The 49,512-nt window shown below is 66.5% G+C and carries 44 protein-coding genes and 1 pseudogene; 17 read left to right on the forward strand and 28 right to left on the reverse strand.

Translation table 11 applies throughout. The features are described 5' to 3' along the window. Positions 1 to 84 precede the first annotated feature (84 nt). The 3 genes from B3547_RS16520 to B3547_RS16530 all read right to left on the reverse strand — a co-directional run bounded on the left by B3547_RS16520 (position 85) and on the right by B3547_RS16530 (position 4,944). On the reverse strand, positions 85 to 2,049 hold the full coding sequence (locus B3547_RS16520) for an alkyl/aryl-sulfatase (protein ID WP_292964768.1): 1,965 nt from the start codon (positions 2,047 to 2,049) through the stop codon (positions 85 to 87). A 116-nt stretch (positions 2,050 to 2,165) separates the two neighbouring features. Beyond that, a complete protein-coding gene (locus tag B3547_RS16525; RefSeq protein WP_292964770.1) occupies positions 2,166 to 2,471 on the reverse strand; it encodes a hypothetical protein in 306 nt (101 codons plus the stop codon). 163 nt (positions 2,472 to 2,634) lie between these two features. Next, on the reverse strand, positions 2,635 to 4,944 hold the full coding sequence (locus tag B3547_RS16530; protein WP_194917602.1) for a TonB-dependent receptor: 2,310 nt from the start codon (positions 4,942 to 4,944) through the stop codon (positions 2,635 to 2,637). 207 nt (positions 4,945 to 5,151) lie between these two features. On the opposite strand from B3547_RS16530, the gene B3547_RS16535 reads away from it, so the two are divergent. Next, the gene (locus B3547_RS16535; RefSeq protein ID WP_292964774.1) at positions 5,152 to 6,129 is read left to right on the forward strand and encodes a LacI family DNA-binding transcriptional regulator; all 978 of its coding nucleotides are present in this window, start codon (positions 5,152 to 5,154) and stop codon (positions 6,127 to 6,129) included. A gap of 1 nt (position 6,130) precedes the next feature. Here the strand turns inward: B3547_RS16535 and B3547_RS16540 are convergent, their stop codons facing one another. Then, entirely contained in the window at positions 6,131 to 7,447 is a 1,317-nt protein-coding gene (locus B3547_RS16540; protein WP_292964775.1) for an MFS transporter, read from the reverse strand. Between the two features lie 191 nt (positions 7,448 to 7,638). Here B3547_RS16540 and B3547_RS16545 point away from each other — a divergent pair, with 191 nt between their 5' ends. Both B3547_RS16545 and pgmB read left to right on the forward strand, forming a co-directional pair. After that, the gene (locus B3547_RS16545; protein ID WP_292964776.1) at positions 7,639 to 9,789 is read left to right on the forward strand and encodes a glycoside hydrolase family 65 protein; all 2,151 of its coding nucleotides are present in this window, start codon (positions 7,639 to 7,641) and stop codon (positions 9,787 to 9,789) included. Continuing rightward, positions 9,786 to 10,427: a beta-phosphoglucomutase gene (gene pgmB / locus B3547_RS16550; protein ID WP_292964778.1), complete on the forward strand. Its 642-nt coding sequence runs from the start codon at positions 9,786 to 9,788 to the stop codon at positions 10,425 to 10,427. The genes B3547_RS16545 and pgmB overlap by 4 nt, the downstream gene beginning before the upstream one ends. A 4-nt stretch (positions 10,428 to 10,431) precedes the next feature. Here pgmB and B3547_RS16555 read toward each other — a convergent pair whose 3' ends face one another. From B3547_RS16555 to B3547_RS16565, 3 genes are read right to left on the reverse strand one after another with little or no spacing between them, the layout of a single operon-like run. Further along, positions 10,432 to 11,397 carry an AEC family transporter gene (locus B3547_RS16555; protein WP_124809091.1) on the reverse strand — a complete coding sequence of 322 codons (966 nt, stop codon included), beginning with the start codon at positions 11,395 to 11,397 and terminating at the stop codon, positions 10,432 to 10,434. Positions 11,398 to 11,452: 55 nt separating this feature from the next. Beyond that, positions 11,453 to 11,920 carry a GreA/GreB family elongation factor gene (locus tag B3547_RS16560; RefSeq protein ID WP_124809092.1) on the reverse strand — a complete coding sequence of 156 codons (468 nt, stop codon included), beginning with the start codon at positions 11,918 to 11,920 and terminating at the stop codon, positions 11,453 to 11,455. After that, complete coding sequence (locus B3547_RS16565) at positions 11,917 to 13,239, reverse strand: Hsp70 family protein (protein WP_292964780.1); 1,323 nt, start codon at positions 13,237 to 13,239, stop codon at positions 11,917 to 11,919. The genes B3547_RS16560 and B3547_RS16565 overlap by 4 nt, the downstream gene beginning before the upstream one ends. A gap of 200 nt (positions 13,240 to 13,439) precedes the next feature. On the opposite strand from B3547_RS16565, the gene B3547_RS16570 reads away from it, so the two are divergent. Together B3547_RS16570 and B3547_RS16575 are read left to right on the forward strand one after the other, a co-directional pair. Further along, entirely contained in the window at positions 13,440 to 15,185 is a 1,746-nt protein-coding gene (locus B3547_RS16570; RefSeq protein WP_292964782.1) for an amidohydrolase, read from the forward strand. Positions 15,186 to 15,222: 37 nt separating this feature from the next. Further along, the gene (locus B3547_RS16575) at positions 15,223 to 16,581 is read left to right on the forward strand and encodes an amino acid permease (RefSeq protein WP_233497796.1); all 1,359 of its coding nucleotides are present in this window, start codon (positions 15,223 to 15,225) and stop codon (positions 16,579 to 16,581) included. Between the two features lie 10 nt (positions 16,582 to 16,591). Here B3547_RS16575 and B3547_RS16580 read toward each other — a convergent pair whose 3' ends face one another. The 4 genes from B3547_RS16580 to B3547_RS16595 all read right to left on the reverse strand — a co-directional run bounded on the left by B3547_RS16580 (position 16,592) and on the right by B3547_RS16595 (position 21,409). After that, positions 16,592 to 17,980 (reverse strand): aspartate aminotransferase family protein, encoded by a 1,389-nt coding sequence (locus B3547_RS16580; RefSeq protein WP_292964785.1) that lies wholly within the window; start codon positions 17,978 to 17,980, stop codon positions 16,592 to 16,594. 78 nt (positions 17,981 to 18,058) lie between these two features. Then, the gene (locus B3547_RS16585; protein ID WP_414690571.1) at positions 18,059 to 19,486 is read right to left on the reverse strand and encodes a bifunctional 3-(3-hydroxy-phenyl)propionate/3-hydroxycinnamic acid hydroxylase; all 1,428 of its coding nucleotides are present in this window, start codon (positions 19,484 to 19,486) and stop codon (positions 18,059 to 18,061) included. 64 nt (positions 19,487 to 19,550) lie between these two features. After that, positions 19,551 to 20,393, reverse strand: a complete 843-nt coding sequence (locus tag B3547_RS16590) for a fumarylacetoacetate hydrolase family protein (protein WP_292964789.1) — start codon at positions 20,391 to 20,393, stop codon at positions 19,551 to 19,553. Next, positions 20,390 to 21,409, reverse strand: a complete 1,020-nt coding sequence (locus B3547_RS16595; RefSeq protein ID WP_292964791.1) for a VOC family protein — start codon at positions 21,407 to 21,409, stop codon at positions 20,390 to 20,392. The genes B3547_RS16590 and B3547_RS16595 overlap by 4 nt, the downstream gene beginning before the upstream one ends. Before the next feature lie 118 nt (positions 21,410 to 21,527). On the opposite strand from B3547_RS16595, the gene B3547_RS16600 reads away from it, so the two are divergent. Beyond that, positions 21,528 to 22,175, forward strand: a complete 648-nt coding sequence (locus B3547_RS16600; protein ID WP_292964793.1) for a TetR/AcrR family transcriptional regulator — start codon at positions 21,528 to 21,530, stop codon at positions 22,173 to 22,175. Here B3547_RS16600 and B3547_RS16605 read toward each other — a convergent pair whose 3' ends face one another. Genes B3547_RS16605 through B3547_RS16625 form a run of 5 tightly spaced genes read right to left on the reverse strand, consistent with a single transcriptional unit; the run spans position 22,176 to position 27,225 of the window. Beyond that, positions 22,176 to 23,606, reverse strand: coding sequence for an efflux transporter outer membrane subunit (locus tag B3547_RS16605; RefSeq protein WP_292964795.1), 1,431 nt, complete (start codon positions 23,604 to 23,606; stop codon positions 22,176 to 22,178). Beyond that, complete coding sequence (locus B3547_RS16610) at positions 23,603 to 24,532, reverse strand: HlyD family secretion protein (protein ID WP_292964797.1); 930 nt, start codon at positions 24,530 to 24,532, stop codon at positions 23,603 to 23,605. Before B3547_RS16610 ends, B3547_RS16605 begins: the two co-directional genes overlap by 4 nt. A 28-nt stretch (positions 24,533 to 24,560) precedes the next feature. Further along, complete coding sequence (locus B3547_RS16615) at positions 24,561 to 24,770, reverse strand: DUF1656 domain-containing protein (protein WP_124809102.1); 210 nt, start codon at positions 24,768 to 24,770, stop codon at positions 24,561 to 24,563. Further along, complete coding sequence (locus B3547_RS16620; protein ID WP_292964800.1) at positions 24,767 to 26,734, reverse strand: FUSC family protein; 1,968 nt, start codon at positions 26,732 to 26,734, stop codon at positions 24,767 to 24,769. The genes B3547_RS16615 and B3547_RS16620 overlap by 4 nt, the downstream gene beginning before the upstream one ends. 17 nt (positions 26,735 to 26,751) lie before the next feature. Next, positions 26,752 to 27,225 (reverse strand): MarR family winged helix-turn-helix transcriptional regulator, encoded by a 474-nt coding sequence (locus tag B3547_RS16625; RefSeq protein WP_292964802.1) that lies wholly within the window; start codon positions 27,223 to 27,225, stop codon positions 26,752 to 26,754. 152 nt (positions 27,226 to 27,377) lie between these two features. Between B3547_RS16625 and B3547_RS16630 the strand changes: the two genes are divergently transcribed. Next, on the forward strand, positions 27,378 to 28,310 hold the full coding sequence (locus B3547_RS16630; RefSeq protein WP_292964804.1) for an alpha/beta fold hydrolase: 933 nt from the start codon (positions 27,378 to 27,380) through the stop codon (positions 28,308 to 28,310). Here the strand turns inward: B3547_RS16630 and queA are convergent. The 5 genes from queA to B3547_RS16655 form a co-directional block, all read right to left on the reverse strand. After that, entirely contained in the window at positions 28,274 to 29,260 is a 987-nt protein-coding gene (gene queA, locus B3547_RS16635) for a tRNA preQ1(34) S-adenosylmethionine ribosyltransferase-isomerase QueA (protein ID WP_292964806.1), read from the reverse strand. The two genes, B3547_RS16630 and queA, sit on opposite strands and share 37 nt — an antisense overlap. A 16-nt stretch (positions 29,261 to 29,276) precedes the next feature. Then, the gene (locus tag B3547_RS16640) at positions 29,277 to 29,954 is read right to left on the reverse strand and encodes a peptidylprolyl isomerase (RefSeq protein ID WP_125956254.1); all 678 of its coding nucleotides are present in this window, start codon (positions 29,952 to 29,954) and stop codon (positions 29,277 to 29,279) included. Positions 29,955 to 30,096: 142 nt separating this feature from the next. After that, the gene (coaD, locus tag B3547_RS16645) at positions 30,097 to 30,609 is read right to left on the reverse strand and encodes a pantetheine-phosphate adenylyltransferase (RefSeq protein ID WP_124809108.1); all 513 of its coding nucleotides are present in this window, start codon (positions 30,607 to 30,609) and stop codon (positions 30,097 to 30,099) included. Continuing rightward, entirely contained in the window at positions 30,610 to 31,497 is an 888-nt protein-coding gene (locus B3547_RS16650) for a polyprenyl synthetase family protein (RefSeq protein ID WP_292964844.1), read from the reverse strand. Between the two features lie 56 nt (positions 31,498 to 31,553). Next, positions 31,554 to 31,808 carry an exodeoxyribonuclease VII small subunit gene (locus B3547_RS16655; RefSeq protein ID WP_124809109.1) on the reverse strand — a complete coding sequence of 85 codons (255 nt, stop codon included), beginning with the start codon at positions 31,806 to 31,808 and terminating at the stop codon, positions 31,554 to 31,556. A gap of 137 nt (positions 31,809 to 31,945) precedes the next feature. On the opposite strand from B3547_RS16655, the gene purL reads away from it, so the two are divergent. Next, the gene (purL, locus tag B3547_RS16660) at positions 31,946 to 34,117 is read left to right on the forward strand and encodes a phosphoribosylformylglycinamidine synthase subunit PurL (protein ID WP_292964809.1); all 2,172 of its coding nucleotides are present in this window, start codon (positions 31,946 to 31,948) and stop codon (positions 34,115 to 34,117) included. A gap of 36 nt (positions 34,118 to 34,153) precedes the next feature. Here purL and B3547_RS16665 read toward each other — a convergent pair whose 3' ends face one another. Together B3547_RS16665 and B3547_RS16670 are read right to left on the reverse strand one after the other, a co-directional pair. Next, positions 34,154 to 34,735 (reverse strand): GNAT family N-acetyltransferase, encoded by a 582-nt coding sequence (locus B3547_RS16665; protein WP_292964811.1) that lies wholly within the window; start codon positions 34,733 to 34,735, stop codon positions 34,154 to 34,156. A 20-nt stretch (positions 34,736 to 34,755) separates the two neighbouring features. Next, entirely contained in the window at positions 34,756 to 35,589 is an 834-nt protein-coding gene (locus B3547_RS16670) for a ubiquinone biosynthesis protein COQ4 (protein WP_255504634.1), read from the reverse strand. A 111-nt stretch (positions 35,590 to 35,700) separates the two neighbouring features. Between B3547_RS16670 and B3547_RS16675 the strand changes: the two genes are divergently transcribed. Beyond that, positions 35,701 to 36,291 (forward strand): hypothetical protein, encoded by a 591-nt coding sequence (locus B3547_RS16675; protein ID WP_292964813.1) that lies wholly within the window; start codon positions 35,701 to 35,703, stop codon positions 36,289 to 36,291. On the opposite strand, the gene serB is transcribed toward B3547_RS16675, so the two are convergent. Continuing rightward, the gene (serB, locus tag B3547_RS16680) at positions 36,281 to 37,165 is read right to left on the reverse strand and encodes a phosphoserine phosphatase SerB (protein ID WP_292964815.1); all 885 of its coding nucleotides are present in this window, start codon (positions 37,163 to 37,165) and stop codon (positions 36,281 to 36,283) included. The genes B3547_RS16675 and serB overlap by 11 nt on opposite strands. Between serB and miaA the strand changes: the two genes are divergently transcribed. The 5 genes and pseudogenes from miaA (at position 37,158) to B3547_RS16705 (ending at position 42,411) form a co-directional block, all read left to right on the forward strand. Then, complete coding sequence (gene miaA, locus B3547_RS16685; protein ID WP_292964817.1) at positions 37,158 to 38,147, forward strand: tRNA (adenosine(37)-N6)-dimethylallyltransferase MiaA; 990 nt, start codon at positions 37,158 to 37,160, stop codon at positions 38,145 to 38,147. The genes serB and miaA overlap by 8 nt on opposite strands. A 258-nt stretch (positions 38,148 to 38,405) precedes the next feature. Next, entirely contained in the window at positions 38,406 to 40,154 is a 1,749-nt protein-coding gene (locus B3547_RS16690; RefSeq protein WP_194917637.1) for an acetolactate synthase 3 large subunit, read from the forward strand. 43 nt (positions 40,155 to 40,197) lie between these two features. Next, positions 40,198 to 40,713, forward strand: a complete 516-nt coding sequence (gene ilvN, locus B3547_RS16695; protein ID WP_124809189.1) for an acetolactate synthase small subunit — start codon at positions 40,198 to 40,200, stop codon at positions 40,711 to 40,713. Between the two features lie 149 nt (positions 40,714 to 40,862). Then, a pseudogene (gene ilvC, locus B3547_RS16700) lies at positions 40,863 to 41,817 on the forward strand (ketol-acid reductoisomerase). 204 nt (positions 41,818 to 42,021) lie between these two features. Next, on the forward strand, positions 42,022 to 42,411 hold the full coding sequence (locus B3547_RS16705; RefSeq protein WP_292964820.1) for an I78 family peptidase inhibitor: 390 nt from the start codon (positions 42,022 to 42,024) through the stop codon (positions 42,409 to 42,411). Between the two features lie 18 nt (positions 42,412 to 42,429). Here the strand turns inward: B3547_RS16705 and B3547_RS16710 are convergent, their stop codons facing one another. Beyond that, positions 42,430 to 43,563, reverse strand: a complete 1,134-nt coding sequence (locus B3547_RS16710) for an epoxide hydrolase family protein (protein ID WP_292964822.1) — start codon at positions 43,561 to 43,563, stop codon at positions 42,430 to 42,432. A gap of 255 nt (positions 43,564 to 43,818) precedes the next feature. On the opposite strand from B3547_RS16710, the gene leuA reads away from it, so the two are divergent. The 3 genes from leuA (at position 43,819) to B3547_RS16725 (ending at position 47,732) form a co-directional block, all read left to right on the forward strand. Beyond that, positions 43,819 to 45,489, forward strand: coding sequence for a 2-isopropylmalate synthase (leuA, locus tag B3547_RS16715; RefSeq protein WP_124809119.1), 1,671 nt, complete (start codon positions 43,819 to 43,821; stop codon positions 45,487 to 45,489). Positions 45,490 to 45,608: 119 nt separating this feature from the next. Then, the gene (locus tag B3547_RS16720; RefSeq protein ID WP_194917644.1) at positions 45,609 to 46,658 is read left to right on the forward strand and encodes an amidohydrolase family protein; all 1,050 of its coding nucleotides are present in this window, start codon (positions 45,609 to 45,611) and stop codon (positions 46,656 to 46,658) included. Between the two features lie 93 nt (positions 46,659 to 46,751). Then, the gene (locus B3547_RS16725; protein WP_292964826.1) at positions 46,752 to 47,732 is read left to right on the forward strand and encodes an NAD(P)H-dependent flavin oxidoreductase; all 981 of its coding nucleotides are present in this window, start codon (positions 46,752 to 46,754) and stop codon (positions 47,730 to 47,732) included. A gap of 3 nt (positions 47,733 to 47,735) precedes the next feature. On the opposite strand, the gene B3547_RS16730 is transcribed toward B3547_RS16725, so the two are convergent. From B3547_RS16730 to B3547_RS16740, 3 genes are all read right to left on the reverse strand, one after another. Further along, a complete protein-coding gene (locus tag B3547_RS16730; protein WP_233497801.1) occupies positions 47,736 to 48,242 on the reverse strand; it encodes an AHH domain-containing protein in 507 nt (168 codons plus the stop codon). Continuing rightward, complete coding sequence (locus B3547_RS16735) at positions 48,233 to 48,973, reverse strand: hypothetical protein (protein WP_125956275.1); 741 nt, start codon at positions 48,971 to 48,973, stop codon at positions 48,233 to 48,235. Before B3547_RS16735 ends, B3547_RS16730 begins: the two co-directional genes overlap by 10 nt. 109 nt (positions 48,974 to 49,082) lie before the next feature. Next, positions 49,083 to 49,512 (reverse strand): NAD(P)H-dependent oxidoreductase (locus B3547_RS16740; RefSeq protein WP_414690572.1); only part of this gene is annotated, 430 nt, incomplete at its 5' end.

Here is a 49,512-nt window from a genome sequence, read left to right on the forward strand (position 1 = left end):
GGAAGCGCGAAGGCCAGCGCGGCGGCACATGCTCCAACGGCACTCTTTCTGCGAACAGTCATCATCCTTCTCCTTCCGGTGCCGTCATGGCGTGACGATCGCGAACGGCGGCGTCGGTTTGTCTATCCAGCTCACCAATTGCGCGAACGCGGCCATTTGCCCTTCGATCCTGGCTTCGCCCGAGGCGATCTTGGGCGCGAGCGGCTGGCCGCGGAGCAGCGCCGCGACGAGATCGGCGTACTTGATCGTCAGCGTTGCATCGGGCGTACCGACCACGCCCGGCCGGTGAACCAGCACGCCGTTGCCGACCGTGACCGTCACTTGCGCATTCCGGTCGGGGAACACGAACACCAGACGCAGCTTCGCATCGCCGGCCTTCTCGGCCGCAAAGCGGACCGAGAGCACATCGAACAACTGGTCCGGCGTCAGCGAGCCGGCGATTCCGGGCGAGATGGCGGATGCGGCCGGAGGCTGCGCCCCGCGCAATTCGCTCGCGCCCGTCAGGTACATGTTGCGCCACAGCGAGTTCTCGCTCTGCCACGCGAGTTGCTGATAGCAGCGCGCCAGCAAATCGCGCGCGGCGGTGTCACCGGCATCGGCAAAGACCGCGCGGTTGAGCAGTTCCGCTGCCCAGGCATAGTCACCCTTGTCATAGGCCGCCTGCGCCAGCTGCCGCACCCGCGCCGCGCCGCCCAGCGCCTCGACATAACGGCGGCCGCCTTCCTCGGGCGGCAACGGAGCGAGATGCACCGGGTTGCCATCGTACCAGCCCATGTAGAATTGATAGACCGCGCGCGCGTTGAAGCTGAGCGAACCGTAGTAGGGCCGGCCGTACCATTCCTGCTGCAACGCCTTCGGCAGCGTCAGCTTCGCGGCGATCTCATCGCCCGTCAGGCCTTGATTCATCAGCCGCACGGTCTGGTCGTGCAGGTACGCATAGGCATCGCGGTGCTTGCCGAGAAAGTCGGTGATTTCCGCCGCCCCGAAGCGCGGCCAGCCGTGGCTGGTAATCATCACGTCGGCGCCGGCGAAGAAATCGATCGCCTCTGTCAGCCCCTGCGCCCACGCCTTGGCGTTGCGCACCACCGCCCCGCGCGGGGTCAGAATGTTGTGCTGGGTGACATTAGCGTTTTCGGCAAGATCGGCCACTTTCCAGTCCGGGAAGCCGATGTTCATTTCGGCCGGGGCTTCCGTGCCGGGCGTGACCTGAAAGCGCAGTTTCACCCCGTCGAGCACGATCTCCGTGCCGGTCTTCGCGATTTCGCGATTGGGCGGAACAAGCCCCTGCGTGCCGGGTGCCACGGCCATGCCGATCCCCGAGCCCATGTTGCCGGTGGGTCCCTTGGGCAGCGTCAGCCCGAACTGATAGATCGCGCGGCGCGCCATGGCCGGGCCGGCGATCACGTTTTCACCCACCGCCGCGTCGGTGAAGCCTTGCGGCGCCAGGATCGGCACGTCTGGCACCGCGAAAGGCAGAATGCCGCCCGCGCCGCCGAAATGGTCGATATGCGAATGGGTATAGATTATCGCGCTGACTGGCCGCTTGCCAAGTTGTTCGGTCACGAGATCATAGGCCGCGCGGGCCGTTTCGTCGGCGGTCAGCGGATCGATCACGATCCAGCCCTTGTCGCCTTTCACGAAGGTCACGTTGGCGATATCGAACCCGCGCACCTGCCAGATGCGGTCGGAAACCTTGAACAGCCCCGCGCGCGAAAGCACCTGCGCATGGCGCCACAGGCTGGGATTGACCGTATCGGGCGCCGGGGCTTCGACGAAGCTGAAGGTATTGAGATCCCACACCACGCGCCCGTCGGCGGCGCGGATCAGCGGGTCTTTGCGCGTCGCCACGAAACCGCGCGCGGCGAAGTCGTAATCACGCCGGTCCTGAAACGGCGCGGCGGCGCGCGCGGCCTCATTGACCGCCCTTGTCGTCGCGCTGGGCGGATCGGCAGCCCGGGCGGCGGCCGTCTGGGCGAATGCCGCCGAACCACCCGAACAGCACCCAGCCGCCAGCACCACGGCCAGCCCTTTCAGCATCCTGCGCCCCATACTCTCCACCTGCGTCTTGTTATCGCATGTCGAGCCTAGAGCACAGGTTATGGCAATGAAAGCGCCAATTGTTTCCGCACCCGATGGGGGCATCATCAATGGGCTGTCGGACGCCCTTACTGGATCGCGGCGAGTTCGCTTTGCGTCTTGGCCAGCATTTCGTCGGTGATCTTGCCGCTGGAATAGGGCTGCAGCGCCTTGAGGCTGATTGCCTTGAACATCTCGTATTCCGGCCGTGCGATCAGGCCGGGAAAATTCCGTTCGATCACGGCCTTGCCCTGCTCGTTGGCCACGATGTCCTGAATCGGCGTATCGATCGTGAACTTCGCCGCCGTCGTCGCCGCAACCGCACCCGTATCGGCGGCCGTTGCCGCAACCGGCGCCACCAGCGCCAGAATCATACCCAACGCAACCTGCTTCATCGCAAACTTCCTTGCTTCGAATGCGCCCCCTGCGGGGCATAACCGGGCGGCGGCTGGCTGGCTATCCGCATCTCCGTCAAAAACACGCCACAAAAGAAACGGGGCCGGAACCGAGGGAGGTTCCAGCCCCGAGAGGGGAGGGAATTGATGGCCAAGGCTTACGTCAGAAATCGTAACCCAGGCTGAACAGCACCGAACGCCCCAGGATCGGGCGGCCATTCGGCGTCGCCGGATTGCGCGGATCGCCTTCCGTCAGGCCATGGCTGTTGTTGAGGTTGTCCGCCCGCACCGAGAAGAACAGCCCGGAATCGAGCTTCGCCTGCGCGCCGAGGTCCAGCTTGGTGTAGGCCGGCAAGCGCGAGGAGTTGGCCAGATCGCTCCAGCGCGCCCCGATGAACGACGCCGCGCCGAACAGGCTGACCTTCACCGCGCCGACGGTCACATCATAGCTGGGCGAAAGGCGGACCTGGTACTTCGGTTGGCGGAGCACTTCGTTGCCCACCTGTCCGGGGGTCGACGAAGCGGTGACCTTGGCGTTCTGCAAGGTCGCGAGGGTTGCGAACCCGAAGGCGCCGAGGCGCAGGTTGCCGTCCAGTTCGAGGCCGTAGGCCCGCGTCTTGAACTGCGAATTCGCCACCACCGAACCGACGGTGGAGTCGAAATTGTTGTTCTTGTTATAGAAAACCGTGGCGTAGAGCGACAGGAGCTGGCTGGAATACTTCACCCCGCCTTCCAGCTGGCTGACACCGAACACGTTCGGATTGCCGTTCCGCAGATCATCGAAGTTCGGGTAGCGATAGCCCTTGGAATAGCGCAGGAACACGCCAAGGTGCGGGTCGAACGCATAGTTGGCCGCCGCCGAATAGGCGAACTTCTTCGCGGTGACGTGGTTGCGCTGGTTCACCGTGCCGTCCGGATAGCCGTAGGTTCCGGAGTCGTTGGAATCGATCACGTAGTCGAGCGCCAGCCACTGGTGCCGCACGCCCAGATCGATCCGCAGCTTGTCCGTCACCTGCACGCTGTCGGCCAGGTAGATGGCGTTGACCTGCGCATCGCCCGACGAGCGGATGCCATAGTGGAAACAGCTCGATCCCGATCCCGCGCTGGCCAGCATCCCGCAGGTGATGCCGCTTTGCAGCAGATCGCCGTTCTGCACGTTCTGGACCGGCACGGCGTTGCCCAGCGTCCAGAAATCATCGGCAGACCAGTCCGCGCGATAGTAGCCCGCGGTGAAGTTGTTGATGCCGGAATGGAAATTGACGCTGAGATCGTTGGTGAAGGATTCGATCTTCTTCTCGACCACCCAGTGCCCGTAGTTCTGGATCCAGTCGTTGGCGTTCAGCGTCACGCCGCCGGCCGTCTTGATCGTGCCCAGGCCCGGATTGGCGGCCTGCAGGGCGCTAACGCGGATGGGCGAGCCGTCCGGCACGAAGCCGAGCGTATCGGCATTGCCGTTAGTGTAGGACAGGTTGTCGCGCACCGACCAGCCGCCGCCCAGATCGAACTTCAGGTTCAGGCCCGAAAGGCTGCCCTTCCAGCCGCGACCGCGCGCGAAGTCATAGGTCTTCGTCTCGTTCGGCCCGACCTGCAAGGTGGCATAGCGCGTGGCGTTGCCGAGCTGCGAGAACGTGCCCAGATCGTTGCCGGTGTTGAGCGCCATCGGCAGGTACCACTGGCCGTGATCGTCCGTCACGCGGGTCCAGATGCTGATTTCGCCGTTGTCGAACTTCTTGGTCAGCTGCGCGCTGATCTGGCGCCCCTTCTCCGACTTGAACTGCGCATCGCGGATGCCCGGCGATTGCTGCACATAGCCGCCGATCATGTAATAGAGATCGTGGCCCAGCGGACCGGAAATGACCGCGTCGGCCCGCGCCGAGCCGTAGTCCGTGGCCGAAAGCTTGACTCGGCCCTCGGTGGTTTCGCCGCCCTTCTTCAGGTTGAAATTGAGCGTAACGCCGACTTCGCCGTTGGAGAACACCGCGTTCGGTCCGCCGTGCGCGGCTTCGGTGGAGGCGATCGTCTCGTCGGTGCGGAAGATCGAGCTGTTGTCCATGAACGACAGCGATTCCGTGCCGTAGATCGGCGCGCCATTGAGCGACATCGTCACCCACGGCGCATCGCTGCCGCCCGGCAGACCGCGCACGTCGATGTTCGCACCGGCCACGCCGCTGGAGCTTTCGGCCCAGACGCCGGGAACGAGCGTGAAGACTTCGGCCGTGCTCTTGGGCGAAATGCGTTCGAGCGCGGCTTCGTTGATGGTGGTAATGGCGTAGGAAGCATCCTGCTTGCGCACGCCCGCGCCGCCGGGGGTACCGATCACGACGATGGCGTTGGCATCGTCAACGGTTTCGGAAGCGGCCGCGTCCTGCGGGGCTGCGGCGTCCTGGGCCTGCACGGCATTCGCCGCAAGCGCCAGCGCGATCGCGCCTGCCGCCACACCGGAACGCACCATGCCATTCATGGAAAGTCTCATGCACCTCTCTCCCTTGATCATCGCCTTTGCGGCGAGTGCATGACAGCCCTTTAACGAGTCATGAAATGCATTTCAAGGGCAAGTTGCAGCTGTTCATTTTTAACCGGAACCCTGCAATAACGCGCGCGCAACACAAAAGGGCGGGAGCAACGGGTGGCGGACGAAGCGGGTATCCGGAAAAAACGGTCACGATCGATGGGGGTCAGCATGGCCGACATCGCCCGCATCGCGAACGTATCGAAGCCCACGGTCTCGCGCGTGCTTAGCGGCAGTCCGCTGGTGACCCAGGCCACGCGCGATCACGTGCTCGAGGTGGCCCGCGCGCACGGCTATGCGGTGAACCGCAACGCGCAGAAACTGCGGCAGACCCGCACCGACACGATCAGCGTGGTGCTCGACTTCGGCTCGCACCGGGGCGGCCGAATCGCCGACCCGTTCATCTTCGAACTGCTGGCCGGCGTTGCCGAAGCGCTGGCCGTCCGGAAGCTCGATCTTCTGCTTTCCCCGCCCGCGGCGCAGGACGAACGCGCCTATCAGGACCAGGTCAACGCACGCGTGGTCGACGGCTTCATTTTCCTGGGCCAGGGCGAACGCGATCCGATGCTGCGCGACCTGGCCAAGCTGGGCGTGCCGTTCGTGGTGTGGGGCGCGGTCGATCCGACCGAGCCCTATTGCGCCGTGGGCAGCGATAATCGCCTGGGCGGACGGCTGGCGGGCGAATACTTCCTGCGGTCAGGGCGCAAGGACTGGCTGTTCATCGGCGATACCAACCATGCCGAAATCGCCATGCGCCACGATGGGCTGAGCGAGGCGGCGTACGGCAAATCCGCGTCCATCCGGGTGCTGCGCACGGGCGACATGTCGTACACCTCCACGCTCAACGATACCGCCGCCTACCTCGCCACGCATCCCGCGCCCGATGCCGTCTTCGCCTTTTCCGACACGGCGGCCATGGCGGTGATCGCCGCATTCAAGGAACAGGGATTACGCGCGCCGGAGGATTTCGCGCTGGTCGGGTACAACAACATCCCGCCGGCGGCAGCCTTCACCCCGGCGATCACCACGGTGGAGCAGGAAACCCACATCGCCGGCGCGATTCTGGTCGAAAAGCTGATGCAGAAGATCGAAGGCGGCCGCGCCGCGTCCACCGTGCTGCCCACGCGCCTGATCGTGCGCGAGACCTAGGTCAGCCGACAGACACCCCTTCCTCGGCCAGCCTCTTCAGCACGATCACGCCGGCTGCGAGCAGCGCGATCGGCACCAGCAGGCTGTACAGAACGCGCGCGTCCGGAATAGCGGAGAACAGCTCGGCGACAATCCGCGATCCGGTGGTACCGCCCAGCGCAGAGAACACCACGATCAGGCCGATCAATCCCGGCTGCCGCGCCTTGGGCACGCTGCTCAGGATCACCGAGTTGAGCGTGGGATAGATCGGCGCCATGAAGAACCCGATCGCGGGCAGCAGCAGTGCCGCAAACGGGATATCCCGCCAGGCCGTAACCGGCGCATGGGCATCCGTCCCCACCATGCCTGGCACCGCCAGCAGGATCGCCGCCATGCCCGCCAGGCAACCGAGCATGAGCGGAAACCATCCTACTCGCGTCACCAGCAGCCCCGCAACGAGCCGCCCCAGCGCGATCGACATGGCAAAGGCCGAAGCGGCTTGCACCGCGATCTGGCCGTCGAGCCCCAGCACGCGGTGGTTGATCGTGGGCAGCCACGTCCCCACGCCCTGCTCGATCAGCACGTAGAGAAAGATCGCGGCGATGAAGACCTGCGTCAGCCGCAGCCGCAACAGGGCGAGCATGGCCGGAAACGCGCGCGGCGCGGCGGCATCGCCTTCCGGCTTCGCGACCAGCCCCCGCTCATCAATGCGTACGAAAGCAGCAGCCAGGGCTGCGACCAGGCACAGGCCGGCAAGAAGCCAGTAGGTATTCAGCCACGAAGGCGACGACGGATCCGTGGGATCGATGAATGCCGCGAAAATCCAGGAGCTGGAGACGACCGCGGCCATGAAGCCGGATTCGATGATCCCCAGCAGGCGCGCATGGCCGGAGGCCGATCCGGTCAGCAGGCCGACCGACGAATAGACCGCCACTTTCATGAGCGCGAAGCCAAGCCCGGTGGCGAAGAACATCAGCCGCATCGCCCAGAAGGAATCTCCCAGCGGCACCGCCACGCATCCCAGCCCGGCGATGAGCAGCGCGGCGACCATCGAACGCCGGATGCCAAAGCGCGGCAAGTGCGATGCCAGCGTGAACGAGGCCACGGCGATGGTGATATCCTTGAACGCTTCCAGCGTGCTGGCCGCGCGGTTGTCGACATGGAAATAGCCCGTCGACTGGAGAATCGCCGTTCCCACGCTGTTCAGGAGAATCGCGAACGTGGCGTAGCCGAGGCACAGCGCGAAGGTCACGAACCAGCCCGCCCGGGCTGCGGCGGCACCGCCGGCATTCCCCGCAGTTTCTTCCGGTTTCTGCGCACTGATTCCCGCAAATGCCACGCCTGCCTCTCCCTTATTGCGCATCATGCCGTCATGCGGCTTGAACGGAAGCTAGCATTTCGGTAATGAAATGCATATCATTAATGTGTTTCGGACCGTGTTCCGGCGCTTTCGTAGGCGCCTCAGGCACCCATGGGAGAGATGGAATGCACCCTGCCGACGGGGCTCGCGCAGACTTTTCGCAGGCCCGGATGATTCGCGACGGCTGGACCCTGGCCGCCCCGCTGGATCTGGGGCCGCAGGTTCCGGCGATCTTCGCGATCGGCAATGGCTTCATCGGCATTCGCGCCGAAACCGGGACGGACGATCTGCCGCGCGTCTATCTCAACGGCGTCTATGACCGGGTGCCGATCGACTACCACGAGGGCGCGTATGGCTTGCCGCGCGGTGGCGACGTACGCCTTTCCGTTGCCGACGGAACGAAGATCGCGATCGGCATCGACGGCACGCCCATCGCAATCGACGCGCCGCTCGAACTCGACATGAAGCGGGGCGTGCTGCGCCAGACGGTGCGGCACGGCGATGCGACGATCACGCTGACCCGTTTCGCCAGCATGGCGGAGCAGGCGCTGGCGGGCTGCGTCGTGGATGTCGTCGCCGGCGCGCGCGCCATCGACCTGACGATCGGCGGCGGGATCGAGGCCCCCCGGCTTGCCACGCCGCCGGCGGATATCGACGATCCGCGCATCACGCAGGCGATGGCCAACCCCTGGCACGAAGTGGCCGTGCCCGCCGATGCCCTCTCCTGCCGTGCCGACCGGCTCGAACGGAGCGGCTTCACCGTGGCCGTGGCCCGCAGCACGCCGCTGCAGGTCCGCATCCCGGCCGGCGAGGCACGGCGCATCCCGGTGCTGACCGCCTATGTCGCCGAACGCGATACCCCCCCCGACGAATTGGCGGCGCGCTCGCGCGCGCTGGTCGGCACGGCCACGGCCGCCGGTGCCGACGCCCTGCTGGCGGAACAGGAGCAGGCCTGGAGCGCGATCTGGGCAGGAACCCGCTTTGCCCTGGCCGATCCGGTGGCCGAAGGCGCGCTGCGGCATGGGCTGTTCCAGATCGCCCAGGCGGTCCGCCGCGACGGGCACGGCTCCATCGCCGCCAAGGGCCAGACCGGCGAAGGCTATGAAGGGCACATCTTCTGGGATGCGGAAACCTATGCCCTGCCCTTCCTGATCCATACCCAGCCCGCCATGGCGCGCGCGGCGCTGGCCTGGCGCGTGGCGGGGCTGGACGCCGCGCGCCAGAACGCGCGCGATCTGGGGCACGAAACCGGCGCGGTGCTGCCCTGGCGCACCATCGGCGGACGCGAATGTTCGTCCTATTTCCTCGCCGGATCGGCACAGTACCACATCAACGCCGATGTCGCGCACGCGCTGCGGCTCTACGTGGAGACGACCGGCGACCTCTCGATCCTGCGCGAAGGCGGGGCGGAGCTGCTGGCCGAAACCGCGCGCATCTGGCTGGCGGCAGGTTGGCACGATCCGGCGCGCGGTGATGCCTTCGTGATCAACCGCGTGACCGGTCCGGACGAATACACCGCGCTGGTCGACAACAATCTCTACACCAACCTGATGGCGGCCGAGCACATGCGCTATGCCGCCTCGCTCGAACAGCGCCACGGCATCGATCCGGGGCTTTCCCCGGCGGAGCGGCAGGCCATGCTGCGCGCCGCCGACACGATCTTTCTGCCCTTCGACGAAGCCCGGCAGGTCTTCGCGCAGGATGACGCGTTTTTCGGCAAGCAGCCCTGGCCGATCAGCGACACGCCAACAGACAAGTTCCCGCTGCTGCTGCACTACCATCCGCTGCACATCTACCGCCATTGCGTGTGCAAGCAGGCGGACGCGGTGCTCGCCGTCGCGACGCTGCCCCACCGCTTCGCGCCGGATATGCGCAAGCGGATGCTGGATGTGTATGAGGCGCTCACCGTCCACGATTCCACGCTCTCCGCCAGCAGCTTTGCGGCGGCGGCGGCGCTGGCCGGCGAAACCGGACGCGCCGCGCGGTACTGGACCGACACGGTGCTGACCGACCTGCTCAACCTCCACGCCAATACCGCGCACGGGCTGCACATGGCCGCGCTGGGCGGTGGCTGGAACGCGCTCGCCTTCGGCTTCGCCGGGCTATCGACGCTCGACGGAGCGCTGGCGTTCTCCCCCCGCGCGCATCCCGTCGCCGGCGATTACGAACTCGGCGTGCGGTTCCACGGCCGGGCCGTCACGCTCACGGTCGCGAACGGCAAGGCCCGCTATGCGGTCGACGGCGAGCCGCTGACCTTGTCCCATTGGGGCGAGACGGTGACCGTGGGCGCCACGCCGGTCACGCTGGATCTGCCGGCATGAGCGCGATCAAGGGCCTGGCCTTCGACCTGGACGGCGTGATCGCCGACAGCGCCACCCTGCACTTCGCGGCCTGGAAGCGGCTGGCGGACGAACTCGGCATCCCGTTCACCGCCGAGGACAACGAAGCGCTGAAGGGCGTCGACCGGATCAATTCGCTGCGGCACATCCTGAAGCTGGGGCGGCGCGCGTTGCCGGACGACGAGATAGAGCGCCTGGCCGCGCGCAAGAACGGCTTCTACGTCGATGCGATCTCCACGCTGACGGCGGACGCCCTGTTGCCCGGCGCGGCCGCGCTGCTCGATGAAGCGGCCACGCGCGGATTGCGCATCGGCCTCGCTTCCGCCAGCCGCAATGCTCCCGCCCTGCTGGAACGGCTGGGCGTGGCCGAGGCGTTCGAGTTCATCGCGGATCCCGCCGATCACCTGCCCAAGCCGGCGCCGGACCTGTTCCTGGCCTGTGCCCGGGCCTTCGACTTGCCGCCGCAAGCGATGATCGGCTTCGAGGATGCCCCGGCCGGGATCGAGGCGATCCGCGCGGCCGGCTTCCGCGCGATCGGCATCGGCGAAACACCCCTGCCCCGCGCCGACGTGCAGTTCGCGACGCTGGCCGACATCGACCTCGCCGCCCTGCTCGCCTGACCGTTCACACGGGCGGGAACAGCGCGAACACCACCGGCGTTGCCGCCACCGAAAGAAGCGTGGTGATCGCCGACGCCTGCGCCGGCCCCATCGGGTCCACGCCATTGGACCGCGCCAGCAGCGTGGGCACTGCCCCCGTCGGCAGGGCGGATAGCAACACCGCCGCGCTGGTCCACACCGGCGGCAATCCGCATAGATGCGCCGCCAGCGCGGTCAGCGCCGGTTGCAGCACCATCTTGCCGGACACCACCATCCAGACCGCCAGCGATCCCGCGATCCGCGCGCCCGCCATCGCCGCACCGACCGAGATCAGCGCGCAAGGCGTCGCCGCGCCGCCCAGCAGCGACAGCATATCGTGCAATGGCACCGGCATCGGCAGGCGCAGCAGGGACCAGCCGATCCCCAACACCGCCGAGACGACCAGCGGATTGCGGAACGTCACGCCCGCCAGCTTGGTCGAAAGCCCAGCCCTGCCGTCCTGCGATGGCAGCAGCACCAGCGCGGCCGCCACCACCGTCAGCAGAAGTATCATGCTGGCCAGCATCGCGGCGGAAATTCCGATCTGCCCCAGCAAGGCCCCGGCCAGAGGCAGGCCGAGAAACGCGGTGTTGGCATAGGACGCGCTCAACGCCCCGACGATCGCGCCCGACCGGTCGTGCGGGGACAGGCGCCGAAGCACCATCAGCGAAAGGGCGAAGGCCAGCATTGCCGCGCCCCCGAAGGCCAGCAGGAACCCCGGTTCGAACACCGCGTGCCAATCGGTATCCGCCCCCACCTTGAACAGCAGCGCGGGAAAAAACAGGTACATGACCGCCGTGTTGATCGCGGAAAGGCCCTCGACGCCCGGACGAGCCACTTTCCCGAAACCGAAGCCGAGAGCGACCAGTCCCAGGATCGGCAGACACGCGAACAGACTTTGCAGCACGGGAAACTCTCGGCAATCGGGAACGGCCGCGGACGCGTGGGCCATGCGGCGCGGTTAGCCAAGCGCAAAATGATGCCAGCGATTGCCTTTCCGCAGGAGATCAAGCAGCCGGAACGCGGATCTCCTGAATTTCGATCGCATCGGCCTCGCCGCCGAAGTCCGCGAAATCGCCTTCCTCCGCGCCCATCATCGCGCGGCTGAGCGGCGCGGAAAACGAGACAAGCCCATCTGCCGGGGCGGCCTCGTCATCGCCGACGATGGTGATCGTCTTCGCCTTGCCCCGCAGCGCGAAAGTCACGGTACAACCGAACTCCACCGTGGCGCCACCGGGCTGCGGCGCCAGTTGCGCGGTCGCCTGACGGGTGCTCCAGTACCGCAGTTCCCGCCGCACCTTCTTCACCTCCGCCTCGTCCGTCAGCGGCAGCAGCGCCGCCTCCAGCTCGGCCACCTTGCCGGCGATCAGCGCCAGGCCCCGCGCGGTGACGAGATTGGGACCGGGCGGGATCGGGATCTCGAATGTCGGTTCGAGATGCTCGTCATCGCTTTCCCTGCGAAATGCCACGCTCATGCCGGTTCCTCGTCCTTCACCGTCCAGATCGACAGATCGGGCTCCTGCCCGATCAGCGCAAGCCCGTGCGCGATCGAGGTCAGCTCCTCGCCGCTATCGATGCGCCCCGCATCGAACCGTTCGGTGAACAGGCGGCGCACGGCGGGAATGAGCGAGGAACCGCCGGTGAGAAACACATGGTCGATGTCCTGCGGCGCCAGCCCGGCGCTGGCGAGGGCCGCATCCACCGTTTCGCCGATCCGGGCCAGATCGGGCGCGATCCATTGCTCGAAATCCGCGCGGCTAACGTCGGCCTGCACTTTCAGGGCCGGGCTGTCGAACCGGAAGGTCGCCCACTCCTCGCTCGACAGTGCGCGCTTGAGCCGGCCGACCGCATCGTACAACGGATAGCCCAGCTCGTTTTCCACCACCGCGATCATCCGCCCGATCGCCTGCGGATCGCTGGCAGCGCGGCGCAGGCGCTCCAGTTCCTCCAGCGTCCGCCGGTTGCGCATCAGCGCCAGGCGCGACCAGTCGCCGAAATCGGTGAAGTGCCCGGCCGGGATTTCCAGCACCTTGTCGAACGAGCGATAGGTGCCGCCCTTGCCCAGCATCGGCAGCACCAGATGGTCCATGATGCGGTAGTCGAACCGGTCCCCGGCGATGCCGATACCGGCCGATCCTAGCGGCACGCACCGCTGCGCCGCGCCCGGCGCTTCCACCCGCACGATGGAAAAGTCGCTGGTGCCGCCGCCGAAGTCCGCCACGAGCAGCGTCGCGGGTTGGGTGAGACGCGCGGCAAAGCTGAAGGCGGCGCCCATCGGCTCGTACACGTAGTGTACCTCGCGCCCCAGCAGCGCGAACATCGCGTCGTACCGAGCGCGCGCCAGCGCGGGATCGGGTCGTGCCCCGACATAGCGCACCGGGCGGCCGACGATGATCCGTTCCGGCAGATCGCGCAGCGCGCCGGCGGAACGGGCGCGCAGGTGTTCCAGGAACACCTTGCCGAGATCCTCGAACCGCAGGCGCTTTTCGAAGATCGTGGCGTGTTCGAACAGGGCGTTGGCGGCAACGGACTTGAACGACTGGATGAAGCGGCTGCCATCGGGCATGTCGAGAAATTCGGCGATGGCCCACGGCCCGGCCTCGTGCGCCAGCCCGCCGCGCATGGCGCTATCTTCCCAGAAGCACAGGGCCGAACGGAAAACCGCGCTGGTCCCGTCGGGCGCGTCGAAGCGGACGAGCCCCGCCTCCCCAGCGCCGGCCGTCGTGGCGATGACCGAATTCGTGGTGCCGAAGTCGATGCCGACAGCGCGCGCGGTGGGCGTGCCAGTGGCCATGGAGGATTCCTTTGCAACGGGGTCGGGAAGCGGCCGGCGCCTATGGCAATGCCTGCCTATAATGGCAACCATTCGTTCGCGGGCAAACGGGAATGCGGGCGCCGCAAACAAAGGTGGGCGGGGCCGATTGAACGCCGCGCGGATGCTGTTAGCATTCCGGACAGATGTTCAGTTTTTGGCGCAAGCGGGGGCAAGGGGAAATGACCAATACAACGGGGCGGCGGATCCGGCTGCTCGGCACGGCTTTGGCGATCACCGCGGCATGGGCTGCGCCGGCCCTGGCGAAGGAGAAAGTCGATCTCCTCCTCCGCCACGGCCACGTGCTCACGGTCGACCCTTCGTTTTCCGTCCGCTCGGCGGTGGCCGTCCGCGATGGCCGCATCGTCGCCGTGGGGGGCGAGGAACTGGCGGATCGCTACACGGCCGATCGCACGATCGACCTCGCCGGTCGCACGCTGATGCCCGGCTTCACCGACACGCACCTGCACCCCAAGCCGATGGCGCCGAACGACATTGCCGTCCAGAGCGCGCACAGCGTGGCCGAAGTGCAGGACATGCTGCGCACGAAGGCGGCGCAACTCGGCCCCGGCCAATGGATCACCGGCTATGGCTGGCAGGAATCGAACCTTGCCGAAAAGCGCAACCTGACGCGCGCGGACCTTGACGCGGCCACGCCGAACAACCCGGTGATGCTGGTGCGCGCCGGCGCGCATTCGGCGGTCAGCAATTCCGCCGCACTCAAGATTGCCAAGATCGATCGCACCACGCCCGATCCCAAGAGCGGTCTGATCGAGCACGACGCGGCCGGCGAACCCAACGGGATCATCCGCGAACGCTTCGATCTGGTCAGCGCATTCATCCCCACGCCCAGCTGGGAATCGATGCGCCCGGCCTATATCGGCTGGCTCAAGAACATCCTCTCGCTCGGCATCACCAGCTTTCATGACGCCAGCGGCACGATCGACGACGAACCTGTCGGCAAGGGCGGCGCGGCCGGCACCGATCCCGGCGCCTCGTGGGCCGGCGCCAACATGACGTTCCGCCGCGCGCGCGAAATCTATGCCGAAATGGGCGACCAACTGCCGCGCATCACGATGTACATCATCTATCCCGGCGCGGAGCGGCTCAAGGCCTTTCCCTATCACACCGGCTATGGCGACGAGCACGTCCGGCTCGGCGCGATCGGGGAGAACGCGGTGGACGGTGGCTTCACCGGCCCCACTGCCTGGCTGCTCGCGGATTACAAGGGCCAGCCCGGCTTCCGTGGCAAGGGGCGCTATACCGACGCGGAATTGCAGGAGATGGTGGATACTTCTGCCCGCCTCGGCTGGCAGATGGGCCTGCACTGCATCGGCGATGCCGCCATCGTCCAGACCATCCAGGCCTATGACAAGGCGCTGAACGCCATTCCCGATCCGGCGCACCCGATGGCCGACCGCCGCTGGTTCACCGACCATTTCACGATCATGCCGCCCGACGCGACCATGGCGACGATGAAGCGCGACAGCATCATGATCGCGCAGCAGCCGAACTTCCTCTACAATCTGGAGGACCGCTACATGCAGGTGCTCGACGACTGGCGGCTGGCGCACAACAATCCGCTGACCACGCCGGTCAAGAAGTTCGGCCTGTTCATGGCGTTCGGCAGCGACAACCTTCCGGTCAACCCGTTCGTGGGCCTTTACGCAGCGATCACCCGCAAGGGGCCGAGCGGGCAGGTTCACGGTGCGGACGAGGCGATCCCGCGCGAGGACGCGATCCGCATGTACACCGCGAACGGCGCCTACCTTTCGTGGGAGGAGAAGACCAAGGGCACGATCGAGCCGGGCAAGCTGGCCGACCTGATCGTGCTGCCGTTCGATCCGCTGACGGCCAGCCCGGAGACAATCCTGGCGGGGCAGGTTGACATGACGTTCCTGGGCGGCAAGCTCGTGTTCCAGCGCTGACCGGCGCATCCCCCGCCCTGACCCTCCCGGAGACTCCGTGTCCGCTGAAAACCCGCGCAGCCTCAGCACCGCCCTGAAATCCCGCCACGTCTCGATGATCGCCATTGGCGGCATCATCGGGGCGGGCCTGTTCGTCGGCAGCAGCACCTCCATCGCGCGCGTGGGGCCGGCGGTGATCGTCAGCTACGGCATTGCCGGGCTGGTGATCCTGATGGTCATGCGCATGTTGAGCGAGATGGCCAGCCAGCATCCCGGCGCCGGATCGTTCACCGAACTGGTGCGCATCGGTCTGGGCCATCGCGCCGGCTTCGTCTGCGGATGGCTCTACTGGTACTTCTGGGTGGTGGTGGTCGCGATCGAGGCGATCGCGGGGGCGGTGATCCTGCACGGCTGGATAGACTTGCCGGTGTGGACGATCGGCGTGTTCCTTCTCGCCGGGCTGACGGCGGTAAACCTGATGTCCGCGCTTTCCTATGGCGAGTTCGAGTTCTGGCTGTCGCTGACCAAGGTCGGCGCAATCATCGCATTCATTCTGATCGCCGGGCTGTGGGCCAGCGGGATCACCTCGCCCACCGGGCCGACGTTCGCCAACCTCGTCTCGCACGGCGGCTTCGCGCCGAACGGATGGGGGGCGGTGATCGCGGGCGTGACCAGCGTGATCTTTGCGCTATGCGGCGCGGAGATCGCCACCGTGGCGGCAGCGGAATCGCAGGAACCGGCCAAGACCATCGCGCGCATCACCGGCAGCGTGGCGCTGCGCATCCTGCTGTTCTACCTGCTCTCGATCGGCCTGATCGTCTCGGTCGTGCCGTGGACCTCGATCGTGCCGGGCAAGTCCCCGTTCGCCGCCGCGCTCGATTACATGCACATCCCGCACGCGGGCGACATGATGAACCTGCTGGTGCTGGTGGCCGTGCTGTCGTGCCTCAATTCGGGGCTCTACGTCACCTCACGCGTGCTGTTCGTGCTGTCGGAAAAGGGCGATGCGCCCCGCGCACTCGTCGCGCTGAACCGGCGCTCGGTGCCCGCGCGCTCGACCATCTTCGCCAGCCTGTTCGCCTATCTCGCGCTCGCCGCCTCGGTGCTTTCGCCGGAACTGGTGTTCAGCTTCCTCGTCAACGCCTCGGGCGCGCTGATGCTGTTCATCTACCTGTTCGTCTGCTTCGCGCAGGTGCGCCTGCGCAACCGCAACGAACAGGAAGGCACGGCACCGCCCATCCGCATGTGGCTGCACCCCTATATCAGCTATGCCACGGCCGGGGCGATCCTCGCGGTGCTGGGCGCGATGGCGTTCAGCCCCAGCGCGCGCATCGAACTGGTCAGCAGCCTGGTGGTGCTGGGCATCGCCACCGCCGCCTCGTTCCGCGGCGATACGCGCGACAGGGCCGCCGCATAGAGCCAGGCGCCTAACGCATCGCCGCGCGAATATCCGGCATCGCCAGAAACTGGTCCAGCGTGCGGTCGATCCGCGCGAAAATCTCGTCCATTTCGTCGTGCGAACAGCACAGCGCCGGCGCGAAGCCGATCGCGCCGTTGGCGAAACAGCGCACGATCACGCCGTTGTCCCACGTCAGTTGCGCAAGCCGGCCGGCGACATCGAGCTCCGGCGCGAAATTGGTGCGCGCCTGCTTGTCCGAAACCAGTTCGATCGCGCCGAGCAGCCCGCGCGAACGCACGTCGCCTACCAGCGGATGGTCCTTGAACCGCTCGAAATGGGCGGCGAACGTGCCGCCCACGTCCACCCCGTTCGCCAGCAGCCCGCCTTCCTGATAGAGCCGCAGGCATTCCAGCGCCACGGCGGCGCTGACCGGATGGCCCGAATAGGTATAGCCATGGCCGATCGGCAGGGCTTCGGCGCCACCATCGGCGATCCCCTGATAGACGTGATCGGCCATCATGACCGCGCCCATCGGCACGTAGCCGGAGGTCAGCCCCTTCGCCATGGTCATCAGATCGGGCGAGACGCCTTCCTCCAGACTCGCGAACATCGGCCCGGTGCGGCCGAAGCCGGTGATCACCTCGTCCACCACCATCAGAATGCCCAGCCGCGTGCAGGCTTCCCGCATCGCCTTGAGCCAGCCGCGCGGCGGCACGATAACCCCGCCCGATCCCTGGATCGGCTCGCAGAAGAACGCCGCCACGTTCTCCGCGCCCAGTTCCGCGACCTTGGCCTCCAGCGCACCGACACTGGCGGCGATCAGCGCGGCCGGATCGTGCCCTTCCGGGTGGCGATAGGGGAACGGCGAAGCAATATGGTGCTGCCACGGGCGCGGCAGATCGAAGTTGCGGTGGAAGTGCGGCAGCGCGGTTAGGCCGGAACCGAGGCTACTCGACCCGTGATAACCGTTCACCTGCGCAATGAAGTGCTTCTTTTGCGGCTGCCCCACCGCGTTCCAGTAATGCACGATATAGCGGATGGCGCTGTCGACCGCGTCCGACCCACCCAGCGTGAAATAGACATGATCCAGCCCTTCCGGCGCCAGCGCGCAGAGTTCGCCGGCCAGCCGGATCGCCGGTTCGCAGCCATAGTGGAAGAAGCCCGTGGCGTAGGGCAGCTTGCGGAGCTGTTCGGTCGCGGCTTCGACGATGCTTTCCTGCCCGTAGCCGACATTGACGCACCACAGCCCGGCGAATGCATCGATCATGCGGCGGCCGTCGATATCGGTCAGCCACATGCCCTGCCCGGATTCCAGAATGCGCGGCCCGTGCTTTTCGTGGCCGCGAAACGAAACGACGGGATGGATCAGGTTGTCGCGATCGATGTCGACAAGCGAGCGGTTGGATAACGAGGTCATGCGCCGGACACTACGTCGGCCGGCGCTGCCGATTAAGCGAAATGTGCGAGCCATCCGCCTCCTTTTTTGCGCGTCGGCCTATCCCCTGGCGAAAGCCGCGTTCCGCCACGCTTGCGCCAGCACGGCGGCATCGCCGGTGCCGAACACGTAGCGATCCGGCCGCACCAGCACGGCCGGCGCGTCATGCGCATCCAGCCATGTTTCCAGCGCTTGCCGGAACGGGGCGAGCGCAGGATCATCCAGTCCCGCCGAACGGATGCCCTCTTCCCCGGCAGCGTTGCCCCGCACCAGCAGCCACGCCCCGGCTCCCAGCGCATCGTCAAGCCGCGCACCATCGGCAATCGCCTGCGGGAAATAGCTGCCGGCACCCGCGCTTCCCGCCAGGACAACGCCGGTATCGAGCGGCGGATAGGCCGGTGCTCCATCGGGCGACTGTCCAGCCGCGCGGGCTGCCAGCATCTGCCGGTCGCGCTCCGCCGCCGCTGCCGGATCGGTGATGCAGACCGTGCGCCCCATCATGATCGCCATGCCGATGGTCGCGCGCAGGTTGGGCTCGCGCTCCGGCTGGTAACTGTCGAGCAGGCTGTCCGGCGCACCCTCGCGCAGGATCGCGGCCAGTTTCCAGGCAAGGTTCGCCGCGTCGCGAATGCCCGAACACAGGCCCTGCCCGGCGAAAGGTGGCGTCTGGTGCGCGGCGTCGCCCGCCAGCAGCAGGCGCCCCTTGCGCCACTGTTCCGCAATCCGGGCGCGGAACGTATAGACCGCCTTGCGCTCCAGCGTGACCGCACCATCCACTTTCCACGGCGCCATCAATCGCGCGATGGTGGCGTCCGCACTGATCTCCTCCGGCGTTTCCCCCGGCCTGATCATGAATTCCCAGCGGTGCCGCCCCTCGCCCATCAGGACGCAGGTTGTCGGGCGATCCGGATCGCAAATCTGGAGGTTCACCGGCGGCAGACGCGAAAAGTCCTGCACGATGGTATCGACCACCAGCCAGGGTTCCTCGAACCCAAGATCCTCGAAGCCGATCCCCGCCGCCTTGCGCATCGGGCTGCGCGCGCCGTCCGCCCCCACCAGATAGCGCGCACGCACCTCCTGCTGGCCATCGGGCGTGTCGATCTGGGCGATCACTCCCTCGGCGTCTTCCGCGAACGACAGCACGTCCCAGCGCGGCTCCAGGCGGGCCGCCGGGTAGTCCGCCAGCCTGTCCCGCAACACCCGCTCCACCGATGGCTGGTGGATCATGTTCGCGGCGGGCCAGCCACCCGGCCCGATCCGGTCCGATCCGGTGAACCGCAACAGGATCTCGCCCGCCGCGTTGAGGAAATCGTAGCGGCTCGATTGCCGGCTCGACCGGACGATGGCTTCCGCCGCGCCCACTTCCTGAAACACGCGGATGATCTCGTGATCGAGATGCGCGGCGCGCGGCAGCGGATAGACCTCCGCTTCCTTTTCCGCGACGATCACCGAAACGCCCTGCCGGGCCAAAAGGAGGGCCAGAGTCACGCCGGTCGGGCCGCCGCCGGCGATGAGAACGTCGCATTCTTGGATAGCGGCGGCGGCCATCGGCTCAGCCCTCCGCCGCCATCGTGCCCTCGATCGCGCAAAGGCCATCGATCTCGCACCGCACCACATCGCCGGGCTTCAGGAACTGGCGCGGGTCCATTGCCGCGCCCACGCCACCGGGCGTGCCGGTGAAGATCACGTCGCCCGGCTCCAGCGTCATCGCCTGCGAAAGATGCTCGATCTGCTGCCACAGGTTGAACACCAGATTCCGCGTGTTCGAATCCTGCCGCTTCTCGCCATTGACGAAGCAGCGGATGCCCAGCGCGTGCGGATCGGCCACGTCATCGGCGGTGGTCAGCCACGGCCCCATCGGCGCGTGCGTGTCGAAGCTCTTGCCAAGCGACCATTGCGGGCCGGCGTGCTGCCACATGCGCTCGGTCACGTCGTTGCCCACGCAATAGCCAAACACATACTCCGCCGCCTTGTCCGCCGGGATATGCTTGCCCCCCTTGCCGATCACGGCGACCAGTTCGACCTCGTAGTCGTTGGTGCCCGTGCCCTTCGCTATCAGGATGGGATCGAACGGCCCGTTCACGGACGTCTGCGCCTTGGTGAACCATACCTGCCGTTCGGGCGTGCCCATGTTCGATTCCGCGATGTGATCGGCATAGTTGAGGCCGATCGCGAAAATCTTGCCCGGCCGCTGTACGGGCGACGCCAGCCGCACCGAAGCCAGCGGGACGCCACCGCCCGCGGCAGCCTTCGCGGCCAGCCCGTCCTTCACTGCATCCCAGTTTGTGATCAGATCGATCATCGATCCGGCGATGCCGGTATCGATCAGCGTTTCGTCCACAACGATCGCGGTGCGGATCGCGCCATCGGCGGCGTGATAGCTGGCAAGTTTCATGCGGCTTGTCCTTTCGGGTTGCGGCGGAACAGCCGCCGGATGCGCAATTGCAGGGCCATGATGAAGGCGAGAACCCCGGGTTTCGGAGCCATACGCCCCGCCAGCATCGGATGCGGGCTGCCCCATTGCACCGCCAGCAGGCTCGCGACCGGCATCTTTTGCGGCGGATCGGCTGCCGTCAGCAAGTCGCCATCGGTCCAGTGTTCGAGTTCGTGGCCCCAGGGGTCTTTCCAGTAATCGAAGATCTGGCTGCCCATGATGTGCCGGCCCACGCCCCATGCCGCCGTGCGCTTGCGCGCCTTGAGGTGCTGGTGCCCCAGCATCAGGTCGTCGAAGTTGCAAACCTCGAACGCGGCGTGCAGGAAGGCCGGCTTCTGCGGCAGTTGCGCCAGGAACAGCGTGTGGTGATCGGCCGGCTTGTCGCCCCGGTCGCAGCGCATGAACGCGCCCAGCGGCAGGTTCGGCGCGGCTTCCACCTCGTCCGACGTCAGGAAGCCGAAGCGTTCCTTGTACCACGCCTCCGACGTGCGGAAATCGGAGACGTTGAGCACGCAATGGCCGATGCGCCGGACGTGCGCCGGCCCCCCTTCCAGCCGCACGAGCTGGCGGAAGCGCGGCTTCGCGCTGGCAGTGTTGCGCACGGGATCGGCCATGGCGGGGCTTTCCGATTCCTTCGACTGGCCCGCCACCACTTCCACCATGAAACCATCGGGATCGCGCAGGCGGACGACCGAGCCGCCGCCGGGTTCGTCGAGCGGTTCAACCGCCACGCCTTCGGCACGCGCCAGCGCTTCCAGATCCTCGATCCGCTCCGCCCGAAAGCCCACGCCGCGAAAGCCCGGCTCGCCCGGTTCGGTCACATGGAGGAACGGCCGACCATCCCCGCCCCGGGCATAGAGCCGCCCATCCTGCTCGAAGCAGGCCAGTCCGAAATCCTCCAGAAAGGCGCGCATGGCTTGCAGATCGGGCGCGGCAAAGCGCACGTGGGCAATATCCTCGACGCGGATGATGCTCATCGCCATCGTCTCCCGGCATCCTCTGTCCGGCCGCGGTCTGAAGGCCGCGACTCAAACTTGACTTTTTAGTCAAATATCATGAATGACCAAACGGTCAAGAGCGCTTATGGACCGAACCATGATCGAACCCACGCTTTCCCCCCGCGCCGCGCGCACCCGCTCCGCCCTGCTCGCCGCCGGGCTGGAACTGCTGGCCGAACGCCCGGTGGACGCGATCGCCATCGACGAAGTGGTCGCCGCAGCCGGCGTCGCCAAGGGATCGTTCTTCAACCATTTCGAGGACAAGCACGATTTCGCCGGAGCGATCTCGCGCGCGATCCGCGTTGACGTGGAAGCCCTGGTGGGGCGCACCAATCGCGACATCGCCGATCCGCTGGAACGGCTGGCCGGAGGCATGATCGCCGCCGCCGCCTTCGCCCTGGCCGAGCCCAAGCGCGCGGCCGTGCTGACCCGGTCCTCCTCCGGCACCGTGGTCGAGGATCACCCGCTCAACCGGGGCCTGCTGGAAGACATGCGCGCCGCGCTGGCCGACGGCCTCGTTTCCCCCGAAGGCGGGCGGGCGGGCGTGCTTTACTGGCTGGGCTGCTGCCAGATCGTCATGGCCAGCAGCGTGGTGCAACGGGCCTCGGTCGATCACGCGGCCGGCTTCGTTGCCGACATGCTGGCGCTGGGCTTGCGCGGCCTTGGTGCATCGGCCAGCGCGGTGGCGCGCATCGCCGATCCAGAACGTGTGCGGCAGCACCTCCGCGCGATCACAAGCGCCTGATTACACTGCGTCGGCCTGCCAGCCACCGCCCAGCGCAAGGAACACCGCCACCTGATCGCTGGCAAGCGCGGCGTCCGATGTCGCCAGCGTCATTTCCGCCGCCGAAAGCGTGCGCGCGGCGTCCAGCCCGGTCAGCGCGTTCTCGCGCCCGGCCGCGCGCATCCGCTGGACCTTGGCCAGCGCCGCCGCCGCCTTGTCGCGCGCCTCGCGCAACGAGGCGTTGCGCTGGAGTTCGTGGGCATAGGTGGTCAGCGCGCTTTCCGTCTCGCGCAGCGCGCCCAGCATCACGCCGTCGAAGCGTGCCAGCGCCGCGTCGCGTTCGGCTTCGGCCGCCGCGATTTCGGCATGGGCGATCTTGCGGTTGGGAAAGGTCCACGACAGCAGCGGCCCCAGGCCGAACGACAAGCCGCGCGGTGTTCCCGGAAACTTGAACGGGCTGACGTCCTCCACGGAAGCGCCGAAGCGCACGGTGGGATAGAGCTCCGATCGCGCCACGCCGATCCGGTCGAGCGAACCCGCGACCGTTCGCTCCGCCGCGCGCACGTCGGGCCGGCGCCGCAGCAAGGCGGCACCATCGCCCACCGGCAGCACGCTGGTCACGCGCGGCGGTTGCACGCAGGTCTGGATCTCCCTGGGAAACTCGGCCGGCGGACGCCCCAGCAGCGTCGCCAGCCGGAACAGCGCGTTTTCCTGCGCTGTGTCGAATCCCGGCATCTGCGCCTCCAGCTGCGCCACCAGCACTTCGGCGTTGTCGCGATCGAGCGGCGTTCCGCGTCCGGCCGCGATCAGCCGGTTGGTGAAGTCCAGATTGCGCCGCAATAGTCCAAGGCTGTGCTGCGCCCGCGCGCGCAGCATTCCCGCAGCGCAAGCATCGGCATAGGCCCCGGCCACGCCCGCGGCGACGTTGACGCGCGTCAGGTCATAGGCGGCCTGCGCCGCATCGCGGTCATGCCCGGCCGCCGCCGTCAGGCTGCGGATGCGCCCGCCTACGTCGAAATCATAGGTGAGCGAAGCCCCGCCACTGACCAGCGGATAGCCCTGAAAACTCTCGAAAGCGACCGGATCGCGGTTGACCGTCGCCCCGGCGTTGAGGTTCGCCAGAACCGTTCCCTGTGCATGGGCCTGCCGGATCATGGCACTGGCGCGGTCGATGTTCGCCGCCGCCACGCGCAAATCGGTGTTCGCCTTGAACGCCTCCTCGATCAGACCGTCGAGCTGGGGGTCGTCGTAGAGCTTCCACCACTGGCCCGGCACGGGATCATCCCGGAATGGTCCCTTGTCCATGCTGACGAACGGCGCATTGGCGGCCGGCGCTTCGGAAAGCGCGGTCTGGGTCCGGTCGCGCTCCATCGGCACATGCACACAAGCGGACAGCACCAGGGTGGGCGCGAGCAGCACCGCCAGGCGAGTCAGGCGACCGATCCGGTTCACGACCGGCCTCCCGCATGGACGGTGCGCCCGGCGCCATCGATCACGTCGACGGTGGCGGTCCTGCCGGCGATCAGGCGGATATCCTGTGGCACCCTGACCAGCGCGATCCGCACCGGCACGCGCTGCGCCAGCCGCACCCAGTTGAACGTGGGATTCACGCTTGCCAGCTGGTTGCTGGCATTGGTCCGCTCGCGATCGTCGATGCCGGGCGCGATGCTTTCCACGCGCCCTTCGATCGGGCTGGTTTCGCCCATCAGCAACACCCTTGCGCGATCGCCAACGTGGATGCGCGGCAGCTTGGTTTCCTCGAAATAGCCGTCGATCCACATCGTATCGGCATCGACCACGGCCAGCCCCTGCGCGCCGGCTGCCAGATAATCGCCTGGCTTGAGCAGCAGGTTGGCGACGTAGCCGTTCACCGTCGCACGGACGAGCGTGCGCTCCAGGTTGAGGCGCGCCACGTTGACCGCGACCCGCGCCGCCTCAAGGCTGGCGCTCGCTGTCTCCGCCTTGGCTTCCAGCGCCTCGCGCTCCTCCGCGGAGACGAGATCGCCCAGCATCCGTGCGCGGCGCAACTGGGAATGCGCGTCGGCGGCAGTCGCCTGCGCGCTTGCCACGGCGGCCTGCGCCTGGGCCAGCGCCAGCCGGTAGCGGGGCGTGTCCACCTCGAACAGCACCTGCCCCTTCGTCACGCGGTCGTTCTCCCGGACGAACACGCGTGTGACCAGCCCCGGCACGTCGGACGAGACCTTGACGACATCGGCGCGCACGCGGCCATCGCGCGTCCACGGATCGACCTCGTAGCGCTGCCACATCGCGCGCCCGGCGACGAACGCCAGGACGACCACCGCCAGCGTGATGGCAACGCGCAGGATGCCGATCAGGATCGGCCGGAACGAGGCAGGAGCAAGGGATCGGGGAGACATTTCGGGTTCGCCTGATGGGAAAGGAGTTTCAGTGAATGAAGGTTAGCGGAAGGCCGGAGACAGCGCCGGTCAGCGCCACGAACAGCGCGATCTCGAACAGCGAGCGGTGCCAGACGAAGCGGTAGAGCCGCCACCGCCGCATCGCGATCTGGATGAACAGGAACGGGACCAGCGCCACCGCCGCGGTCGCGAACAGGTGCGGGAAGAACACGCCGTAAAGATGCAGTTCGGGCGTCATGCGGCTTCGGTCCTGACGTCTGCGGGAACAAGCGTGCGGTCCAGCCCGGTCAGCGCCAGCAGCGCCTCGCGCCGGGCAGGCGTGGGTGGCGTGGCGGCCACTTCGCGGATAGCCTCGGCAATCCGGGCGTGCAGATCGCCCTCGCCGCGGCCGCGCCAGTAGCGGCGGAGCGCATCGAGCAGGCGCCCCACGGCCGGCGCATCGGCGCGCGGCGGCCCCACGCGGCGCAGCGTCAACAGGTTGAGACCGACACGCATCGTCCGCAGCGTCTGCGCCACCAGATCGTCCGGATCGCCCCGCACCGCCACGCGCGCGCCCAGCAGGCCCACGCGGTCCACCATCAACCCGGTCCAGGCCGGCACCGCGAGCGGCGGTTCGGTCCGCGTCTGGCTGGCAAGATCCCGTTCGGCGAGGCGGACGATCCGCCGCGCCGAGAAATCGGCCCCCACCGATCGCACCAGCCGAGTCACCAGCGAGGCTGTCAGCACGCCCACGACCGAGGCCAGCGAACTGTTCACGAAACCGGCAAAGCTGGGGGAGAAGCCCTCCTGAATGCCCAGCGTGCCGTTGATCCCCATCGCCAGGGGCACCATCCGCATGGTCCATCGGGGAATAGCCATAAAATAGCCGATGACTAGGAACGTGGGCGCCAGCACGAGCATCAGCGTGGAGAAATCGTGAACCTGCGGCACTATGCCGAACAGGTAGATGCCGGTGACGACAGTGGCATAGCTCCACCAGATCGCCACCTTGTTGATCTCGCGCGAGGGATCATCCATCCCCGCAAAGAAGCTGGCGAAGATCGAAGCCATCATCACCGCCGTACCGCCATCGGGCCAGCTCGTAGCGATCCAGAACCCGCAGAGCAGCAGGATCGCCAAACTCGCGGTGAGACCCGACCACACCGCCATGCCGTAATCGCGGTGCAGCCGGCGCGCGCGCTCGTCGGCGAGCACCGCGCGCAAGGGCGCCGGTGCAGTTCCGCCATCGCGCAAATGCCGCGCCAGCACCGCGCAATCGCGCCAGGCCTCGATCATTTCCGCGAGCCGCGCGTGAAAACTGGCGCGCAGCAATTCATCGTCGGAAGGCATTTCGCCCAGCACCGGCTCCAGCCCGCGCGCGCGCCGGGATAGCGCCGCGGCGAGATCGAGCGAAGCCGTGTCCGCCGCAACCACCCATGCCCGGACATCGGCAATCAGCCGGTCGCTGGCGGGCGAGAGCACGCCCCCTCCCTGCCGCAACGCATCAAGCCGGTCCCCCACCGATTGCGCCAGTGGCAGCAGCATCGCCATACGCTCCGCCAGCTTGCCCACCTCAAGGCTGCGATCGTGGTAATGTGATGTATCGAACGGCAGATGCGTGGCCAGGATGTGCAATTCGGTGATGTCGCCGGCCAGCTTGTGGACATCGCGGTTGTGCGGATCGTGAACGCCGGCCAGCGCATCCAGCACCCAGGCCTGCGCATCGTGCAGGAACCCGTCGATCCGCGCTTCGAGCGTGCCGGCAATGCCGCGCGGCAACACCACGCTGTGGATCAGCGTGGCACAGGTGATGCCGAGGCAGATCTCCTCGACGCGGGCCACGGCAGTCGTGAACACCGTGCCTGGCGCGCTGACCGAAGGGAAGCCGATCAGCGCGGCGGTATAGCCGCTCAGCATGAACACATAGGCGCGGGGCGTGCGGTCGAGCAGCGAGATGGCGAGGCACAGGCCGACCCATACCGCCAGCGTCAGGCTGAGCAGTTCCGGCGCGTCCACCAGCAGCGGCACCGCGCCGACCGCAACGGCCGCGCCAACCACCGTCCCGATCACGCGATAAAGCGCCTTGGAACGGACCGACCCGGCCTGAGGCTGGCTGACGATATAGACCGTCATCGCCGCCCAGTAGGGGTTCACCAGCCCCAGCCCCAGCGCCATGAACAACGCCAGCACAGCCGCCGCGAAGCTGTTGAGCGAGAAAACCATGCGAGAGGCATGCGCGTTCAAGCGCCAGCTCCCTCATCGTTTGACAGGAAGGCGCTGGCCAGATCGAGCCGGTCGAGCGCGGCACCAACCTTGTCGACCACCGACAGAAACACCGTCACGTCCTCGTCCGTCACGTCGGCCATGATCACGTCGCGCAGCCGGTCAAGCGCTTCCTCAAGCTGGAACACCAGCGCCTCGCCCTTGGCCGTGAGATGCAGCCGGCGCAGGCGCTTGTCCTCTTCGTCGATGTGGCGCGTCATCAGGTTCATCGCCACCAGCCGGTCCACCACGCGCACGAGCGCCGGCCCGCCGATCCCGCTGCGCTCGGCCAGCTCGTTCTGACTCAGCCCGCCGCCGGAGCGCCCCAGGTAGATCAGCGGCGCGCCCAGGGATTCGGACAGGCCGAACGGGCGCAACGCATAGTCCACCGCTCTCCGCCAATTGCGGGCAAAGGGCAGCAGGGAGCCGGTCAGGATGCGTCGCTGGTTCATGGGAAATCTCGCTCTCGGCAATTAGTTCGTTTGTAAACGAATTACAACGAGTCGGGCCGGCTGACGAGATGCAATGTGAAGACGGTCAGTTGCAGAAAACGCGCGTGAGGCGATGATCGCGGCCGAGGCCGCCCTTCCATCGGCGGGAAGAGTTGCTACGGCCGCTTCAGCCCGCCCGGGCGGAGCTGGCAGGAGCTGATATGACCACAACGCTGTTTACCGCGTCCGGCGTAAGGCTACGCTGCCGAGGCAGGCAGGCAGGCCTCCTCAACTGGCTGTTTCTGCCCGGTGGCCCGGGAATAGGTTCGGAAAGTCTCGAGGAACTGGCGTCGGCGCTCGACCTGCCGGGTGCCGTATGGCTGGTGGACCTGCCCGGCGATGGCTCCAACCGGAAACCTCCGGGCGCTCCGGCCGATCCCTATTCGGTATGGCCGCAGGTCCTGGTCGAGGCGGCGATGGCATTGCCGAACGTTGTCTTCGCGGGGCATTCCACCGGCGGCATGTATCTCCTCGCCACGCCGGAGCTTGAACAGCACATATGCGGTCTGGTGCTGCTCGACAGCGCGCCAGACGCGGCATGGCACGCAAGGTTCGTCGGGATGACGCAACGGAACCCCCTGCCCGCGGTGGAGGCAGCAACCGCCGTTTACGAGGCTGATCGCTGCGACGAGAACATCGCCGCCATCGCGGTCGCATCCGCTCCATGGAATTTCACCCCGTCCGCCATTCCCGCCGGACAAGAATTGCTTTCCCGCATGCCATACAACAGCGCCGCGGTTGAGTGGTCCGACGCTCACTTCGATCATACCTATCGCGCGGCATGGTGGCCCCGGACGCTGCCGGTGCTGGTACTCGCGGGTGCGGAAGACCGGATCGTCTGGCAAGGTGGCTGGGATTCCCCGCGTTATCGCGGCGCCAACGTCAGCCACGCCTCGATCCCGTCGGCAGGGCATTTCCCCTGGATCGATAACCCCGATGCCGTCACCGAAGCATTCGGCACTTTTGCGGCAAGGATGACGAAAACGGCCCACGACGATGCGCGGCCCCCTCACCCCTCCGGCAGCAGCAGACTGGAATCGCCGTAGCTGTAGAACCGGTATGCGTTAGCGATGGCATGGGCATAGGCCGCTTGCATCGTCTCCAGCCCCATCAGNNNNAGGCCGTCGATCGCGCGGAAGCGGTAACCGGGGGTGATGAAGATCGAGGTATCGCCCGCGAACGGGCGGATCACGTTGTCTTCGCCCGCCGCGCTTTCCAGCAGGCGCAGGCTGGTCGTGCCCACCGCGATTACCCGGCCGCCGGCGGCGCGCGCGCGGTTCAGGCGATCGGCGGTGTCCGCCTCGATCCGCCCCCATTCGGCGTGCATCCGGTGATCGGCCGTGTCTTCCGCCTTCACGGGCAGGAACGTTCCCGCGCCGACATGGAGCGTCAGCGTCTCGTGCGCGATGCCCGCCTGCGCCAGCGCGGCCATCAGCCCGTCGGTGAAATGCAGCGCCGCCGTGGGCGCGGCGACCGCGCCATCACGCGCGGCGAACATCGTCTGGTAATCGCGCCGGTCTTCCTCGTCGGTGGGCCGCTTGCCCGCGATATAGGGCGGCAGCGGCATTCGGCCAGCACGCTCCAGCAGCACCTCCACCGGCTCGTCTCCGGGGAAGAACAGGGTCCAGCTGCCGTCATCATGGCGCTGTTCGGCCGTGCCGGACACATCGGCGCCAAAATCGATGACATCCCCTTCGCGCAGACGCTTGGCATTGCGGACGAAGGCCTGCCAGCGGCGCAGGTCGATCCGCTTGTGCAGCGTCGCCCCTATCTTCGCTTCGCCGCGCCGTCCTTCGAGTTGGGCGGGGATCACGCGCGTATCGTTGAACACCAGCACGTCGCCCGCCCGCAGCAGGGCCGGCAGATCGCGCACGACATGGTCGGCCAGCGTGCCGTCACCCTTGGCCAGCAGCATCCGCGCCGCATCGCGCGGCCGCGCGGGACGCAGCGCTATCCGTTCGGGCGGCAGCTCGAAATCGAAGAGATCGACGCGCATCGCCCGAGGCAGCGGATCAGTTGGACTGCGAGTGGCTCAGCATGTCGGCCGTGATCGCCGGCGCGGCAACGGGCGCGGCAACGGCCGGCCGCGCCTTGTTGTCGGACGCGATCGAGGCCTGGACTACCTTGGTCGGATTCGACGGCGGTTCGCCGCGCTGGATCGTGTCGACGTATTCCATGCCGGAGATCACGCGACCGAAGTTGGTGTATTTGTGATCGAGGGCGAAACGCGGATAGAACACGATGAAGAACTGGCTGTTGGCCGAGTTCGGCTCGTTGGTGCGGGCCATCGATACGGTGCCGCGCAGATGCGGCGCATCGTTGAACTCCGCCTTGAGGTCCGGCAGCTTGGAACCGCCCTGCCCTGTGCCCGTCGGGTCACCGGTCTGCGCCATGAAGCCATCGATCACGCGGTGGAAGATGACCCCGTTGTAGAAGCCCTGCCGCGCCAGTTCCTTGACCCGCTCGACATGGTGCGGCGCCCACTGCGGCATCAGCCGGATCGCCACGCGGCCACCGTTCGACAAGTCCAGCAGCAGGATATTATCGGGATCGTCGTTCAGCGAGGTATCGACCGCGTACTGCATGGGCGGCGTGTCCGGCTTCACCGACAGTTGCTTCTTCTTGGCCATGGCGGGGGTGGCGAGAACCACGGCGCCAAGCGCGATCGAGGCAAGGAAGCGCGAAACCATCTGCAAGACCACCTTCAGCGTTCATCCGGGCAGAATAGAATGCGGGCCGGAAACCGCATCCGTGGCCGATAGGCCGGGCGCGCTGTCACTGCAATGAACGAATTGCAGTTCCGCACAGGACCAGCCCATCGGAACGGGGCGATCAATAGTCGCCCAGCCGGCCCGTCGTTTCGATGCGGGCGATCACATCGTCCCGGACATCGGGCGTCACGAAGTCGGAAATGTCGCCGCCAAACATGGCGATTTCCTTGACCAGCTTCGACGCGATCGGCTGGAGGCTCACGTCCGCCATCAGGAAGATCGTCTCGATCTGGTCGTTGAGCTGCTGGTTCATGCCGGCCATCTGGTATTCGTATTCGAAATCCGCCACGGCGCGCAGGCCGCGCACGATCACGGTGGCGCCCTGCCGTTCGGCGAACTTCATCAGCAGCGCGTTGAAACCCACCACGGAGACGTTCTCGATCCCCTGTGTCGCCATTTCGCGCTCGACCATGGCGATGCGTTCGTCCGGCGTGAACATGGGGTTCTTCGACGGATTGGTGGTCACCCCGATAATCAGCCGGTCGACCAGCTTGGCACCGCGACGGATGATGTCGAGATGCCCCAGCGTGATCGGATCGAACGTGCCGGGGTATACCCCGATCCTCTCCCCCATTTAATGATCCCTTTCGACGATGAAGCGCGCCACGGCACGAAGCACGTCCGCCTCCGGTCCGTAAGACGCAAGGTGCTGCACGGCTTGTTCGACCAGCATTTTCGCCTGTTCGCGCGCGCGCTCCACGCCCAGCAGCGAGACGAAGGTTTCCTTGCCGCGTTCCGCATCCTTGCGCAGCGCCTTGCCGGCCACCGCTTCATCGCCTTCGGTATCGAGCAGATCGTCCGCGATCTGGAAGGCCAGGCCGATATCGCGGGCATAGCCGCGCAGGTGCGTGCGCCCTTCCGGCGGAACGCGCCCGAGAATGGCCCCCATCTCGACACCGGCTGCCAGCAAAGCGCCGGTCTTCAACTGCTGGAGACGGGTAACCGTCGGCAGGTCGAAGCTGGCGGTTTCGGCGGCGATGTCCATCATCTGGCCACCGGCCATGCCGTTCGCGCCGCTCGCCATGGCCAGCGTGCGCACCAGTTCGATGCGCACGAACGGATCGCCGCTCATCGCGGGATCGGACAGCACTTCGAACGCAAAGACATGCAACCCATCGCCAGCAAGCACGGCAGTAGCCTCGTCGTAGGCGATATGCACCGTGGGCTTGCCGTGGCGGGTCGCGTCGTTATCCATGCACGGCAGATCGTCGTGGATCAGGGAATAGACGTGGACCGCTTCCAGCGCCGTCCCGGCACGCACCGCGCTGGCGCGATCGACGCCAAACATGCCCGCGGTGGCGGTCAGCAGCAGTGGCCGCAGCCGCTTGCCACCGCCAATCGCGGCATAGCGCATGGCCTCGATCAAGCGATCGCGCGGGTCGCCGGCCACGGCCAGCAGGGCGTCGAAGCTGGCGTCGATATCTTCGGCGATCTGCGCCAGCGCGGGCTTGAGCACAGCCATCGTGCCGCTTTCGTCGGCAGAGTTCTGTTTGGCGGCATCCTGGTCGGAAGTGGTCGTCATGCCGATGCTGCCTCGTCAAAGGGGCGGGTGCCGGTGGGGCGGCCGTCGCGATCGGTGACGATCGCCTCGATCCGTGCCTGCGCCGCATCGAGCCGGGCCTGGCAATGCGCGCGCAGCTTTTCGCCGCGCTCGTAAAGGTCCATCGATTCGTCGAGCGGTGCCTCACCGCTTTCGAGCCGGCGCACAACGTCTTCCAGCGCCTTCAGCGCCTCCTCGAAACTGAGCGACGCGATATCGGGATTAGTAGCCATCGCACCCAGCTTTGGCGGCGGGAACGGCACCGGTCAAGCTCGGAACGGGACTTGCCCGTCAAGGCAAATGTTTCGGCCGCACGGCAACCGCCACGGCAGGGCTAGCGAGACTCGCCGCGCGCCGCTAAGGGCCGCGCATGGCCGAAAGCACCGCACCGCAGATCACGCCCGATGTCGTCGCCGCGCACGGGTTGTCCGAGGATGAATACCAGCGCGTCCTGAAAGCGCTGGGGCGCGAGCCCAACCTCGTGGAACTGGGCATCTTCTCGGTGATGTGGTCCGAGCACTGCTCCTACAAGTCGAGCCGCCTCCACCTGAAGAAGCTGCCCACAGAAGCGCCATGGGTGATCTGCGGCCCCGGCGAGAACGCCGGCGTGATCGACATCGGCGACGGGCAGGCCGCCATCTTCAAGATGGAGAGCCACAACCACCCGAGCTACATCGAACCCTACCAGGGCGCGGCAACCGGCGTCGGTGGAATCCTGCGCGATGTGTTCACGATGGGCGCGCGGCCCATCGCCAACATGAACGCGCTGCGCTTCGGCCGCCCCGATCACCCGAAGATGAAGCATTTGGTGCAGGGCGTCGTCGCCGGCATCGGAGGCTATGGCAACTGCGTGGGCGTGCCGACGGTGGGCGGCGAAACCAATTTCCACAAGGCCTATGACGGCAACATCCTCGTCAACGCGATGACGGTGGGTGTGGCCGATACGGACAAGATCTTCTATTGCGCCGCGACGGGTCTGGGCAATCCGATCGTTTATGTCGGATCCAAGACCGGCCGCGACGGCATCCACGGCGCCACCATGGCCTCGGCCGATTTCGACGAGAAGTCGGAAGAAAAGCGCCCGACCGTGCAGGTGGGTGACCCCTTCACCGAAAAGCTGCTGATCGAGGCCTGTCTCGAATTGATGGCCACCGATGCCATCGTCGCCATTCAGGATATGGGCGCGGCGGGCCTCACCTCGTCCTCGGTCGAAATGGCCAGCAAGGGCGGCGCGGGCATTCGCCTCAACATGAATATGGTGCCCTGCCGCGAAGAGGGCATGACGCCCTATGAAATGATGCTCTCCGAAAGTCAGGAGCGCATGTTGATGGTGTTGAAGCCCGGCAAGGAAGCCATGGCCGAAGCCATCTTCAAGAAGTGGGAGCTGGACTTTGCCGTGATCGGCGAGGTGACCGACACCGGCCATATGGTGCTGGAGTTCAACGGCGAGGTGGTGTGCGACATCCCGCTCGATCCGCTGGCCGACGACGCGCCGCTCTATGACCGCCCCCACCTGCCCCGCGACGAATACAAGGCCTGGGCCAAGGTGCCCGCCATTGGCGCCCTGCCCGCTTCGGATGTGTCGGCAGATCTGCTCAAGCTGATCGGTTGCCCCGATCTGGCCTCGCGCCGCTGGATCTTCGAGCAGTATGACTCGCAGGTCGGTGGTGACACGCTGCAAAAGTCGGGCGGGGATGCCGCCGTGGTGCGCGTGCATGGCACGCAAAAGGCGCTGGCGATCAGCACCGACTGCTCGCCCCGCTATTGCTATGCCGATCCTTACGAAGGCGGCAAGCAGGCCGTGGCCGAAACATGGCGCAACATCTGCGCGGTGGGCGCCACACCGCTGGCCATCACCAACTGTCTCAACTTTGCCAACCCGCAGCGCCCCGAAATCATGGCGCAGATCGTGGGCTGCCTCGAAGGCATGGGCGATGCCTGCCGCGCGCTCGATTATCCGATCGTGAGCGGCAATGTCTCGCTCTACAACGAATCCAAGGCCACGGGCGGCGGTTCGGCCATTCTGCCCACCCCGGCGATCGGCGGCGTCGGCCTGATGCTGGACCATGAAAAGATGGTCACCGTCCGTTTCAAGGCACACGGCGACGGCATCTGGCTGGTCGGCGGCGAAGGCACGCACCTGGGCCAGTCGCTGTGGCTGCGCGAGATCCACGGGCGCGAGGAAGGCGCGCCGCCGCCGGTCGATCTGGCCGACGAGCGCGCCCATGGCGAACTCGTGCGCGAATGGATCAGCGACGGGCGCGTGACGGCGGTGCACGACGTGAGCGATGGCGGCCTGCTTGTCGCTCTGGCGGAAATGGCCATGGGCAGCGGCCTTGGCTGCACGCTCGACATCCCGCTTACCGCCGCATCGGCGTTCGGCGAGGACCAGGGGCGCTACATCGTGACGGCGCGGCCCGGCGTCATGCTGGAAGGGGCGGTTCGCATCGGCACGGTCGACGGCAGCACGGTCGCGGGCGTGGAAGTGAAAGCGCTGAAAGCCGCCAACGAGGCGTTCTTCCACGACTGGATGGAAGCCTGACCCTGACGGATTGCGAGCGCGGCCGGTTTGGGGCAATCAACCCGCCGGCCGCAGCATCGACCAGAATCGCGGCCCTCCGCCCGACACCGTCCACGTGTCGATGACCTCGAAACCAAGCCTGTTGTAGATGCCGATGTTTCCTTCGGTGGCGGTTTCGAGATAGCAATCCTCCGTCCGCCCAAAGCGATCGAGACCCGCGCGGATCGCGCCGCCGCCCAGCCCCTTGCCCTGCGCCGCCGGATCGCATCCGGCGATGTGCAGATACCAGAATCGCCCGCTTGGCATGTGGCTTTCGATCGCGTGCGACACCCGGATCGCGCGCGCCACCGCCGGGCCGAGCGCGGCCAGGAAGGCGGGCGCGCCCGCAACCGTTTCCATCAGCGGCACTTTCGTTCGGCCGGGCGCACGCCACAGTGTCGCCGCGCGGCAGCCTTGGTATGCGAAGACCGTCCCCGCTCGCGCGTCGCTGGCATAGAGCAGCCGGAACAGGTGCGGCATCCGGCGCGCGCGCACGGCGGCGTCGGGGAAGATGAACGCCATCGCCGGATCGACCGCAAAGGCGCGTGCCAGCATGGCGGCTACGGGATCACGTTCCGCAAGGCTTGCTTCCTGGAACATGGTCTGGGGCTGGACCGCGATCAGGCCGCCTGCTGGGCCGCCGCCAGCAGATCGTAGGGGTCGATTCCGGCCGCGCGCCACTTGGCATGCGCTTCGGGATAGTAGCGCGCCGCGCGAATGCCGAGCATCCGGCGGGCTTCGTCCAGCGGCATCGCCAGGACATCGCGGATCGGCATTTCGGCCAGCCGTGAACACGCCTTGCCCATCTTGTGCCCTTCGCGCACCGCGCGGAAGATCGGCACCTTGACCCGGCCGCGCCGCGAAATCTCCATGGCTCCGGCATAGCCGAGGAACAGGTGCGCCAGCGCCGGTTGCTGACCATAGGTGAACGCCAGCACGCACTGTTCGCCCAGCGCATCGCGCCCATAACCGGACAGCACGTGCATCAGATCGTGCGTATCGCGCAGGCGACGCATATACCAATCGACCTGATCGTCGAACCGCGAATTGGCCGGGCGGTACTTTTCCAGTTCGTCGACCAGCCCCTGCGCCGACAGCCCCTCGCGCTCCATGAAGTCGCAATAGACCTGCCCGACAGACCCCGCCGGCAGCCTGCGCAGCGCTTCATGATCGTCGAGAATCGTGACCAGCGACGGCTCGCTCGCCCGGATACGCTGACCGCGCTCCGTCGACAGGAACGCGCGCGCGGCATCGTAGACCCCGCGCCACGGCAGCGCCTCGAAGATGGGGAACACTTCGGCGGTGTTCTCCTTGTCCTTCACCAGTTCCCGGAAATGACGCCACGCCTTCGCGAAATCGTATCGCATTTTCGGGCGGCCGGGCAGCATGAACGGAAGATCGTTGGTCCCGCGCGTCGCGGTATCGGTCATCGAGGCGGTAGCGAGCGTAGCCATTCATGCACCTGCGAGTTACTTACACCACTGTCATTTAGCAATCTTGCCTCGCTATGGCAAATAGGTTTCAAATCGACTACCTAAATTCCGACAAAATACCGGGAGGGATCGATGAAGCAACGCTGGCAGGTGCTGCTTGGCATATCGCTGGGGCTCGTGGCGCTCGCGGCAGGCCTGCTGGCCGGGCGCTCCACCACGGAAGGCTGGCAGCTTGCCGCGCGCTGGACCGCACGCGCCGGCTTTCCGCTGCTGATCCTGACCTACAGCGCATCCTCGCTGGCACGGCTGTGGCCCGGCCCGGAAACGCGGGCGCTGCTGCGCGAACGGCGTTACTGGGGCCTTGGCTTCGCCGCCTGCCACATGATCCACCTGGCGGCGCTGATCACGTTCCTGCGCCTGTCGGGCACGCAACGGCCCTTGCCGACCCTGCTGGGCGGAGGTCTGGCCTACGTGCTCCTCATCGCCATGGCGCTGACCTCCGCCGACGCCGCGATGCGCCGGCTGGGCAAGGGATGGAAGCGGCTGCACACGTTCGGCATCCACTGGTTGTGGTTCATCTTCGCCTTTTCCTACGTGGGGCGCATCGCGCGGCCGGAAACGCGGATGATCGGGCTGATCGGCGGCGGCATCGCCATCGCCGCGCTGGGCCTGCGGATCGCGGCGCGGGTCAAGACCCGCCGCCCCGCTGCCCTCAGTCGTTGACCCATTCCTCGCGCGGGATGCCGAACAGCAGCAGGATCGCGGTGAGATCGCCGCGATCAATCCAGCCATCGGCCGCCGCGCGCGCCTTGGGCTTGGCGCGATAGGCAAGGCCCCAATGCGCCGCCTCGATCATCGGGATGTCGTTGGCACCGTCCCCGGTCGCGAGGCTAGTAGCCCCCTCGCCCAGCCGCGCGGTTTCCTCCAGCAGCACGGCTTTCTTCACGCCGCTGTCGGTAATCCCGCCGACAAGCCCGCCGGTCAGCGCGCCATCGCGGATTTCCAGCCTGTTCGCCACGACGCGCTCGAACCCAAGTTGTTCGGCCACGGGATCGGCGAAGCTGTGAAAGCCGCCCGTCACCAGCACGGTGTGGCATCCCCGCGCCTTGAGCGTGGATACCAGCGTGCGCGCGCCCGGCATCGGCGCGATCCGTTCGGCAAGGCACTGGTGGATCGCGGCTTCGGGCAGATCACGCAGCAAGCCCACGCGCTCACGCAAGGCGGCCTCGAAATCCAGTTCGCCCTGCATCGCGCGCTCGGTGATCGCCGCGATCTGGTCCTTGATCCCCGCGAAATCGGCCAGCTCGTCGATGCATTCGGCCTGGATCATCGTCGAATCCATGTCCGAGACGAACAGGCGCGGCGCCGCGATCGGGTGGAGCGACAGCAGCAGGTCGCTGTCCGGAAAGTGCGCGTCGAGAATGCGGCGGACCTCGGCCGGATCGCCCTCCAGCACTTCGAGTTCGAGCACCTCCTCGCACCCTTCGAGCATTCCCGCGCCGGCCACTTCCCAACCGCGTTCCTCGATCGCTTCCATCGCGCGCGCAAGATTGTCACCAAGCGTCTCAGGCTCTGCTATCAGGCGGGCGATGAGCACCGATAATTCCCTTTCATTCCACGATAACGGCCTGGACGCTGGCGAACGATCGCCGGCCAAGCCACGGCTGGCGCTCATTGCAGGGCCGACGGCCAGCGGCAAGAGCGATCTGGCGATAAAGCTGGCGCTGCACGAACGCGCACTGGGGCGCAAGGCCGTGGTCATCAATGCCGACAGCGCGCAGGTCTATCGCGATCTCGCCGTGCTGAGCGCGCGGCCGACCGAGCAGGAGATGCAGGGCATACCCCACCGCCTGTTCGGCGCGTGGGACGGCGCGGTGGCCTGCTCCGCCGCTGACTGGGCCGACGCGGCACGCGCGGAAATCGCGCAGGCCCATGCCGACGACGCCCTGCCGATCCTGGTGGGCGGAACCGGGCTTTACATCCGCACCCTGCTCGACGGGATCGCGCCCGTGCCACCGATCGATCCCGCCGTCCGCGCGGCGGTGCGCGCGATGCCGGTCGCGCAGGCGTGGGAAGCGCTGCGCGCCGAAGACCCCGAACGCGCGGCCCGGCTGGCCCCGGCCGATACCACGCGGGTCGCCCGCGCGCTGGAAGTGGTGCGCTCGACCGGCCGCCCGCTGGCCGCGTGGCAGGCCGAACGCAGCGGTGGCATCGGCGGCACGGTCACCCTGGCCCCCGTGATCCTGCTGCCCGATCGGCAGTGGCTTTATCACCGCTGCGACCTGCGCTTCCGCCGGATGTGGCAAGGCGGCGCGATCGAGGAAGTGCGGACGCTGCTCGCGCGCGGGCTGGACCCGGCCCTGCCCGTGATGCGCGCCATCGGCGTGCCGGAAATCGCGGCGTTCGTGCGCGGCGAAAGCGATGCCGAGTCGGCCATTGCGGCGGGACAACAAGCCACGCGAAACTACGTCAAACGGCAGTTCACCTGGCTGAAACACCAGAATCCGGCGGAATGGCCCCGCCTTGCGAACGAAAATTACCTTGACAGAGGCGATATAGCAGGATTATTTCAAACATAGCTGCTTGACATGGCATTTTATATCAAGTAGCAGGCCGTCAACTGCCCGACTTGCGTCGGGTGCCCGGAAGGGAGAGACGGCCCGGCGCAGCCAGCTCTGCGCCGGGCCATAATTTTTCGGCCGACAGTGTATTTCCGGCCCCGGTCGGAGCAAGTGCCGTCCTCTTCCGGGGATGGAAAAACGATACGTTGGATTGTTCGCAGAGTTGCAAGACAGGCGAAGCTGGAACCCAGATCGCCCAACAAGGGACGAAGTACCGTGAAAACCGAGCGCAGCGGCGCGGAAATCCTGGTCGAAAGCCTGGTCGCCAAGGGTGTCGAATTCGTGTTCGGCTATCCCGGCGGTGCGGTACTCCCGATCTATGACGCGCTGTTCGGCGATGAACGCATCCGCCATATCCTCGTCCGGCACGAAGCCGGCGCCGCCCATGCGGCCGAAGGCTATGCCCGCGCCACCGGCAAGCCCGGCGTGGTGCTGGTGACGTCCGGCCCCGGTGCGACCAACGCGGTCACCGGCATCGCCGACGCGTTCATGGATTCGATTCCGCTGGTCGTCATCACCGGCCAGGTCGCCACCGCGCTGATCGGCTCGGATGCCTTCCAGGAAGCCGACACCATCGGCATCACCCGGCACTGCACCAAGCACAACTATCTGGTGAAGGACCCTTCGCAGCTCGCAGCGACGATCGACGAAGCGTTCCGCATCGCCACCGAAGGCCGCCCCGGCCCGGTCGTGATCGACATTCCCAAGGACGTGCAGGTTGCCTCGGCCACGTGGACCGAGGTCGCGCCGCAGCAGCGCAACCGCTATGCCCCGCAAACCGAAGGCAACCGGCAGGACATCGCCGAGGCCATCGCGATGATCGCGGCCGCGGAAGCGCCGATCTTCTACACCGGCGGCGGCGTGATCAATTCCGGTCCCGAAGCCACGCGCCTGCTGCGCGAGCTTCAGGCGCTGACCGGCGCGCCCGTCACCTCCACGCTGATGGGCCTGGGCGCGTTTCCGGCCGATCATCCGGCGTGGCTTGGCATGCTGGGCATGCACGGCACGTACGAGGCCAATCTGGCGATGAACCGCGCCGACCTGATCGTCGCGGTCGGTGCGCGCTTCGATGATCGCGTCACCGGGCGCCTCGATGCCTTCGCGCCCAACAGCAAGAAGATCCACATCGACATCGACCGCGCCTCGATCAACAAGACAGTGCGCGTAGACCTGCCGGTCATCGGCGATTGCGGCAAGGTGCTGGCACAGCTGATCGAGGCCTGGAAGGCTGGCGGCCACCAGAAAGCGGACCTTCAGGAATGGTACGCCCGCATCGACGGCTGGCGCGCGCGCAAGAGCCTGTCCTATCCGAAGCGCAGCAAGGATATCATGCCGCAGTTCGCGATCGAGCGCCTCTATGCGCTGACCCGTGATCGCGATCCGATCATCGCCACCGAAGTGGGCCAGCACCAGATGTGGGCGGCGCAGTACTTCCACTTCATGAAGCCGAACAAGTGGCTGACCTCGGGCGGGCTCGGCACGATGGGCTATGGCCTGCCGGCCGCGATCGGCGCGCAAGTGGGCTTCCCCGATGCGCTGGTGATCGACGTGGCGGGCGATGCTTCGATCCAGATGAACATCCAGGAACTGGGCACCGCCACGCAATACCGCCTGCCGGTCAAGGTCTTCGTGCTCAACAACGAATGGATGGGCATGGTCCGCCAGTGGCAGGAACTGACCTATGAAAGCCGCTATTCCAACTCGTACTCCGACAGCCTTCCCGATTTCGTGAAGCTGGCCGAAGCCTATGGCTGGAAGGGCATCCGCATCGAGGACGAAAGCCAGCTCGACGCCGGCATCCAGGCGATGATCGACCATCCCGGCCCGGTCATCGTCGATTGCCTCGTTGCCAAGGAGGCGAACTGCTTCCCGATGATCCCGAGTGGCGCCGCGCATACCGAGATGCTGCTTTACGGCGATGCGGTGAGCGGCACGATGGACGATGAAGCCAAGGCGCTGGTCTGACGGCGCGGACCGACGATTGCGCCCAGAGGAAAACCTTACAGTGATGAAGATCAAGGAACAGGCGTCCGAACGCCACGTCCTGACCGTCATGGTCGACAACGAAGCAGGCATTCTTGCCAAGATCGCCGGCCTGTTCACCGCGCGCGGCTATAACATCGACAGCCTGACGGTGGCGGACATCACCGACGAGCACGACGTGAGCCGCATCACCATCGTGACGCACGGCCCGCCCGAAATCATCGACCAGATCCACGCCCAGCTGGAACGGCTGGTGCCGGTTCACAAGGTGACCGACCTGACCGAGGTGGGGCCTTACGTCGAACGCGAACTGGCACTGATCAAGGTGGCCGGCACCGGCGACGCGCGCGTGGAAGCGCTGCGGCTGGCCGACGTGTTCCGCGCCAAGGTGGTGGACACCACCACGCACAGCTTCGTGTTCGAACTGACCGGCACGCCGGACAAGATCAACACGTTCGTGGGCCTGATGCGCGAACTGGGGCTGGTCGAGGTCGGCCGCACCGGCATCGTCGGCATGATCCGGGGCGCGAACGCCGCCTGAACGTCAAACCGATCCTGCAACGGACATTCTGAAGAACTACGTCACCCCGGCTTGTTTCGGGGTCCATTTTTCCCGATAGGGCGGCGCTGAACGGCCCCGATGGATGCTGAACCCGCTTCAGCATGGCGAACTGGACGAGGGAAAGCACAATGAAGGTTTATTACGACGCCGATACCGACCTGAACCTGATCACGGGCAAGAAGATCGCCATCCTGGGCTATGGCAGCCAGGGCCACGCCCACGCGCAGAACTTGCGCGATTCGGGCGTGAAGGAAGTGGCCATCGCGCTGCGCCCCGGATCGGCCAGCGCCAAGAAGGCCGAAGCCGCCGGCTTCAAGGTTCTGGCGAACGCCGATGCCGCCGCTTGGGCCGACGTGCTCATGATCCTGGCACCGGACGAACACCAGGCCGCGATCTACGCCGCCGACCTGCACGCCAACCTGAAGCCCGGTGCAGCGCTCGCCTTCGCGCACGGCCTCAACATCCACTTCGGCCTGATCGAACCGCGCGCCGACATCGACGTGATCATGATCGCGCCCAAGGGCCCGGGGCACACCGTGCGCGGCGAATACGTGAAGGGTGGCGGCGTGCCGTGCCTTGTCGCCGTGCATCAGGACACCACCGGCAACGCGCACGACATCGCCCTCGCCTATGCCTCGGGCGTTGGCGGCGGCCGTTCGGGCATCATCGAAACCAACTTCCGCGAGGAATGCGAAACCGACCTGTTCGGTGAGCAGGCCGTGCTCTGCGGCGGCGCCACCGCGCTGGTCCAGGCCGGGTTCGAAACGCTGGTGGAAGCCGGCTACGCGCCGGAAATGGCGTACTTCGAATGCCTGCACGAACTGAAGCTGATCGTCGACCTGATGTACGAAGGCGGCATCGCCAACATGCGCTACTCGATCTCGAACACCGCCGANNCTGGCCGACATCCAGTCGGGCCGCTTCGTCAAGGACTTCGTGCTCGACAACCGCGCCGGGCAGCCCGAACTGAAGGCTTCGCGCATCGCCGCCAAGCGTCACCCGATCGAGGAAACCGGCGCCAAGCTGCGCGCGATGATGCCCTGGATCGGCGCCAACAAGCTGGTCGATCAGACCAAGAACTGATGGCGAGGCACCGGGGCGCCGCCGCTGGCGCGCCCCGGCCCTTCCGGGCTTCGGTGTGCTGCCAATGCACGTATCCCAAGGGTGCGGGCACGGTCCGCACCGTTTTTATTCCACAAACATCTCCTCCATTCGACGAATGGCAATGGACCAGTAACTTCTGTCTGATTATCTCCATTCTGGAGACATCACGAAGGATAACTATCCATGGTTCGCGCACTGGCCGTTTCGGGCGGGCTGGTCCTGTGCAGCGCTCTTGGCGGGTGCGATTCCAAGCCGTCGCAACAAGCCGAGGAATCGGGCGCGAAGGCTTATGAAGCCGTCGGCGCTTTCGAAGACGCTCCCCCAAGCGCGGGCAGCGAAACGGCGGAACTTGCCGCCCCCCTGCCCGCGGCCAGCTGTGGCGCGGAAAAGGTGCAGGGTGTTCTCGGCAAGCGCGAAACGCTCGATCTCCACCTGGCGGTGCGCAAGGCGGTCAACCACGAAGTGATCCGTTGGGTTCACCCGGGTAACGTCGTGACCGAGGATTTCGCGCCCGAGCGCCTGAACGTGATGGTCAACGAGAACGGCTTGGTGGTCTCCGCGCGCTGCGGCTGAACCGCGCGGTTTGTCCGTTCAGCGCATCTTGCCGAATGCGATCCGCAGTTCGCGTACGAACGCTTCGGGCTGCTCCCATGCCGCGAAGTGCCCGCCCTTCTCCATGTCTCCCCAGTGGACGAGTTTGCGATAATGCCGTTCCGCCCACTTGCGCGGCGTGGGCAAAATCTCCTTGGGAAACGCGCTGACCGCTACGGGCAGATCGATATCCTTTGCCGCGAAACTACCAAAACTTTCCCAGTACAGACGGGCGGAGGAAGCACCGGCCGCCGGCAGCCAGTACAGCATGATATTGTCCAGAATGGCGTCGCGATCGAGCGCGTCTTCGGCCCGTCCGGCATTGTCCGTCCACGCCCACATCTTCTCGTAGATCCAGCCAGCCAGCCCCACGGGCGAATCCACCAGTCCGTATCCCACCGTCTGCGGGCGGGTCTGCTGCTGCTTCGAATAGCCCGAATCCCAGTCCTGATAGTGCTGGAGCGCGGTCAGCGCGCGGACTTCGGCGGGCGAAGGCGCTGCCAGGTCCTCGGGTTGCGGCCGGGCGATCGGCATGTTGAGGTGGATACCGGCGCATCCCTCGACCTTCTGCAGCGCGATCGCGGTCGTCACCGCCGATCCCCAGTCGCCCCCTTGCGCGAACCAGCGCGCATAACCCAGCCCGCGCATCAGTTCACCCCAGGCCCGCCCGATCCTTTCGACGCCCCAGCCAGCCTGCGTCGGCTTGCCCGAAAAACCGAAGCCCGGCAGCGCGGGAATGACGACATGGAACGCATCCTCCGCCGTGCCGCCGTGCGCTTCAGGATCGGTCAGCGCCGCAATACAGTTGCGGAACTCCAGGATCGAGCCCGGCCAGCCGTGCGTCAGCACCAGCGGCGTGGCGTTTTCGTGACGCGAACGGACGTGCAGGAAGTGGATCGACAGTCCGTCGATCCGGGCGGTGAACTGGCCGGTCGCGTTCAGCCACGCCTCGCACCGGCGCCAGTCGTACTCTTCGCGCCAGTAGCGGACCAGTTCGCGCAACGCCGCCAGCGGCGTGCCCTGCGACCAGTCGTCCACCGTTTCCCGTTCGGCCCAGCGCGTCATGTCGATCCGCCGGTGAAGGTCGTCGATCTGCGTCTGCGGAACGTGGAGCGTGAACGGTTCGATCTGCATGTGCGCGGGTATCCTCTCCTGATCGCAGGTGCAGCCCGCACCCGTCTTTCGTGCGGCATTCATTCTGGACAAGCGCTTGCGAATTGACCATAGGCTTGTGCCATGATCGCTCGGCTGGACCTTACCCTTCGACTTATTCGCCCTTGGGCGTGAGCTGACGCGTCGGTCCCACGGCGTGCGCGGCGCCCAGGGGACAGCACACCGCACGTCACATTACAGAGCCACAAGGGCTCGCAAGCTCCGAGTTTTCCCGAGATGACCATGCTGAAAGACCCTTCGGTCAAGTACCGCCCGTTTCCGCAGATCGACCTGCCCAACCGCCAGTGGCCCAGCCGCACCATCACCAAGGCGCCGCGCTGGCTTTCCACCGACATGCGCGATGGCAACCAGTCGCTGATCGATCCGATGGATGCCGACAAGAAGCAGCGCTTCTTCGATCTGCTGGTGAAGGTGGGCCTCAAGGAAATCGAAGTCGGCTTCCCCAGCGCCGGCGCGACCGAGTACGATTTCATCCGCGGTCTGGTCGACGGCGGCCACATTCCCGATGACGTGTTCGTCCAGGTACTGACCCAATCGCGCGACGACCTGATCAAGACGTCGTTCGAAAGCCTGGCCGGGGCCAAGCAGGCGATCGTCCATGTCTATAACGCGGTATCGCCGTTGTGGCGCACCGTGGTGTTCGGCATGGAGCCCGCGCAGATCAAGGACATCGCCATCGCCGGGGCCAAGAACCTGCGCGATCAGGCCGCGCGCTTCCCGCAGACCGACTGGCATTTCGAATACAGCCCGGAAACCTTCTCCACCGCCGAACTCGATTTCAGCATCGCCTGCTGCGAGGCGGTGATGGACGTGCTGCGGCCCACGCCCGAAAAACCGATCATCCTCAACCTGCCGGCCACGGTGGAAGCGGCAACGCCGAACATCTACGCCGATCAGATCGAATATTTCTGCCGCAATCTGCCGAACCGCGAGAGTGCGGTGATCTCGCTGCACACCCACAACGATCGCGGCACCGGTGTCGCGGCCGCCGAACTGGGCCTGATGGCCGGCGCCGATCGCGTGGAAGGTTGCCTGTTCGGCAATGGCGAGCGCACCGGCAACTGCTGCCTCGTCACCGTCGCACTCAACTTGTACACGCAGGGCGTTGATCCGGAACTGGATTTCTCGGACATCGACCAGGTGATCCAGACGGTCGAATATTGCAATCAACTGCCCGTGCCGGCCCGCCATCCCTATGGCGGCGAACTGGTGTTCACGGCCTTTTCCGGATCGCACCAGGATGCGATCAAGAAGGGCTTTGCCGCGCAGGAAGCGCGCAACGACCAACTCTGGGCCGTGCCTTACCTGCCGATCGACCCCGCCGATCTCGGCCGCAGCTACGAAGCGGTGATCCGCGTCAACTCGCAATCCGGCAAGGGCGGCTTCGCCTGGGTGCTGGAACAGGACCAGGGCCTCAAGCTGCCCAAGAAGATGCAGGCGCACTTCAGCCGGCACGTGCAGGAACTGGCGGATGAAGTTGGCCGCGAACTGCAGGCAGGCGACATCTGGGACGTGTTCCGCAAGGTCTATCGCCTTGAGTCCCCGCAGCACTTCCAGCTTGTCGACTATGAGGAATCGCGCGCGCCCGATGGCACCCGCGTGTTCGCCGGCAAGATCGAGATCGACGGCCAGATCCAGACCGTCAGCGGGCGCGGCAACGGCCTCATTTCCTCGGTGGTGGCTACGCTGCGCGAGGGGTTCGGCGTGGACATCGAGATTCGCGATTATTCCGAACACGCCATGGGCAGCGGCACCAATGCGCGCGCAGCGGCCTATGTCGAATGCGCGCTGCCCGACGGGCGCGTGATCTGGGGTGTGGGCATCGACGAGGACGTGGCCACGGCCAGCGTCCGCGCCATTCTCAGCGCGGCCAACACCGCGCGCTGATAGCGTTTCACCGATCGGTTAAAATTCCGAGGGCATCCCCCTTGCCGCTCTTGCTTCTTGTGTGGCCTGCTCCATAGTTCGGTGCAGGCCCGCAAGAGGCCGTGCATTTGGGAGCCGACATGCCTGAAGCGATTCTGGAACCTGATCTTCCGATCATCGACCCGCACCATCACCTGTGGGATCTGTCGCCGCTTCTGGCCGCCTTTCCGGAACCGCATCACCCGTTCATCCAGGCGGCGGCGCTTTCCCCGCTCTACGTGTTCGATCATCTGCGCGCCGATGCGCAGAGCGGGCATCGCGTGGTAGGCACCGTCTATATGGAATGCGGCGCGTTCTATCGCGCCGACGCCCGCGCAGACTTGCGCCCCGTGGGCGAAGTGGAATTCGTCAACGGCGTCGCCGCGCAAAGTGCCAGTGGCATTTATGGCGATCTGCGCGCCTGCGCCGCGATCATCGGCCACGCCGACCTGACGCTGGGCGATGCGGCGCAACCCGTGCTCGAAGCGCTTGCGGCAGCCGGCAACGGCCGCTTTCGCGGCATCCGCCACCAGGGGGCGTGGGATGCCGACCCCGAGGTGCTCGGGCCGCCGTTCCACGCCCCGCCCGGCCTGCTCGCCAGCGATGCCTTCCGCGCCGGTTTCCGCCACCTCGCCCCGATGGGGCTGACGTTCGATGCCTGGGTGCTGGAACCGCAATTGCAGGACGTGATCGATCTGGCGCGCGCCTTTCCCGATACCACCATCGTGCTCGATCACTGCGGCACGCCGCTCAACATTGCCAGCTATCGCGGCAAGCTGCCGGACCGGTTCGATACCTGGCGGTCGGCCATCCGCACGCTGGCCGAATGCCCGAACGTGTCGATCAAGCTCGGCGGCCTTGCCATGGCCTTCTGCGGGATGCCCGAGGAAGGGCCGGCCAAGGGCTTCTCTTCGATCGCGCTCGCCGCGATGTGGCGGCCCTATATCGAAACCTGCATCGATGCGTTCGGGCCGCACCGCGCCATGTTCGAAAGCAACTTCCCGGTCGACAAATGGGGCGCTGACTACGTGACTCTCTGGAACGCGTTCAAGCGCCTGTCCGCCGGCGCTTCGGCGGCGGAAAAGCGCGCGCTCTTTGCCGGAACCGCCGCGCGGGTTTACGGGATCGAAGACGTCCTGCCGACCGGCTGAACGCCACGCCCGCGCGAACCTTTGACTTGACGCGCGCGACTGCATATGCAGCCGTTAATCGATCGATTAAACGAATTGCGAGAGAGCTGATCCATGCCGTTGCCCGCCCTGTTCCAGAACCTGCGCCTCCCCGTCATCGCTTCGCCGCTGTTCATCATTTCCGGGCCGGAGCTGGTGATCGCCCAGTGCAAGGCGGGCGTCGTCGGCAGCTTCCCCTCGCTCAACGCCCGGCCGATCAGCCAGCTTGACGAATGGCTGCACCAGATCACCGAGGAACTCGCCGCGCACAACCGCGCCCATCCCGATCGCCTGGCCGCTCCGTTCGCGGTGAATCAGATCGTCCACCGCACCAACAACCGCCTCGATGAAGACATGGCGTTGTGTGAGAAGTGGCAGGTGCCGATGCTCATCACCTCGCTCGGCGCGCGCGAGGACGTCTATCAGGCGGCGCACCGCTGGGGCGGCATCGTGCTGCATGACGTCATCAACGACATGTTCGCGCGCAAGGCGATCGAAAAGGGCGCGGACGGGCTGATCCCGGTGGCGGCCGGCGCGGGCGGCCACGCCGGCGCGCAGTCCCCCTTTGCGCTGGTGCGCGAAATCCGCAGCTGGTTCGATGGCCTGATCGCGCTGTCGGGCGCCATCGCCCACGGCAATTCGGTGCTGGCAGCGCAGGCGCTGGGCGCCGACTTCGCCTATATCGGCTCCGCGTGGATCGCCACGCACGAAGCACGCGCGATCGATGCCTACAAGCAGGCCATCGTCGACAGTTCGGCCAGCGACATCGTCTATTCCAACCTGTTCACCGGCGTTCACGGCAACTATCTGCGCAGCTCGATCCAGAACGCCGGCCTCGATCCCGACAACCTGCCTGTCAGCGATCCGTCGAAGATGAACTTCGGTTCGGGCGGGAACACCGACGCCAAGGCATGGAAGGATATCTGGGGTTCGGGCCAGGGCATCGGCGCGGTCAAGGCCGTCGAATCCGTGGCCGAGCGCGTCGCCAGGCTGGAACAGCAATACAAGGCGGCGGCCAGCGCCTTGGCGGCGAACACCGCACCATTCCTGTCCTGACTTTCACGCGGCGGTCCCGCTCCACAGGAAATCGGCCATCCTGTCGAGGTGGCTGAAATCCAGAGCGGGATCGCGGCGGTTGAGTGGCGCCCCGCGCCATCGCGCGGGATCCAGCAGACGGCGACGCAACGCGCGCTGCAGCAGGTCGAAACGCATAAGCGCCTCGATATCCGCCCGGTCGCCATGCCGGGCACGCACCTTGCGCCAATGGAACTCGATCTGGCCGGCCCGGTCGACCACCACCTCGTTATAGCGCCGGTGCGGCCCGCGATGCAGCGGGAGGCCGATCCTTTGCGCGGCACGTTCGGTCGCAGGCAATAGCAAGCCGTTGCGGCGGAAATCCTCGAAGCCGAGCCGGTCCGATCCCAGATACCGGATCATACCCTCCAGCGAGCGCTGCCCCAGCAACTGGCGGGGCAGAAGATGGTGCCGCTGAAGGCCGGGCGCATAGCCGGGAAGGCCCGGTGAATTGACCAGCCGGAACGGCAATGCCGGACGCGTCAGCGGCACCGCACCAGGAGCTTGTCGCTGCCATCGGGCTCGATGCGCACCGCGCCGCCGCCTGGCAGCAAGGCATCGCAAGGCCCGTCCACGCGCCCATGCGCGACCAGCCAGTCCGTGAGCCGCACCGCCACGCGTGCATCCTGATCGGCCGAAACGCCAGGCCGCGGACGCAACGCGAACTCCTGCCCTGTCAGGAACGCCAGCCCCTCGCTGGCAATGCCGCCATCCCGCCCCCGGTGCAGCGCCGTCAATGCCAGAGCGGGGAACGGCCCCCCCGCAAGCCACGCGCCGCAAGCCTCGGTGAACCACGCCGGCGACATGACCGTGCGGGCGGGACACCATGCCACCGCCCGCAATCCCGGCAGGGTGGTCAAATCGATAAGCAGGTCCGCCATTACCCGAAGCACAGGCAACAACCGTCCGGCACCCGCCAGGTGCGGCGACGGAAGGAGATCGACGGCGTACAGTGCATCTACGTCCAGGTCTTGCGGCAGCTCCACCCGATGCACCAACCCGTCAATATGGAGCGCCTGGGCTGGGGATAAATGCCCCATGTCGAAGGTCAGCCCCTCGTGCAGCAGTTCCACGATGCCGGCATGCTCATCGGACCAGTTGGAAACGGAAAAACGCCCGTGCAGTGCCGAGATATCCGCGATCTGCCCCGCGTCGGGCCGTGCTTCCGGGTCGAACAGCAGCGCGGCAAGCCGGCTTTGGCCCTTCGTTCGCTCACCCGTCAATGCCTGCTCTCCCGCACACCCTGCACCAAAGCGATGGTATCACCGCACCACGGCGGGTCCATCCCGACTTAGGACCGACTTGGACAGCATCGCGGCAGGGCAGCGGCCTTCAGAATATCCCCATCTCCAGCCCCCGTGACAGCGCTTCTCCCAGCGCCCCGGCCGCTTCGAGGTGTTCGGGCGGCACGGTCTTCAACGCCTGGATGCGTTCCGGCGTCTGCGCATCGAGCAGGACAGTGATAGGATCGGCCACGCGGCGCAGCCGCCAGCCGGTGGCGATCCGGTCGATCTGCCGCCGCGCGCCTTCCCCGTCCGATCCGGCGGCGATGATCGTGGCATAGGGCCGCCCCTCGATCCGGCCCAGCAGCGGGTAATAGGCGCAATCGAAAAACTCCTTCATCGCGCCGGTCATCGCCCCCAGATTTTCCGGGCAACAGAACAGATAGCCGCCGGCATCCAGCAGCATGTCGGGCACGGCGTCGGCTGCGGCGATCAGACGAACCGGCCCGCCGCGCGACGCGCCGCCATACGCGGCGTGC

This window comes from Novosphingobium sp. UBA1939 (assembly GCF_002336885.1).
Classification (GTDB): Bacteria; Pseudomonadota; Alphaproteobacteria; order Sphingomonadales; family Sphingomonadaceae; genus Novosphingobium.

Excerpts from the sequence above, each read along its gene's own strand:
- B3547_RS16520 (WP_292964768.1), bottom strand. The coding sequence starts at position 2,049 with ATGGGGCGCAGGATGCTGAAAGGGCTGGCCGTGGTGCTGGCGGCTGGG.
- B3547_RS16525 (WP_292964770.1), bottom strand. The coding sequence starts at position 2,471 with ATGAAGCAGGTTGCGTTGGGTATGATTCTGGCGCTGGTGGCGCCGGTT.
- B3547_RS16530 (WP_194917602.1), bottom strand. The coding sequence starts at position 4,944 with ATGAGACTTTCCATGAATGGCATGGTGCGTTCCGGTGTGGCGGCAGGC.
- B3547_RS16535 (WP_292964774.1), top strand. The coding sequence starts at position 5,152 with ATGGCCGACATCGCCCGCATCGCGAACGTATCGAAGCCCACGGTCTCG.
- B3547_RS16545 (WP_292964776.1), top strand. The coding sequence starts at position 7,639 with ATGATTCGCGACGGCTGGACCCTGGCCGCCCCGCTGGATCTGGGGCCG.
- pgmB (WP_292964778.1), top strand. The coding sequence starts at position 9,786 with ATGAGCGCGATCAAGGGCCTGGCCTTCGACCTGGACGGCGTGATCGCC.
- B3547_RS16555 (WP_124809091.1), bottom strand. The coding sequence starts at position 11,397 with ATGGCCCACGCGTCCGCGGCCGTTCCCGATTGCCGAGAGTTTCCCGTG.
- B3547_RS16560 (WP_124809092.1), bottom strand. The coding sequence starts at position 11,920 with ATGAGCGTGGCATTTCGCAGGGAAAGCGATGACGAGCATCTCGAACCG.
- B3547_RS16565 (WP_292964780.1), bottom strand. The coding sequence starts at position 13,239 with ATGGCCACTGGCACGCCCACCGCGCGCGCTGTCGGCATCGACTTCGGC.
- B3547_RS16570 (WP_292964782.1), top strand. The coding sequence starts at position 13,440 with ATGACCAATACAACGGGGCGGCGGATCCGGCTGCTCGGCACGGCTTTG.
- B3547_RS16580 (WP_292964785.1), bottom strand. The coding sequence starts at position 17,980 with ATGACCTCGTTATCCAACCGCTCGCTTGTCGACATCGATCGCGACAAC.
- B3547_RS16590 (WP_292964789.1), bottom strand. The coding sequence starts at position 20,393 with ATGAAACTTGCCAGCTATCACGCCGCCGATGGCGCGATCCGCACCGCG.
- B3547_RS16595 (WP_292964791.1), bottom strand. The coding sequence starts at position 21,409 with ATGAGCATCATCCGCGTCGAGGATATTGCCCACGTGCGCTTTGCCGCG.
- B3547_RS16600 (WP_292964793.1), top strand. The coding sequence starts at position 21,528 with ATGATCGAACCCACGCTTTCCCCCCGCGCCGCGCGCACCCGCTCCGCC.
- B3547_RS16610 (WP_292964797.1), bottom strand. The coding sequence starts at position 24,532 with ATGTCTCCCCGATCCCTTGCTCCTGCCTCGTTCCGGCCGATCCTGATC.
- B3547_RS16615 (WP_124809102.1), bottom strand. The coding sequence starts at position 24,770 with ATGACGCCCGAACTGCATCTTTACGGCGTGTTCTTCCCGCACCTGTTC.
- B3547_RS16620 (WP_292964800.1), bottom strand. The coding sequence starts at position 26,734 with ATGGTTTTCTCGCTCAACAGCTTCGCGGCGGCTGTGCTGGCGTTGTTC.
- B3547_RS16625 (WP_292964802.1), bottom strand. The coding sequence starts at position 27,225 with ATGAACCAGCGACGCATCCTGACCGGCTCCCTGCTGCCCTTTGCCCGC.
- B3547_RS16640 (WP_125956254.1), bottom strand. The coding sequence starts at position 29,954 with ATGGTTTCGCGCTTCCTTGCCTCGATCGCGCTTGGCGCCGTGGTTCTC.
- coaD (WP_124809108.1), bottom strand. The coding sequence starts at position 30,609 with ATGGGGGAGAGGATCGGGGTATACCCCGGCACGTTCGATCCGATCACG.
- B3547_RS16650 (WP_292964844.1), bottom strand. The coding sequence starts at position 31,497 with ATGGCTGTGCTCAAGCCCGCGCTGGCGCAGATCGCCGAAGATATCGAC.
- B3547_RS16655 (WP_124809109.1), bottom strand. The coding sequence starts at position 31,808 with ATGGCTACTAATCCCGATATCGCGTCGCTCAGTTTCGAGGAGGCGCTG.
- purL (WP_292964809.1), top strand. The coding sequence starts at position 31,946 with ATGGCCGAAAGCACCGCACCGCAGATCACGCCCGATGTCGTCGCCGCG.
- B3547_RS16665 (WP_292964811.1), bottom strand. The coding sequence starts at position 34,735 with ATGTTCCAGGAAGCAAGCCTTGCGGAACGTGATCCCGTAGCCGCCATG.
- B3547_RS16670 (WP_255504634.1), bottom strand. The coding sequence starts at position 35,589 with ATGGCTACGCTCGCTACCGCCTCGATGACCGATACCGCGACGCGCGGG.
- B3547_RS16675 (WP_292964813.1), top strand. The coding sequence starts at position 35,701 with ATGAAGCAACGCTGGCAGGTGCTGCTTGGCATATCGCTGGGGCTCGTG.
- miaA (WP_292964817.1), top strand. The coding sequence starts at position 37,158 with ATGAGCACCGATAATTCCCTTTCATTCCACGATAACGGCCTGGACGCT.
- ilvN (WP_124809189.1), top strand. The coding sequence starts at position 40,198 with ATGAAGATCAAGGAACAGGCGTCCGAACGCCACGTCCTGACCGTCATG.
- B3547_RS16705 (WP_292964820.1), top strand. The coding sequence starts at position 42,022 with ATGGTTCGCGCACTGGCCGTTTCGGGCGGGCTGGTCCTGTGCAGCGCT.
- B3547_RS16710 (WP_292964822.1), bottom strand. The coding sequence starts at position 43,563 with ATGCAGATCGAACCGTTCACGCTCCACGTTCCGCAGACGCAGATCGAC.
- leuA (WP_124809119.1), top strand. The coding sequence starts at position 43,819 with ATGACCATGCTGAAAGACCCTTCGGTCAAGTACCGCCCGTTTCCGCAG.
- B3547_RS16720 (WP_194917644.1), top strand. The coding sequence starts at position 45,609 with ATGCCTGAAGCGATTCTGGAACCTGATCTTCCGATCATCGACCCGCAC.
- B3547_RS16725 (WP_292964826.1), top strand. The coding sequence starts at position 46,752 with ATGCCGTTGCCCGCCCTGTTCCAGAACCTGCGCCTCCCCGTCATCGCT.